The following is a 50,547-nucleotide window of genomic DNA, read 5'->3' on the forward strand; positions in this document are numbered from 1 at the left end:
GGGTGTGACGGGAACGTTAAATGCTTACCCTACTTACATTATAGCTTACTTATCTCTGATTTATTGTTTAAGTCCCGATAAAAAGAAACTTTTTTGTGATGACTACTGATACTACTCCCAAGATTCTCGTTGTGGATGATGACGCAGCCATCCGCAATCTAGTTCATCGCTTTTTAAATCAGAAATATCAAGTAGATTCGGCAGCAGATGGCGAGACGGCTTTAACATTGTTTGAAAAATTCAAGCCACTGCTAGTAATTCTTGATTGGAATTTGCCGGATACTACAGGCTATCACCTCTGCCAGGAAATGCAGCGCCGTACTAATGTTTTTGTGGTAATGCTAAGCAGCCGTACAGACGAAGCGGATAAAATTAAAGTCCTGTCCGCAAGTGCTGATGACTATATCTGCAAACCCTTTGGTTTGGCCGAGTTGGCAATTCGTATAGAAGTTGTGTTGAGACCCATGAGGCCTGTGACTCCATCACGTATTGTATTCGATGGATTCGCGATCGATTCAGCGCGCCGGGAAGCAACACTCAACGATCGCATTATCAAGTTAACAGCCTTGGAATTTAAGATATTGTATTTTTTGGCTAGTCATTCCGGTCAATCTTGGAGTCGCCAACAGCTAATCGAAAAAATTTGGGGGTGGAACTGCGACGATACAGGAGAAGAGAAAGTTGTTAGCGTACATATCGGTCAGATTCGCAAGAAAATGATGGAAGTTGATGCTACTGGATCGCAGTTTATTAAAACTATTCGGGGTTACGGTTACAGGTTCGAGTCGCCCGTTAGCGAAGCCCTCGAAGAGGATCGCACGGCAATGGCAATTTCCTAAGCTCATCGGCATTAACCACCTTATTTGGTGAAAAACCTATTTTCCCACCTGCCGTGGGGCAGCCAGATGCCTCCTAGGGAACGAACGCGATCGGGTAACATGAAGTATGCCCCAGCCGTGCCTAAAGGTTTGAGCTGTGGATCGAAGATTTCGATTTCCTGTCGCTGATATTCGTTTTGTGTCGGTTCCCGCAGCGGATGATAGTCTTCAAGTCGGTCTAAATCGTCCAAAATAGCCGAGCTTGCGAAACAGAGGAGAAAACCGCAGACTGTGCCATCTCCGGCCATCATCGCAGGATAGCCGATCGGCAGGGCAAAAAGTTGACCGCGGGCGATCGCGGGGCAAGCATCCACAACTTTTCCTTCGCAGTAGCGGAGGTAGTTGGACTCCCCCGGTTTGAGAGTGCCGTATACAAAGACTTTCATCGGGTAGGGCTTAACCGCTAGTTTTTGCTAACATAGATGGCTAAGCTAATAGTTTAAGTCTCGCGGGCGATCGCGACTGCAATCTTGATAAATTTCGTTGTTTACCCTTTCTTATAATTCATGACTCTAGCAGTTAGTTTTATTGCTTTTGGACTTCGGCCTTTGTACTTGAGCTCTTTTTTGCCGTCCCTGCCCCTGGACAGCTTGTTTTCGACTCAAGGGATTATGGTAATGCTGCTGGCCGCCTATGCGGGGGCGATGTGGATGTTTCTCACCAGTGCTCCGAAGGTACACACGGTGATGGTATCGGATCTCGGGCAAGCGAGGGAATTCTATGAAGGTATGCTAAACCTGCCCGTAGCAGAAGTGCCGCTGCACTACTACTACAATTACGAGCAAACTTTGGGGACAACTGGTATCGATCCGCTGTATTTGTCGCCGAATGTCGGGAGGGCAACGAGCTCTCAAACGATGGGGAGTCCGGATGGTTTGTGGTATCAGTTGATGAAAAATACCCAACTGCACATTATTAGCGGGGCCGGTGTAGGGGAAAAAAATCGCCCGCGTCACGTTTGTTTCGATCGCGAATGTTTGGATCAGCTATTGATGAGGGTACAAACTCGCGGCATTAGTTATAAAATTCGCCGGGAAAAGCCGCTGAATTTTTTGGTCAAGGATTACGACGGCCTGGTCATTGAAATGGCTGAGGTTAGTAATTAGATAAGACTCGGCTTTTGAAACCGATCGTACACAAAATTTAGTCTCTGCAGAGAGGGACAAAAGAATCAAAGGGGTATTACATCCCAAGTTAGAAACCCGGTTTATCTAAAAAACCGGGTTTCTTATTCATTAATTAATCTTAGATTCAACGCTAGATTTTTCCGAAACCGCCGCTGCTTTAATCTCTGAAATCGCTTTCCGGCTGAAGAGTTGGAAATAGAGAGAAACAAAAAACTCTTTGACTGGAAAAACAATAAAAGTCAAAGGATTAATTGTCACGATGATATTGCGAACATCGGCTTTAGCTTGTTTGACAACTTGCTGCGCTACCCAATCTGGAGACAGAATGCCGATCGGGTTTAAGTTGCTTTTAAACGGCCCTAAAATTAGTTTGCGGACGATGCAGGGTGCGTCTAACCGGCGCAGGGTGACTAAATCTCCCAGGGCGCGTTTGCTGAGTTCGTACAGGGGACTGACAGCGGGAATTACTTCTGCTTCGGAAGTGTTGATCCAGACTTCTTTGCAAGCGATGTTTTCGTTAGTGCGGACTGTTAAGAAAAAGAGTTCCATCAGCCGCCACGCGGAAAAAGTGTTAATTTCGTAGGAGTTGGCGATCGCTTCTCCTGTTCTTTCTCCGTGTACATTAATCCCGTGATTGATGACGAGAAGATCAATTTTTTCTAACAATAGGGCTAAGTCTGCCTCTTGGCCAGCTTGCCAAGTTACGGTTTTTACAGGTAAATTTTCGCCGTCTACATCCAAAGTAATTTCCTCATTTCCAGAGGTGAGGGCGATTACTTTTGCACCAGCTTTGTGCAGGTGTTTGAGAAGCGAACGACCTAAAGTTCCCGATGCACCGGTGACGGCTACAGTTTTGCCTTTGAGAGAAAGTGCTGTACCCATAAGTTTATCTATTAAGGTGAAAGTACCGCAATAGTAAGCATTTTGATTGTCGAAGTGATGCCGCCAGTGATAAGGTTTATTAACTAACCACTTGCCAGGGGGAGTAAGGAAATCTCCCGGTTGGTGGGTGATGTCGGTTAATTCGTCTGCGCCTTTGATGCCGCACGCGCGGGCGATCGCGCTCAACAAAAAGCCTAAAGTATAAATACAACCCGCTGCTGCGCCCCAGTGATATTCCGGCAGCCCAAAATAAGCTACAACCCACAGCAACAAGCCCAAAACCATCATCGCCGCACCTTCGGGCACGTCGTGACGCCAGTGTGCTTGCTTGTAAATAGTCTCGCTGACGGGGGTCAAATTAGGGCGGAAAACGCGGTGATGCCAAGTGTGCAGCTTTTGCAGGGGTGCCCAATAATGGGACACGACGTGATAAAAGTCTCGTATTATTTCTGCCCAGCAGACAGAAGCTATTGCCAAAGCGCCGACTATCCAGTAATTTACCATGCTCGCACCAGTTTGAAATTTGAGATATTAGATATTGTCTGCTTTGAAAGATAACTCAAAATGGCTTTTATTGCTAGTCTGGAAGTTGACTCAGGCGTTTTAAAATCTGCAAAACCCGGTACAATTCATTGCCTGGATTGGAAATAACAAATTCAGCCGATCGCGCATACTGGGGAGTTTCCCCTCTAACTAACTTGACAAAATTGAAGTTAGCACCTGTGGCAATCATTCCAAAAGTAGGAGTTTCAGGATTGGGATCTGCCAGCATATATGTCAGGAGTTGGGCAAGTGCTTCGTCAGTTGAAAACGAAAGTTGTTTGGATTCAATTACTGTCACCCACAAGTTTGCTTTCATAATTAGGATATCTATTCTGCCTTCGATGATTCTGCCTTCGTCTTCCTCTTGAATGGATATCGACTTTTCGGCTTTGACTTGAAAAGGAGACTCATACAGACCGGCAATAAACAAAATAGGGCTGATGATTGTTAGCTTGACGGCATTGTCCAATACAGGCGGGGTGTCTACCAAGTTGAAGTATATGTCTTGGACGCGATCGAGCAATTGTTTTTCTGAGTCTGTTACGTCGGGCAAGTTTTCTTGCCATTCTCGGAAAAATTCACTGTTGCGAACTCGCTGCAAGCCGAAGTTATCGATTAGATAGCGGAGGTTGATATCTCTTGCTTGAAGTTTTTGCATTATGATATTAATAAAGTTTTTAATCGTTATTAATAATAAGTTTAGCAGAATTCTGATTGTTGACCGCAGATGAATGCAGATGAAATGCAGATAAAGCAGATTTGGCTGAGATGTCTGTTTATGGGGATTTGCGATCGGCAATTCGCTGTTTTTGCGTGGCTTGCATTTCCAGCAATTGCGGCACGGTTACAAAACGATATCCCTGCTGTTTGAGTTTGGGAATAATTGCAGATAGCGCCTCGACTGTTTGCTGGCGATTGCCGCCGCCGTCGTGCAACAATACGATCGCCCCCGATGTCGCTTGGGATAGCACGGTAAGAGCGATCGCAGCGGCCGGAGGTTGCAGAAAGTCTTTAGGGTCGATCGACCACATCACCACTACATAATTTTTCTTTTTAGCGTAAGCTGCCAAACCGTTATTTAAGCGGCCGCCGGGAGGGCGAAACAAGAAACTTTTGGCCCCAGTCGATCGAGAAATATGAACCCCAGTATTATCTATTTCATCTGATGCTGTTTTTTCGGTAACATTGTGAGAATAGTGATGCCAACTATGGTTGCCGATCGCATTTCCCGCTTGCACAACTCTTTTCGCAATTTCTGGATACTCCCGCAAATTTGCACCCAAACAGAAAAATGTACCCACAACTTGATGTTTCTGCAAAATTTCTAATATTTTCAAAGTTTCAGGCGAAGGGCCATCGTCAAATGTCAGGGCGATAACTTTTGAGTTGTTAATACTTGCTTTATAAACTATTTGGCTGCGAAATTGCGCGGGCGGTGCGAAGACTAAAGGTTGTTCGGGAGGTTTGGGAGAGGGAGTTGCGGGGGGAGAAGGGGGTGTTTTTAGTTTTCGGGGTTTCAGCAGGTTTGGCGGGGGATTTTCAACTGGTGCGATCGGTATTAACGGATTTGAATTGGCGGTTTTTCTGTTTTCCGACAACAGAGAAATTGTGATGCTCAATCCGATAAGTATAACGGTTTTAAGACCCCGTTTTTTATTGCCTTTGCGACTCATCCGATATAGGAGTTATTTTGAACAATCTCATTATGCCTGATTGTTCTGCTAGCTTAAAAATTTTGTAAATTATTTTTTTTTGCCAAACGTCGATCGCACTAAAGCTAGACTTAGGCAGAAACCGGGTTTTTTTAGGCAAATCAATCGTGGCTAGCCACCCTTTCCGCTATCAAAACCCGGTTTCTTATTAATAAAAAATCTACACTTTCAGGCTCTTTCCGCGACAATAAAACAACGTGATGACACCCTATCTGTCAAGGAATATCTACAATCGGCAAGTTTGCCGTGCCCTTTCATCCTCGGGTTCTTGCCACCCAAAAGCAAAATGACTCACCGCATTAATTTGCGGCGTCGCCGAGCGAATTGCCCGCATTTGAATCTCCAAAGACGGCCGATTTTTCAGAGGTTTTCCCCAATCTCCAGCAATGGCAGGAATAATTTTCGCTCCCGCAGGTGCTAAACTCACTGTTCGCTGGACCTGTGGCACAATGCAGCTTACATCGCCGCAATTTCCGTAAGACATGGCGTGGAATTCCATTGCAGCCGGAAAGGTGTCCCAAGGCTGCAATCTCGAATCATATCCCCCTTGATTTATGGCTTGATTTGCAGTGGGAAAAAACACCGCTCCTACAGGAATTCCCATCCTTTGAGCTGGTTGAATTGCTATCCCCAAAAAATCTAAAATCCCTTGGACTGCGTGAGCAACGCTCAGTTTCCACAAATCTTTTTGCAGAATGCCAGTATCGGGAAGCGGCGGTGTCGGTTTTGGTGTGGCAGTTGCAGCGTTTGGCTTGTTAGCGGCGGGAGTTGTTGAGGCCGATCTTGATGCGGCATTCTCCCTTCTAGAAGGTGGAGTTGCTACTGACATCGCCTGCGGAATTCGCCCTTGCCAAAGAGGTTCTCGCTCAGTTGGATACTGTTTGACTACTGCTTGAACGTCATTAGGATTGATAAATCCCTTAGTCAAATACCGCTGAATTAAATCTCGCCCTTGCTGATTGTTAGCCCGCTGCAAAAGAACTTGCTGCGATGCTGGGCCGTAAATCCACAAGTCTTGAACTTTGGTAGCCACTGAAGCGGGTCCGATGCCCCGTAGATAGCGAATGTAGTCGAACAACATTCCTTGGGGCTTGCGCTTGACTATTTGATTTACTAACAAAGTATAGTCTTGCCGTGCTTGTGGGTTGTACGGATCGATAAAGGCTTGGTTGCCCGGAACTTCTCCGAAGTCCTCGTTAATTGCTGCCTCTTCACTTACTGTTAAACTTGTCTGATTTTTACCGTTGATAGCGAGGGTTTGCTGTCTGTCGGGACGCTGAGCATAGCTATAGCCAAAGTTCATGGTAAATAACCAGGCGTAAACTTTTAAACCTCGCTGTTTGCCTTTGGCGATCGCCTTTTCTAACAAATCGTATTTCTCGTAACCGCGATTTCTCAAAACAGAAGGCCAAGCCGTAGGATTGTCTGCGACTGGTAGCAGCACTTGACCATCGTAAAACACTTCAACATAGACTTGGTTGTAGCCTTTATTCACAACTTTGTCTAATACTCGATCGAGTTCTCCGGGTCTGACATCGCAGGGATACAAACGCAGCCAAACTGCTTGGGTTTCCGGCCAAGTTTTTTGGCGGCATTCTGCTATTTCCCGCGCGTGTTTGTTCAAAACAGCAAAATATGCTTGCTGAGATTCCCGTTTTCCCGACAGCGCGGCGCGGCGCAAGTCTTCTTTTTGATTGACCTGTTCTTGGGATAATTGGCAGTAGGCTGATGTTTGGGCAAAAGCTGGTTGATTTCCGATAAACGGCCAAACAAGCTGGCTGATGAAGCTACTGGTTAAAACAGCAGTTACCGCACTTAAAAAGCGTCGCTGGTGTTGAAAATTCGCGATGCGAGTTGGTGCAATTTTCATGGGAGAATGGAATGGGGTTTTCTGGTTTAAATTGGGTGGCGATCGCAAAAATGCGATCGCGCTCAACAAGCAGCTACAAATTTTCTACTTTTTTCGGTTGACTTAGTTATGGCACAAGTCGATCGCACAATGCAAATTCTATCTGGCGGCAATTTAAATTCAATAAGGGCGATCGGGTAAGATAAAACTCGGTGATTCCACCGCTGCTATGTTATACAAACTTTCCTCTGCCTAACAGTTGGCGCGCAGGCACTCGCCTTCGCGGACTCAAAAATAAAGGGGGTAAAAAGCCCGGATTTGATATCATATCCAGTTCGATTTTTCAGGATTTTTTCCCTAAATTCTGCATAAAAAAGCGCCTGGGTACAGTGGGCGCTAAAAGCAGTTGATATTTCTACTAAAAATTGTTAACACTCAAATATCAAGGATGAAAGATGAATTATTAAAATTTCTCCTCGATCCTAAATTTTGAGATTAAGCTCCTCTGTTAAGAGCAGCTTCAATCTGCTGAAATTCTGACTCAAGACGCTTTTTCAATTTTTCAGGAACGGGACGGTTTGGATAGGAACTGTAATGTCCTGCCAAAGAGTTTAATGCCGTCCGCATTGTCGTGAAAGATGCCAGCTTGGTAAGAGCGGGATCGCGGCGGTATTCAGCAAAAAAATCGTTGATACTTGTGCGAGCCTTGGCTTGAGCCGCTGCTTTTTCCGGCGTGCCCTCTGGCAAAGTGAGCGCTGTTCTCAAGCTGTTCACTAATGCTAATGTGTCTTGGCCATAATCTCCACTCAGAGTGGCTGGAACATTGGTACAGCCCGCTACGCCGATGACAACAACTAATACCAGGGCTAACAGACGGGAAATGTAATGCTTCATAAGGGTTAGAAAAAAGGAAGCGAAAGAGGCAATCAAAATTAACCTTTATCCTATCTCGAATTGAGCTAATAATGCCAACTTCTCCATTTTTTTTGTACCATTACCATGAAACATAAAATTTGTCAATCTAAAATCTACAATCTACAATCTACAATCGATTGATTTGTCCAGCAACGACGGATAGAATTTGGGTTTGTCGCAGCCACTGAGCGTCAAAAGCGCCTAAGTGAGTCGTAGTAATCAGAGTTTGAAATCGTTCTTGAATTGTTTCTAAAAGTTGATTTTGGCGGCTCAAATCGAGTTCTGCAAGTACGTCGTCGAGCAACAGTAAAGGCGCTTCGCCGACGACTTCTTCAATAAGCTGCAATTCGGCTAATTTTAAGGCTAATACTAGAGTTCGCTGCTGACCCTGAGATGCGTATTGACGAGCTGGAGTATTGTTAATTGTAAATGTAATATCGTCGCGGTGGGGGCCGACTAAAGTGGTTCCTTGAAACTGTTCTGCGATCGCCCTTTTTTGAATTTTCTCTAAAAATGCTTGTCGCACTCCTTCGAGATTATCTTTAGCGATTAATTCCGCCCCTACTTCAATATTAGCATCGTATTTCACATCTAAAACTTCTCCTGAACCGCTAATTGAACGGTGCCAATTTCGAGCTAAAGGCATCAAACGCTCCAAAATTCGATCGCGCCTGCGGATAACGCGAGCGCCCGCTGTCGCCAACTGCGCGTCCCACAAAGCTAATTCCGAACTGGGAATTGGGAATTGGGAAGTGGGAATGGGGAATTGGGAATTGGGGATTGGGAAGTCTTCTGTATTTTCCGGTTCGGAACTTTCGGGTGCAATAAATCGCATTTTGTCAAAACCTTCGGAAAATTCCGCTTTCCTGATTTCTTTAGAACGTTTCAACAAAGCGTTTCGCTGGCGCAAAATTTGGTTGTACTGCTGCAAAATGTGAGCGTAAATCGGTTCTAACTGGATGACTAGGCGATCGATCCAATTGCGCCTTCCTTCGGGCCCGCCGCGCACTAAGTCCAAATCCAAACAAGAAAATTGCACTACATTTAAGACGCTCAAAAAGTCTAAATGGCGGCGCAGCGGTTCACCGTTGATCTTCAGCGTTCGACGCGCCCCAGAGCGAAGAGTTAAAGCTAAGTCGATTGCTCCGGTTTGACGTTCGAGTGTAGCATCAATTTGCCCGATCGGCTTTGAGTCGAGTATTAAATCGCGATCGCGCCCTACCCGGTGGCTTTTTAAGGTAGAAAGCAACTCTACCGCTTCTAACAAGTTAGATTTTCCTTGCGCGTTATTTCCTACTAAAATGGTTTTGGGAGCGTCAAACGCTACCTTTTGATCGAAGTAGTTCCGAAACTGCCGTAGGTGCAGCGTTTTTAAATACATACTATTAGTAATTGGTAATTATTGGTAATACACTCATCGTGGGGTGCACGACCGGGCGCACCTTACAGGTTGGCCACCGAGCGCTTTTACGATTGCGATTTTCGCCGAGCGTTGCCCTCGCAATGACATTATAACGAAGTAATAAATGTTTTATTGTGACACAATCTATTTAGTCTTCATAGCGATGACTTTCGCTGGAGGCCAGGGGTTTTACACCCTGGCGAATGTTGAGAATAGTGCTAAGCGAGCGCTCTAGCTAATAAGGAAACATCAACCAGTATGCCTTAGCCATTATTAACACTATTTTCTAGCTTTGTAAAAGCGCAAAAACAGTTTTTCCATTTCAATCCAGACAAACATCAGAGCGCTGAAACCGAAGCAAACTAGCAACTCAAACCCCGTTAAATAATGAGTCCCAAAAAATGCTCTCAGCGGCGGAACGTAAATCAGCATCAATTGCAGAATAGTAGTCACAATTACAGCCGCCCACACAAAAACATTAGTGAAGGGATTTAACTCAATAGTTAGCTGAGTGTTAGACCGAATTGCGATCGCGTGACCCATTTGCGCCAAACAAAGAGTTGTAAACACCATTGTTTTCCAAGCATCTGGATCTCCGTGTCCGGGAGAGTGAGTATATCCGTAAGCCCAGGACATCATCGCGATCGTCAAAATTGCAAAAATAATCCCGATCCGAATCATGTAAGAACCCAAACCCCGCGCAAAAATACTTTCTCGCGGACTGAAAGGAGGCCTTTTCATCACGTTCGGTTCCCCCGGTTCCACAGCCAACGCCAAAGCGGGAACGCCGTCTGTTACTAAGTTCATCCACAAAATTTGCAGCGGCGTCAGCGGCACTCCTCCCAAACCCATTAAAGGTGCGGCCGCAATTGTCAAAACTTCGCCGATGTTGCTGCCCAAAATGTATTTAATAAAGCGGCGAATATTGCTATAAACCACTCGCCCTTCTTCAGCGGCGGCGACAATAGTTGCGAAGTTGTCGTCGAGGAGCACCATATCGCTAGCTTCTTTGCTGACATCGGTGCCGGTAATCCCCATAGCGATGCCGATATCGGCTTGTTTCAAGGCGGGGGCGTCGTTAACTCCGTCGCCGGTCATCGCGACAAATTTGCCCCAACTTTGCAAAGCTTGGACTATTCGCAATTTGTGTTCGGGGGAAACGCGGGCGTAAACGCTAACCTGTTCGACTTGCTGTTTGAGTTCTTCTTGGCTGAGCTTTTCTAATTCTTGACCGGTGAGAACTCGATCGCCCTCTTTAGCAATACCTAAATCGTAGGCGATGGCTTTTGCTGTCAACTGGTGGTCTCCTGTAATCATCACCACCCGAATGCCAGCATTGCGGCACTTCACCACTGCTTCCCGCACTTCCGGGCGCGGGGCGTCCAGCATACTGACGAGTCCCAGCCAAATCATGTCTTGTTCGCTGGTTTCCTCAGAACCTTCGGGCGGCACGTTTTCCCAGAGTTTGTACGCAAACCCGAGGACTCGCAAACCGCCGCTTGCCATGTTGTTGTTTTCGGCGAGGATGCGATCGCGCATTTCCTGCGTTAAAGGTTGTACTCGATCGCCGACTATAATGCCTTTGCAGCGCTCCAAAGTCAACTCTGGAGAGCCTTTGGTCAGCATCAAATAATTCGGCTGCTGTCCTTCTGCTGCGGGAAATCCCGAATTTCCCGATCGGCCGGGCACTTCGCAAATCACGCTCATGCGCTTGCGTTCGGAAGAAAAAGGAAATTCCGCCGTCCGCGGCAGCAATTGAGACTGTTTATCCTTATAAATGCCTGCTTTTCCCGCTACACACAGCAGAGCTCCTTCTGTGGGGTCGCCTAAAATCTGCCATTCTTGCTGTTCTTGTTGCAATACTGCGTCGTTGCAAACTGCACAGGCAATTAATAAAGATTCGAGTTCTGGATATTCCTCTAAATTATTAATTTTGGCCGATGTCAGGCGATCGCTAAAATCTCCGATCGGGGCATAGCCATCGCCTGCGACGGCGACTGTGCAGTCGCCCGTAGACACTAGCTGAACTACCATTTTATTTTGAGTCAGAGTACCTGTTTTGTCAGAACAAATGGTAGTTACCGAGCCCAAAGTTTCTACCGCAGGCAGTTTGCGAATCAGGGCGTTTCGCTTCACCATCCGCCTAGTTCCGAGTGCCAGAGTAACTGTCACGACTGCTGCGAGTCCTTCGGGAACCACAGCCACAGCCATGCTCAGAGAAACTTCTAACAAATCTTCAAACCTGCTGGTATCGAACCCGATGCCGCCGTTTTGGAAGGTAATCATGCCGCCGATGACGACTATTGCGACTAAGGTTAGGGCACCGGAGACTAGAACATTTCCCAACTGGCTCATCCGCTGTTGCAGGGGAGTCGGTTCGTTTTCTACTGACTGAAGCATGGCGGCAATTTTGCCCAGTTCAGTTTCCATTCCGGTGTTGGTGACGATCGCCTTTGCTCGTCCCTGAACAACTTCTGTGCCCTGAAAAATCACGTTGAGTCGATCGCCCAAGGAAGCATCTTCGGCAAGTTCTAGATCAGCTTGCTTGGTTACTGCTAGAGCTTCTCCTGTCAAAGCAGATTCTCTGACTTGCAGATTTGATGTTTCGATCAAGCGTGCGTCTGCTGCTATTTTTACCCCAGCCTCCAACAGCATCACGTCTCCGGGTACGAGTTCCTTGGCTGCTATTTCCGAAGTTTTGCCGTCCCGCACGACTCTGACTAGGGGAGAAGCGAGGTTTTTGAGGGCTGCGAGGGCTTTTTCAGCACTTTGCTCTTGGAAATACCCGAGAATGCCGTTGAGTATGACGATCGCAAAAATGGCGATCGCATCTTTGGGAAAAGTATTCGACCGAATGTCCAAAAAAGCCGAAATCACGGCCACACCCATCAGCATCAACAACATGATGTTGGTGAACTGATCGACAAAAATCGACCACGGACTGCGGCCTCCTGTTTCTTCGAGTTCGTTGGGGCCGTATTGCTGCAAGCGTTCTGACACCTGTTGGCTGCTCAAGCCAGCCTCTTTGTTGCTGCTTAGCTGCTGGAGAGTTTTGTCAATTGCTACGGTGTGCCAAGAAGAGGGAGAAGTTGAAGACATAAATTACGATCGCGCATGGGGAAATTAGGCGAATCAGGCCGGAAAGCTACAGCCGATGGATGTGGCTGATTACAGCCAGAGACTTTTAAGTTTTGAGTTCTGAATCAAAAACTGTTTAACTTGGGACTCGTTTTGGGCGGTTCGATGCCGGGGAAGCAAAAAGCTTTTAACTTCACTGCGTCTGGCGGCTCGATCGCGCCGTTTGTATACCTACGGCTGATAGCACCTATCCACCTTACTACTAAAAATTAGCAATTCCTTCGGCTATTACACAGAAAAGAAGCTGAAAGCAAGAGTGATTTTATTACGGGGATGCAACCGTGCGCCGCAGGTTAAAACCTACCTTAAAAAAAACGTCATAAAACGCTTGTATCCGAACTCATCTATTTTGCATTGTTTAATGTTAAAAGAAAAATGGCGCTGCGGCGACAGGTCTCGATCGCCTCTGTTGGTTTTCTCACCATCGACAATGCTCAGCTTGCCACACCCTTCCGTGCGACTAGCCTGTGGGAAGCAGAACATAGAACATATAGATGAAGAAAGTTTTTTTGCAACCGCTGCCGGCTGGCTCTGGGGTCAAGTCCACTGACTCCCCAGAGCAAGCATCCCCGCGTTATGAAAGACCGGGCCCGGTCTTTCAACTTCCAACGGTTGAGTTTTGTCACTAAATGCTGATATTTCCGGCAAAAGCTGAGGCTGTGGCGAGCGGGTTCCCAATCTTTTGGATTTTGCCCACACCCAATTCTGCAGCCATCCTGACATCGGGCAGAATTTTTGCTTTTTTCCCTATTCCCCCAGCCTTCTTTTACGAAAACTTTAATTTACTTAATACTTCTTAACAATTCGGCTTTTCCAGAGAAAGCCAACAAAGGCTATCGGGCCACGGGACGGTTCCGGGCGGTTCTACCGCCACAGCAGGGCGATCGAAGCAAACTCTGCGTTTATTTGGACAACCCCGCATCTACCCGAGGAAGGAGATTTGCCCGCACTTGCCCTCCCGAGATTTACCTTCTTAGAGAGATAAGTTTCTGTAATAATTTGTAATAAACAAACGCAGGCGAGCATTGTATAAAGATTATCAGAGGGTTGAAACGACAGGCCAAAGTTAACAAAAACCCTGATTGACAAGGTTTGTCGCATCTCATAAAAGGTGTAAAATTTTCTAAGGTTTCTTAAACCTCCGTTGCAATGTAACAATAGTGCAGGTAGCGGAAAGGGAGAGATCGATGGGACCAGCAGAGTAGCTGGCATCAAATTTCAACCCTTGCAGGCACTCGTAGCCTGAACAAATTTAACTTAACGGTTTTATACCGCAACCAAACTCAATTAACTCAAATAGGAGAGTTCTTTCATGTTTGACGCATTTACAAAAGTGGTTTCCCAATCTGACGCTCGGGGCGAATTTCTAGCTCAGGGTCAACTAGATGCTCTCAGCGGCATGGTTTCCGACGCTAACAAGCGGATTGACGCAGTAAACCGCATCACCGGCAACGCATCCAGCATCGTAGCCAATGCAGCTCGCGCCCTGTTCGCCGAACAGCCGCAACTGATCGCTCCTGGTGGCAATGCTTACACCAACCGCCGCGCGGCAGCTTGCTTGCGCGATATGGAAATCATCTTGCGCTACGTGACCTATGCAACATTTGCAGGCGATGCCAGCGTTTTGGACGACCGCTGCTTGAACGGTCTGCGTGAAACATACCAAGCTCTGGGAGTTCCCGGTGGCTCAGTTGCAGCCGGCGTGCAAAAAATGAAGGAAGCAGCGATCGCGATCGCTAACGACCCCAACGGTGTTACCCGTGGTGATTGCAGCTCGCTGATGTCTGAAATCGGCAGCTACTTCGACCGCGCAGCTAATGCAGTCGGCTAAAAATAGCCAAGCGAACCTTTCTTGTAAAGAAGCGAGCATCGCATTTTTGCAAACAATCATTTTTGTACAAAAACAACACAACATTAGGGAGAAACCAGAACAATGAAAACCCCTTTGACTGAAGCAGTAACAGCAGCCGATTCTCAAGGCCGTTTCCTGAGCAGCACTGAACTACAAGTCGCCTTCGGCCGTTTCCGCCAAGCAGCAGCAGGTTTGGAAGCAGCAAAAGCGTTGACCGCCAATTCTCAGCGCTTGATCGACGGTGCAGCTCAAGCTGTGTACAACAAATTCCCGTACACCCAACAAATGCAAGGCCCCAACTACGCTTCTACCCCAACAGGTAAAGCGAAGTGCTCTCGCGACATCGGCTACTACCTCCGGATGGTAACCTACTGCTTAGTTGCAGGCGGCACAGGTCCGATGGACGAGTACCTGATTGCAGGTGTTGACGAAATCAACCGGACATTTGAATTGTCTCCTAGCTGGTACGTTGAAGCTCTCAAGTACATCAAAGGCAACCACGGTCTGAGTGGCGACGCTGCAACTGAAGCGAATTCCTACATCGACTACGCAATCAACGCTCTAAGCTAGATTTGCGTGATGCCCGGAATTGTAAGCTGCTGTTAGCTTAAGTGTTAGCGGTTGTTTACAATTCCGGGCATCTGCGATCCAAGCCTAGTTTTGCAAATACTTTTTTAAGCAGTTTTCAATTTTTAAAGCAAAAAAGGAAGAAGCAAAAATGGCGGGATTAGGTGCAGCAGAACGTTTGGGAATAAAAGCATTTGAAGAAGCCGGACGGGTAGAACTGCGCCCCCACTGGACGCAAGAGGATGTGGAAGCAGTAATTCGCGCTGCTTACAGCCAAGTTTTCGGTAATGAGTATTTAATGTCGAGCGAACGACTTACCAGTGCTGAATCTCTGCTGCAGCAAGGGCAGATTTCAGTGAAAGATTTTGTGCGGTCAATTGCACATTCCGAAACCTATCGGAAAAAGTTTTTTTATCCGAACTCGCAAACGCGGTTAATCGAGCTTAACTACAAGCATTTGTTGGGCCGCGCTCCTTACGACGAGTCGGAAATTGCTTTCCACGTTGATTTGTACAATGCAGAAGGCTACGAAGCTGAAATTAATTCTTACATTGACTCGCTTGAGTATGAAGAAAATTTTGGCGAAAGTATAGTGCCTTACTATCGCGGTTTCGCGACTCAAAGAGGTCAAAAAACCGTCGGTTTTAACCGGATGTTTCAACTGTACCGGGGTTTTGCTTCTAGCGATCGATCGCAAAACCAAACCCAAGCCCGGCTGACTTGGGAAGTAGCGAGAAATATGGCTTCGCCGATATACACGGCCTCCACCGGAAAAGCCCTTGGCGGCACATCCGGCGGTTCTCGCGACCAGCTCTACCGAGTCACCGCAATGCAAGGTTCGGCTAATTTTTCGCCCCAAGTGCGGCGGACTACTACCGAATATCTCGTGCCTTACGAGCAACTTTCGAGCCGCTTGCAGCAAATCAACAAACGTGGCGGCAAAGTGGTAAGTATTACCACAGCTTAAAGTTTGTGTATTGACGTTTTTTTGAAACGTCTTTAGCAAATTAGGACTAAGGCTAAAAAATTCTTCAATTTTATGTGTATAGGTAAGGTGTGCAGTGCACACCCTACTTTGAGGCATATTATCCTTAGTCCTAAAAATTTCAAGTGCAACCAAGCATTAAACTTTTGTCATTAATAATTTAGGAGGAAATCTGGTGGCGATTACAACAGCAGCGTCCAGACTGGGAACATCCGCATTGAGCGATGCGCCGAAGGTAGAATTGCGCCCGAACTACAGCAAAGACGACGTTGAAACTGTGATTCGTGCGGTTTACCGTCAGGTGCTGGGCAACGACTATTTAATGAAATCCGATCGACTTACAAGTTCCGAGTCTTTGCTGCGGGACGGCAGTTTGACGGTACGAGAATTTGTACGCGCTGTAGCTAAGTCAGAACTGTACAAAACCAAGTTTTTCTACAACAGCTTCCAAACTCGGACGATCGAACTAAACTACAAACACTTGCTCGGTCGGGCTCCCTACGACGAATCTGAAGTAGTTGAGCACTTAGATTTGTACCAAACACAAGGCTACGACGCTGATATTGATTCTTACATCGATTCAGTAGAGTATCAAGAAAACTTCGGCGACAGTATCGTGCCTTACTACCGCGGTTTTAACACCCAGCGTGGTCAAAAAACCGTTGGTTTTACCCGGATGTTTCGCCTGTATCGCGGCTATGCAAACAGCGATACATCTCAACTAGAAGGCAATAACTCTCGCTTAGCTGTCGAACTCGGCACTAACACCGCTACGCCTGTAGTCGGTCCCTCCGGCGGTAACGAAGGTTGGGCATATCGGCCTTCTGCCAGAAACGTAACTCCCAGCAGCACTTTCGGCGGCGCTGCAGCTTACGGCAAAGAAGGGCGGCTGGTGCGCGTGGAAGTTTCCGGCATTCGCACGGGCGGCTATCCTAGCGTGCGCCGCAGCAGCAAGGCTTTCATCGTACCTGTTGAGGATTTGTCCTCGCAACTGCAGAAATTTCAACGCCTGGGCGCGAAAATCGCCAGCATTACTCCAATTTAGTCAGTTGGCAGTTGGCAGTTGGCAGTTACTAGCTTTTAGTCAACAGTCAACAGTCAACAGTCAACAGTCAACAGTCAACAGTCAGAATTACCAATTACCAAGAAGCTTATGTTGGGTCAATTTGTAGCTGGAATAAGTGGCAATACAACTTCGGCTGGTCGCTGCTTTCGGTATGAAGTTGTCGGTTTGCGCCAAAGCGATGAAACAAATAATGTGGATTATTCGATTCGATCGAGCGCGAGTACATTTATCAACGTGCCTTACAATCGGATGAATCAAGAAATGCAGCGGATTACTCGCATGGGCGGGAAAATTGTCAGCATTCATCCTTTAAACGCGGGTGCAGAATCATCCCATCAGTCATCCCATGAATCATCCCATGAATCATCCCATGAATCATCTGGTGATCACCAATAGTTTGGTGGGAGGGGCGATGAAAATCGCTTCTTGTCAAGCTAGAAGGGGCGATGAAAATCGCTCCTTGTCAAGCTAGAAGGGGCGATGAAAATCGCTTCTTGTCAAACCAAGTCCGCCTGCGCGGAATAAGAGTTAATGCAACCCGCGCAGGCGGGTTTTGTCTGTTTAGCAGCGATTTCAATCGCCGAATAACTAATAACTAATAACTAATAACTAATGACTATGGATTATTACGAATCCGACTCACCGCCGGCGGGTGTAGCTGAGGGCGAGTCTTTAACTGTTGAACAGGCGATCGCAAATTTGCACTCCCAAGATTACAGTCTCCGGTATTATGCTGCTTGGTGGGTTGGCAGATTTCGAGTCAAGGAACCTGCCGCTATTGCAGCTTTAATTGCGGCATTGGAAGAAGAGTCAGAACAAACAAAAATCGGCGACTATTCCCTATTACGAAATGCGGCGCGGGCTCTGGGTAAATTGGGTGACAAACAAGCCTTACCGGCCCTGATTCGTTGTTTGGAATGCGCTGATTATTACGTGCGAGAAGCGGCGGCTCAAGCTCTAGAAATGCTGGGCGAGATCGATTCTATTGGGCCGCTAATGAAGCTATTGGATGGGGGCGTAGCTGTGGCTGTGCGAGTGCCAGGAAAATCGCACCTCGTGCAACCTTACGACTCGATAATTGAAGCTTTGGGAACGCTGAAAGCCACAGAAGCAATACCCCTAATTTCACCTTTTTTAGAACATTCTGTGGAGCGGGTGCAGTACGCTGCGGCGCGGGCGATGTATCAGTTAACTGGAGAGCGGGTTTACGGAGAGCGGTTGGTAAGTGCTTTGAATGGGGAGAATTTGCAGTTGAGGCGATCGGCTTTGATGGACTTGGGGGCGATCGGCTATTTGCCGGGAGCGCAAGCTATTTCTGAAACTTTAGCAGAAAATAGCCTGAAATTGATTGCGCTCAAAGGAGTTTTGGAGCATCACCTCAATCAACAAGAATCTCTATCTTTGTCAGATGAAGCTATCCGCGTTATGGATTTAATGGATAGTTTACTTTAAAAAATTAGTTCACAACTGAAATAGGATTGGTGTAGCGATTCTCAATTGTCTGCCCTACATTCAGGAGACAGCACATTCAGGACACAGCAGTGCTATTTCCCTACCGCATATCTGTATTTCAGGTAATTGAGAACTGCTATTTTCTCGCTTTTCTCCGGGTGAACTGGTGGCTGATGATTTGATGGAATGAGGAATGAGGCTTTAAGTATTAATTTTCATGAGTTTTGAGTAAAAATATTGAGGGTACTAGCTGTTATGAAAGATCAAAATTTTTATGCAGACTTTGCATTCCTACTGGTCAAATATAAAGCAACTCATAAAGGAAATAAATATCGGGGAATTCCTCTTTCTAGTATATGTGGCACGCTGGAGTCAATTATGAAGATCCCTAGAGAAAGCCTACATTATTGTAACCACCGTTCCGAAACCCCAGTCGCCCTCACAATCCCAGCCAGAGATATCTTTTCTAATAAAAGTCGATCAATCAACTCTTTTGTTGCTTCTGAAATCGGTTGATGTCTGGGAGTCATGACAAATTGTCTGACACAATCTCGACATTTAAAATTTTGCTTGCCGGAGCGAGTGCGACCACTTTTCAAGATGTATTCAGAGTTGCACTTGGGACAGTTCATAAGCTAAAATTGAAGGTAGGTTAAAAGAGTAAAATTATAACACATTTTCCTTGCTATGCAGGACTACCCAATAAAAAAAGAGATACACTTGGCTGAACTAGCGAAAAAATACCGAGTTAGTGGCTCGTATTCATCTATCTCTCATCGTCTGTATGACCTCCTTTGCCAAATAGACAGAGGAGATGGACTGAGTTGGTCAGAGCAGGCATGGATGAAATTCTATCGGTTTTATGAAGCGATAGATATCTATCGGCAAATGCAGGAGTTTACTCAACTGAAATTCAGTTACAAAGCTACTACTTATGAGGAGTCATTCCCCTCTAGCAATCTCTATAAAATTCTGAAGAGACTGGACAAAAATCAGCCAATTAGCCCTAAAGATTGTCAATGGTTGAAAGAAGAAAACCTGTTAGAAACACTTGCTATTATCGAGAAACGAGATACCTTACAAAAAACAGTATTTGCTCAGCTAAAGAATAAGTATCAAGCCACGGCTCACCAGGATTTATCGGCCTCTAGTCCACTCTATAAAATCCTGAAAAACCTGGATGCAGATATACAGTTGAGCGAGTCAGAACTTAACTGGCTAGAAGAGCATCAACTTAGCGAAACGCTTAGCATTGTTTTGGAGATAGAACAGAAACGACACTTTGCTGAACTGAAGGTTAAGTATAAAGCTACTACTTATGAGGATGCATCCCTCTCTAGCCATCTGTATAAAGTTCTCAAAAAAATAGATTTAGAAAGTCAGCTAGGTGAGCATGATATTAACTTTCTGAAAAAGCGTAAACTGACTGAGACAATTACTCTTGCGCTTGATAAACTTGCTGCTAGTCTCAAGTCCAAAATTCAATCGGGAGAGCCGTTGAGTGAGGCTGATTTTGATTGGGTGAAACAGAATGGACGTGATGATGTAATTACCTTTGCTATTGAAAACTATGTTGCTAGTCTGAAGTCGAAAATCCAATCAGGAGAGCCGTTGAGTGAGGCTGATTTTGATTGGATCAAACAGAATAAACGTGAAGACATAATTACTTTTGCCGAAAAAAAGAGATTTGCTGCTCTGAAGTCTAAGTATGAAGTCTCGGACTATAAAGATCAGACACCTTCTAGTCCATTGTACGCAATTCTGCAAAAACTGGATAAAGGAGAGCGACTGGAACCAACAGATGTTGCTTGGCTTGAGGAGAATAAAATTGAAGCATCTCAACCCAGCTATAGCTATTATGGGTGGCAGGAAGAACGCCGATATCAAGGGCAGAGACTGTTCTCTGGCAAGATTTTTACAGCTTACCACAAAATCGAAGCACTTTTTTATGAACACGAGTACAAAAATACTGGAAATAAATGGAAGTTGCCTAATGCCAGCAGTCATTGGCGCAAGGCTGAGCAACCGAGAAGTGCATTGAAGCTGACAGAAAATCTGGACTTAGACAAAATTAAAGAAAATAAGCTCAAGTCAGCTTTGCTAACAACTAGGGGCGGTGCTTTTCGAGATATTAATAAACTAGATGATACCGAAAGATGTGCCCTAAAAGCTATTGAGTATCAGCCTCAGAGTCATCATCCTTACACTTTGATGGGAGCTATTTGTTTTGAGCGGAGTCAATTTTCAGAGGGTGAGCGTTGGTTTAACGAGGCAATTAAACGCGGTGCTTCACCCAGAGATCAGGATGCGGAAATGAAGCGGGTTGTCAAAAATGCTAAAAATGGGAAGCGTCGGGAAGTTGTGGAATATCTGCTGAAAAAAGATCCGGAGCGGTATGCTTGGGCTAAGTTTTATCGGAACCGCCAAGACGGTTAGGATGCACAGCACAAGACATCCTAGGGCGGGTATGGAGTCGAGTTTTTTGCCGATTCGACTCTTTAACCAAGACTGTCCTACTTCGAGCAGGGTAAGCTTTCCAAGTTGATCGCCGCGCCTTACCCACGCTGCAAAAAGTTCGATCGCGCGATCGACCCAACCTACAATTAAAATGGTCACGGTAAAGCTTACAAATAAATGGCATTAGAATTAATTCAGGCTGTGGAACAAGCAGATTCTTCCCAGGGCTTGTTAAACGCAGTCAAAGCACTGGCTGCAGCTTCCTCAAAACAAGCAATTCCTACCTTAATTACAGTGCTCGGTTACAACAACCCAGGCGCCGCTGTTGCCGCCGTTGATGGGCTAATTCAGCTCGGAGAACCTGCGGTGCTGCCGCTTCTAGAACAGCTTGACGGCTACAATTACGGGGCGAGAGCTTGGGCTGTTCGGGCTTTGGCCGGAATTGGCGACCCCAGGGGTTTGGAGATTTTGCTCGATGCAGCGGCGAATGACTTTGCTTTGAGCGTGCGGCGGGCGGCGGTTAGGGGTTTGGGGACGATTTGCTGGGAACTGATGCCCGTAGAACAAATTGCAGATGCTCAACTTCGCGCTGTGAAAACGCTGCTGCAAGCGTCCCGAGATCCCGAATGGGTGGTTCGCTACGCAGCAGCGGGGGGTTTGCAAGCTTTGGCGGGTGCTGCGACTGTTAAACCGGATTGGTTAGCGGAAGTTTCGGCCAGACTTGAGGAAATCACCCACAGCGATGAAACTACTTCAGTTAGGGCTCGGGCTTTGCTTGCTAAGAAAATATTGTCACTTGGCTAGGGTTTGGGCGATCGTCTCTTCCAAGTCCCCTTGACTGAGAGTGGTTAATATAAAGACTTCTTGTACGGTTTTGCCCTGTCTGGCGATGATTTTAAATCCCCCGCGGATGGGTACTGACACTCTTAATGTCATGCGGGGGATGTGTCCTTTAACTTTGTTGATGACGCCCGGAGTGACAGTTTGAATGCCGATTTTTAGGGTGAGGCGCTCTAAAATTGGTATCAAACCGGGAAGGTGGGTAGAGTGATTCCAAACTAGGCGGCCTTTGGGTTGTGCGTTCATAAATATTTAACCAAATTCAACATACCCAGTCTAAGCCACCCCTGGCTGGAACCAATTTGAAATCCCCTCAACTTCTGTATCACTAACGTTACTGTGAGCGTCATTGTCAGCAAGCCGAGGCAATCTCAAACCGAGATTTTTGATTCCTGGCGCGCAAGCTAAGATTTGATGGCGCAGAATTGTCCTGTACTTTTTGATATTTTGGGTTGGCAACTGTCGGTTTTTCGAGTTGAGTGGCGATCGCCCGGAGCATTTCTGCGAGGCTGCAAGGTTTCTTGAGATAGCCGTCTGCTTTAAGTTCCAGGGCTTTTTCCATTTCTGAACCCGTCATAAAAATAAACGGAATGCTGGCGGTTGCAGGGTGCGATCGCACGGCTGCGAATACTTCAAAACCGTTTAGTTCTGGCATCATGACATCAGACAAAATTAAATCGGGAATTTCGGCTGCTAACTGGATACCGACTTTTCCGTTTTCAGCACCCACAGCTTCAAAACCGCGCGATTGCAGAAGTTCTAATACCGTTTCTCGAATTAAATCATCGTCTTCAATTACTAATATTTTTTTCATTGGTTTGAGCTGGATCTTTACTTTGTTTGTATTCCTCTGTTATTATTGTTACAGGTGAGTTTTAAAGAATTCAATAGGGTTATTGCAAAAAACCGCTTTTGACTGGCAACTTTTTACGGCTTTGTGTAGGCTCGCAGTTACACACAAGACTTGAGTTATCCGCAGCTTTACCTTGGGTACTAGCGGTAGAAGTCGCTCCAGGGTACCGAGGATTGTGAACGTCTAAAATCAGCGATTCAATAGTTTATTTAATAAAGATTCCAGCCGCCTGACTCAAAAAGTTTGTATTTGAGTGGCGATCGCAGTTACGTGTAATTAATAAATCCGCCGATGAGCTGAGGGCGAAACTGCAACCTGTGAAGTTCACAAATTTCGGGCGATCGGGTAAAATATAACCTGGTGTATCGCTATTGAGTGAGGAAAAAGATATGTCAGAATTTCTAGACTTTCTCAGACATCAGTTTGCCTACGTTGCCATTGGCGAATTTAAACCGGGAAAATTTAAAGAAGCCGAAGAACTTTTTGAAAAAGCCGTTGCAACTTATGCCACAGGTTTTAAGGGAGCGTATTTGCTGCAATTGCCCAATACAGACAAAGGTATTGCCATCATTTTTTGGGAAAGCGTAGAAGAGATGGCCGCCAATCAAAGCGAAGCTTATCAGGAAATATTAAAGCAGATGACGCCTTTGTTTGCGAAACTTCCCGACACTGATGTTTATGAAATCGTCAGTGAAATTCAGCCTAAAAGTGAATGATTAAAAATCCTGCAACCGGCGAGTCATTCCCATACCCATCGGCGTCTTTCGCCCGACTCCGCTGTAAAGCGCAAAATCTGCTAAAGTGTTAATTTGCTTGATAGTAGCAGGAGCTATATCTCCCATAATTCGGTAACTAATATCGCCGACGCAACCAATAAATTTACTTCGAGAATCCGTACTAACTTCTGTTCGGATATCGAAGAAACTGGGGAAAATAGCTTCTGTGAAAGTAGGTTCGATCGCAATCCTGCTGTATTTGTTCCAGCGATTCGCTAAACTGCCAAAAATACTCTCACGAGTGGGCATAGCACTATCGTATACACCTTGCCGAAAATTAGTAGGAGTGCAAAAAGTAAAAGCAATTTGGCGCTCAGTTTCCGAAGCTCTCTCGAACAATTCGGCGTAAGTACAAAAGTTTACCCAAGGCTGGTTTGATTGCGGTTCGCTCAAAATATTAGTAATGTATATATTTGTCGGCCCGAGATGCCAAGGGCTCTCGAAATTAAGTTGCTGCCAAAGTTGAGTTAGGCGATCGAACAAACCGTCATCCAGCAGAGAAATTCGCCACCAAATCGGCGTATTTTCCTGAATAGCTTGCTTGTGTTCCCATTGTACAGCCTGCGAAATTGTGCGCGCAGCAGGAGGCAAAACTCTCTTTTGCGGCTGCGGCGTACTGCTTTTGTAAGGCTCTTTTCTCCTTACTTGGAAAGGGCTTAAAGTGAAAGCTTTTTCCTGAGATTGGTCGTGCAGGTACGCGCTCAAATCGGTGTCTACAGCACTCACAAGGTTCAAAAACAAAGCGTGGAGATGCCGTCCAGTTAAAAACTGGGATGGAATTGGTGCAACTGGCCGCAGGTTTAAAACAAGGCTGTAGGGCATTTTGAAATTTATATACGGTGTCTGTATAGATGTTCAGCTAGTATTAATACTACAGCTAAGTTGCCACTTAGATTAAGGAATTTAAATCACATAAGGTGCACAGTGTGCACCCTACGTTTACGACGATTTGTGGGTCGTGTCCACCTACATTTAGGTTGTAATATTGAGGCAAATCTCTGTGCGGTAAATTTTTAGGCGATCGAGATTTCTGGCGACAAATAAACGTCTTGGATGGCGTGGAACAATTTTACGCCTTCTTCAAAAGGACGCTGAAAAGTTTTGCGGCCGGAAATTAAGCCGCAGCCGCCAGCGCGCTTGTTAATTACCGCCGTGCGAATTGCTTCTGCAAAATCGCTTTTCCCGGAAGCACCGCCGGAGTTAATTAAACCCATCCTTCCCGCATAACAGTTGAGCACTTGATAGCGAGTTAGATCGATCGGGTGATCCGTTGTCAAATCCGAATAAACCCGCTTGTCGGTTTTGCCGTAACTGTGGTCGCTAGCTTTAGCAACTGCTCCATAGCCGTTGTTGCATTCGGGCAATTTCTGCTTGATAATGTCAGCTTGAATTGTCACTCCCAAGTGATTTGCTTGACCTGTCAAATCGGCTGCAACGTGATAATCTTTGTCTTGTTTAAAGATATCGTTGCGGAGATAGCACCACAGAATAGTCGCCATTCCGTATTCATGAGCGTGAGCAAAAGCCTGACTCACTTCTTGGATTTGTCGCGTCGATTCCGGCGAACCAAAATAAATTGTTGCTCCCACTGCAACCGCTCCCAAATTCCAAGCTTGCTCGACGGTCGCAAACATTATTTGGTCGAATTGATTGGGATAAGTTAGCAACTCGTTGTGATTGAGCTTGACAATAAAAGGGATTTTATGCGCGTATTTGCGAGATACGCTTCCCAAAACTCCCAGCGTTGTCGCGACAGCATTGCAGCCAGCAGAGATTGCTAGTTTGATGATGTTTTCGCTGTCAAAATAGATGGGATTCGGTGCAAAAGAAGCGGCCGCCGAGTGTTCGATTCCTTGGTCTACCGGCAGGATGGATAAATAGCCGGTATTTGCCAAGCGTCCGCTAGAATAGAGTTGCTGAAGCGATCGCAAAACTTGGGGAGATCGATCGGTTTGAGCAAAAATGCGATCGACCCAATCCGGCCCCGGCAGGTGCAACAAATCTTTAGAAACTTTCGCTTGATGGGTGAGCAAGTCTTCGGCTTCGTCGCCAAGCCAAGATTCGATCGAACTGGGAACTGATAGTGTAGCTGTCATACAGATTTCCCTCTCAATTTCAATTGCAGGCTGATGATTACAGACATTAGCCTTGCTGATATTGTAGCGAAAAAATCATATTTTCCCTTCAGTCAACGATCGACCCAGTTTTTAACCAGATTAGGGACAACAGCAAGTAGGACGCGCTACTCTATAATAAGCTGGCACTTCAGGCGGATCTGCGCTGCCAGCGATCGCCGATCGACTCACAACTTTGCCACCACAATGTCACACACTTACTTTGATTCTGAAAACGGTCACAAATCCTTCGAGATGCCCGGTGCTCGGCCGCATTACAATCCCGATCGCCCCGGTCAAGTAGAGCATATTTTCCTCGACTTAGTGCTGAATATTCCCAAACAAAGCTTTCGCGGCACTTGCAGTATCCGCCTCAATCCAGTCCGCAGCGGTATTGACAAATTAACCTTAGATGCGGTCAACCTGAATATTAAATCAGTAAAAGTCGGCGAAATTGAGCAAAATTTCGACAGCGATGGCGAAGTGCTGCAAATTCAACTGCACGAACCCACCGAAGTTTACCAACCAATTACAATTGCGATCGAATACTCGGTGGAAAAACCCCAGCGCGGTCTCTATTTCGTCGGCCCGGACAAACACTATCCAGACAAACCAACACAAGTTTGGACTCAAGGCGAAGACGAAGATTCCCGCTTCTGGTTTCCCTGTTTCGACTATCCTGGACAACTTGCTACTTCAGAAATTCGAGTCCAAGTTCCGAGACAACTATTTGCTATTTCCAACGGCGAATTAATTAGTACAAAAAACGAAGGCGACGATAAAATTTATCACTGGTTTCAAAGCCAGGTACACCCGACGTATTTAATGACCTTAGCAGTCGGTGATTTTGCCGAAATTAAAGACGAATGGAACGGCAAACCAGTTAATTATTACGTGGAAAGAAGCCGCGAAGCAGACGCTAAGCGCAGCATGGGCAAAACGCCTCAAATGATTGAATTCTTCTCTCAAGCATTTGGCTATCCTTACCCTTTTCCCAAATACGCTCAAGTCTGCGTCGATGATTTCATCTTCGGCGGTATGGAAAATACTTCGACAACTTTGCTAACAGATAGGTGCTTGTTAGACGAACGTGCCACCCTCGACAATCGAGGTACTGAAAGCTTAGTCGCCCACGAATTGGCTCACCAGTGGTTCGGTGATTTAGTAGTAATAAAACATTGGTCTCATGCTTGGATAAAAGAAGGCATGGCTTCTTATTCCGAGGTGCTGTGGACTGACAAAGAATACGGCAAAGAAGACGCGGCTTACTATATGTTAAATGAAGCCCGCAATTATTTAGCTGAAGACAGTTCCCGCTACCGCCGCCCCATTGTTACTCACGTTTACCGCGAAGCAATTGAATTGTACGATCGCCATTTGTACGAAAAAGGCGCTTGCGTCTATCACATGATTCGCGCCGAGTTGGGCGACGAATTATTTTACAAAGCAATTCACACTTTTGTGCGGGATAACGCTCACAAAACTGTAGAAACCATCGATTTGCTCAGGGCGATAGAAAAGGCTACCGGTCGCAATCTCATGTTTTTGTTTGACCAGTACGTTTATCGTGGCGGTCATCCAGATTATAAAGTTGCTTATTCCTGGGATGGCGACAGCAAATTAGCAAAAGTTACTGTCACCCAAACTCAGGTAAAAGATAGCAAAAATGACAACGGCAACAGCAAAGATGTATTCGACCTAAAAATTCCCATAGGCTTCGGTTACAAGCCGGAAAAAGATGCAGAAGATAACAGTTATGCTCGTTCTACTGCTAACCTAAAAACTTTCACAGTCAGAATATACGAACGCGAGCAAAGCTTCTATTTTCCCCTAGAAGAGAAGCCGGCGTTTATCAGTTTCGATGTGGGCAATAGTTACTTAAAAACAGTCGTTTTAGAGTATGGAGTTGCCGAACTCAAAGCTCAGTTGCAGTTCGATCCAGACCCTGTTTCCCGGATTTACGCTGCCCACGCTTTGGCGAAAAAGGGAGGGCTGGAAGCGGTGAAAACGCTGTCAGAAGTTCTCAAGAAAGAGCCGTTTTGGGCAGTACGGGCCGAAGTGGCGGGCCAGTTAGCTGAAATTAAACTCGACCAAGTTTTTGAAGGTTTAGTAAGTGGCTTAAAAGATAAAGATGCTCGTGTTCGTCGCGCTGTGGTGAATGCGCTGGGTAAAATCCAAACTCACGAAACTTATAAAGCGCTGAGGTCGATCGTCGAAAAAGGCGACGACAGCTATTACGTAGAAGCAGCAGCAGCGAGTGCTATGGGCTCCATTGCAGGGGCTAACCCCGACGAAAAACCGACCGACGAACAGGTACTGAAAGAGTTAAAATTGGTGCTGAAAGAGCGTCAGGGCTGGAATGAGGTAGTGCGATCGGGTGCGATCGCAGGTTTGGCGCACATGAAAACTTCTGAAGATGCGCTGAATCTAATTTTGAAATACACCGCCGCCGGTACTCCGCAAGCTTTGCGCTTGGCTGCAATTCGATCTTTGGGCACAATTTCGGCTGGTCAAACGAAGGTCAATTTAGAACGGATTTTGCAGCGATTGGCAGAATTATCTAAAGAGACGTTTTTCTTGACTCAAGTCTCTGTAGTAGCGGGATTAGGACAAATGCAAACTCGCAAAGCAATTCGCATTTTGCGTTCTTTAGCTGACCAAACCCCCGATGGCCGCGTCCGCCGCATGGCTGATGAAGCTGTGCAAAGAGTGCAGAAAAATGTTGGTTCTGATGCAGCGGTAAAGCAGTTGCGGGAGGAATTAGACCAGGTGAAAAAAGAGAATCAAGATTTGAGGAGTCGGATGGAAAATTTGGAGGCTAAGGCGAAGAAAGATTAGGTGTAAAACCCCATACCGGCGCAGATAAAGGCAGATATTGGCGATCGGCTTTTATCTGCTTGTCGGTAGAGGATTGCACGCGGTTATTATAATAATATTATTGTTCAGCGGGAGTGCATTGGAATTTCCTATTTTCCACATAGGGAAAAAGCCCAATATCTCTATTCTCCACTTTGTTGTCTCTTAACCGGAATTAGCCCAAATCAGGATGCAATTTTTATTTTTTAGTTGTCAACTTTTGATGAAGTTGCAGTAGCGTTTTTACCCATAAATATTGCAGAACTCATGAGTATAAGAAGCGCTGTATTGATTGAGCAATCGGGGGTAATTCCCTATCGTATTCAAGATGGAAAAATTGAAGTAATGCTAATTACTTCTTCGGCTAGCAAGCGCTGGGTGATTCCTAAAGGATTAATTGAACCTGACATGACTCCCCAAGATTCCGCCGCCAAGGAAGCTTGGGAAGAAGCAGGTTTGTTGGGTAAAGTGTTCCCGGATTTGCTGGGAACTTACGAGTATCAAAAGTCCGGCTATTTTTGTCAGGTAGGGGTATTTTTAATGCAAGTGCAAGCAGTTCTAGAAATTTGGCCGGAAGCTAGCAAGAGAAAGCGGCAGTGGGTAAGTATTCCTAAAGCAATTAAGCGGGTTAATGAACCGGAACTCAAACTCATTTTGGGGGATTTGCCGAATCGGTTCTGGTGAAGAGTCATCGGTAAGGGCGGGTTTACCAATAGTTTGGTTTTCAACCATAAATTCGGGTGAACTCGCTAAAAGAACAACATGACTGAAGACTATATGCTGTAAGATTCTGGAGATGCGATCGCCCGGAGCCATCTCCTCAGATGACCAACCTTAACCCGATTAAAATTCTCTTCCTGAATGACCTGCGCGAGAACAAGCCCGAACGTCCAGGCTGGTCAAATGTAAAGGCTTAGGTTTTGACTTTTGGCTTGGTTCGCTCGAAGATCCAGGCACGCTATTTCAGCGCAAAGCCCGCTTAGAAGTCTCCGGGATTCGTAAAGGTTCTGACAGCATTATTCAAGCCAGAGTTAACATCAAATTAGAACAAATCCGCCCTTCAGATGACGTAGCTCCTGGCTATGTATCTGTAATTGAGTTCGGTACTCCCAAAGCACGGATCGTCAAAAAATGCAGACCGTAGAAGTCCTTCACCACGAAGCAATGGAACTGGTCGATCGAGCCGTTCTCGCCCGTCAGTGCGGTGATATCGACCAAGTGACTGCACTCACCAGAGCCGCCTTTGCGAAAGAACGGGCGGCAGCGGATTTAGTAGCAAACGAATGGGATTTTGAGCCTACTCGTTCTATACTGCATCGGAGCGCCGCCGTACTTGCCATTGAGTGTGCCCAACTCCGGGAAGCAGAACGGCTGATTGGACGCGCCCTCGCAGGCAACCCTCCCACGGACATTGCTGATGAACTGCGTGACCTGCTTATAGAAGAAATTTACTCGCAGCGCCAAGCGATTGGAGCTTAATTTATTTAGGCGTTAGCGGAGAGGAAAGGAATGCTTTCGGCTAAGTTATCCTTAACTTCAATTCCCTGTTTTCTCGCCCAAAACTGGCTCAAAAAGTGAATTTGCCGCAAGCCGACAACTAAATTTAAACCGGGTACAAAAATCCACCAAACGGTTAGCGGTTCTTTGATTCCTTCTTGGCGGTACAATTCGTTAACTGTCTTGTAAAGTTTGAACTGCACGATGTAAATCCAAGCAATACCGAGCAAGGAAAACCAACCAAACCATCCGGGAACGTCAGGGTCAAATATCCGCAAAGCTTGAGGGACGGCTACTCCTAAAACAAAGGGAAGCAAGCAAAGAGTTCCCGACCAACCGCTGCCGTTATAGCGACGCAATTCTTCTTGAATAATCCATTTGTACCATCCGTAATATAGCAGCAAGCTGACTCCAGACAGCAAAATTACTCGCCACAAAGAGCGGGGTTTACCTAAAGGTTTGTCGGACATATTTAGATGTAAGATATGAATGGCTGTCTTGATTGTATTAACATTTGTTAATTATTGCAAAATCATTTCTCGAATCGATCGCGCTGTTGCAGGGGCCAGCAGAACACCGTTGCGATAGTGGCCGCTGGCGATGAGAACGCGATCGTTACTGGAAAGCGTCTCGATAATTGGGGCCGGCCGCCCTTCCGGCCGCGGGCGCAATCCCGACCATTTCCTGATGATTTCCGCTTCTGCTAAGGCCGGACAAAGCAAACTCGCCCTCGCCATCACTTGCCCCAACATATCAGCATTCGCCTGAATTTCCCCGCCATTTTCTGAAAACTCCACCGTCGCCCCCACCCAAAATTCCTGATTTCCCAAAGGCACAATGTGAACGTCATCGCAGGTAATTACCGGCGTAAAATCTGGGTTTCCTAAAGGATTCGGCGATCGCAAATGCAGCGCTTGTCCCAACACCGGGCGAATGTCAACCAACTGATTTAACGATGCAGTCACAGCAGCAGAACCCAAACCAGACGCCACAATTAGTCGATCGAACTTTAAACTAGCAGCAATCTCCGCTGCTTCAATGGGTACCCCAAACTCAAAAATCACCCCATTGCGTTCAGCAGCATCAATCAAAGCCAAAGTTAGCGCCGTCGGATCGACTTGCCGGTCTTGAGGCGAATAAATCGCAGCAATAATGCGATCGTTTAAAGAGAGATGAGGGCAGCGAACTCGCACTCGTTCCACATCCCAAAGTTCCAATTGCCAACCTTGAGAACGGCGAGTTGCTATCAAATTTTCCCACTTACTTAAATCCTCTCCCTCCGAACAAAGCATTAAAATTCCTTGTTTGTTAAAAGGAATTTTTCGCCCCGTAACTGCTTCCAATTCTGGAATCAAAGTTTCGTAGCGCTGAAGGCTGGTTTCCCTCAACTGCCAATTTCTACCCTTAGTTTTGTGGCTGATAACTCCCATCAAAACACCGAGTGCCGCGCCTGTAGAACCTTGTGCCGGCGGCTGTTGGTCGAACACAGTAACTTTCAGTTCTGGAAATTGACTTAGTTCAAAGGCGATCGAAGCGCCAATAATACCGCAACCAATAATTGCAACGCGAATCATTCAATTTTAGATTTTAGATTTTAGATTTTAGATTTTAGATTTTAGATTTTAGATTTTATAGAAGTTTTTCGTATGGTTCTGAGCGCAAAGCGTGTCAAATTAACAGTAAAATCCTCTGTTTTTATCGTTTGTCTCGAAGTCTCGATCCCCCTAAATCCCCCTTAATAAGGGGGACTTTGAATGCTCTGCCCCCCTTTTTAAGGTGGAGTTTGAATACTCTTGTCCCCCCCTTACTAAGGGGGGTTAGGGGGGATCTAGACTCGACTACAAGCGATATTTATTATGGGTTTCAGTCTTAATTTGACACCCATCAATTGCCAAGCCTACAAACCCCTAAAGCTATTAAGCTTTAGGAATTAGCTGCAAAAAGGTATCGAAATCATCGACAGCTTTTTGATAGCTGGCCGTGACTTTTGCATAGTCAAGCTCTTTAGCAGCAAGATCGATGTTAACCAACTGGGTAAACAAACTCTTAGTTAAATCAACAGCTTGTTGTTGAGAACTAGGCAACAAACTCGCAGAGACAGTTTTCATGGTGTTCCGCAAGTCGCCTAGAGGCCCGTGAATGTAAGTTCTGGTATCAACCCAATTTTGTTTTTGAATTAAGGTTTCCAGTTTATCCATGCGCGATCGGAACTCTGTCAGGGTAGGAACATAGCGCTGAATTTGCTGGGTCTGGGCTGCTGTGTAAGTCGTTGGAACTTTTGCTTCGACACTGCTGCAACTAACCAGAAATGCCATCAAAAACGCCATCATCAAGGCAAAAATTGAACGGGGACGAGTCATATCGATTTTAGATTTTAGATTTTAGATTTCTCGTTCTCTGGCTCTGCCTGGGAATGCAGCTCGGCGAGGAGCTGGTTCACTGACCTAGCACCGAGAGTTATGTACAAAATATTATTTTACCTCCTGGCGGCGCAGAAAAGTGATCACAGAATTGCCAACTTTTTCTGACCAATGTTCTTGAGGATAATGCCCCGCTTGTTCCAGTGTGACTAACTCTGCATTTTGCAGGGAACCGACTAGCTTTTGAACTGGTTCAACACTCAGCCAAGGATCTGTCAAACCCCAGACAAATAAAGTTGGTCGAGTCCATCCTTTCAAGCCGGATTCAATTTCGGCCATTGACTGCGGCAATTGAATATTGCGGACAGTATTCATCAGCGATCGACCTGCATCCGAACTCTTCAAAAACGGGCCGCGGTAAACATCTAAATCCTTGTCTGATATTGTCTGGCGGCTGCCACCTTCGAGAGTTCTGTCAACCAAAAGCGGGTCTTGCGTCATCATGTCGCCAATAAAAGGCAGCCCCAACTGCTGCATTTTCCAAGGCAATCTTATATCAGGTGACACTGGTGTATTTATGATGGCTAGACGATCAATTTTATCGGGATTGCGTAAAGCGTATTGAATGCCGGCTGAAGCTAAAAATCCTTGGACAACGAGGGAAAAGCGGTCTAATTCTATAGCTTGAATAAAGCCAGCGAGGGCGTCAACAAAAGCATCGGGAGTGTAGGCAAAGTCGCGCTTGTCTGGTTTTGTCGATCGCCCGTAGCCCACCCAATCAGGGGCGATCGATCTAAATCCCTGTGCAGCCAAATCCGGCATAATTACAGTCCAGGTAAAACTCTGGGACGGCAAGCCGTGCAGCAGCAGTACGGGCGGTTTAGCAGTTTCGTTAACCGGATTTGTTTCCCGATAAAACCATTTCAGCGGGCCTACTTCAACTATCTTCTCATCAATTAACATTATTTTACTGGTTATTTATCAAAGAATAAGGCGGGGAATACCCGCCCTACTTACCTAATAGTTGGGTGTGCACAGAACGCCTTACCCAACTAATTACAGCCGCACTTAGAAATTCATTTCAGCAGCTTGAACTTTTTCGACCTGTTTCTTCTTGAGAACCAGCATAATTTGAGCCAGCATGGTCAAAGCCACGAAAGCCATCAATCCTTTAACTCTATCGGCACTTTGCAGCACAATCTCCACGTCTTTTTGACCGAAACCGCCCACATTAGGATTGTTCGTCAAAAGTTCGCCTGCTGCAACTGTTTGTCCTTCGGAAACAATCAGTTCTGGACCAGCAGGAATCGTATCAACAACGGCTGCACCTTCGGCAGGTTGAATTGTCACTTGATAACCGCCATCTTCAGGTTGAGCAATCTTAGAAATGCTGCCAGCTACCGAAGCATTGTAAACAGTATTATTGCTCTTTTCGCCAGTAGGATAAACCTGACCGCGGCCGCGGTTGCCACCAACATAAATTTGGTATTTGCCGTAGTGAACGGACTTGTCAGTTTCCGGATTCGGCGACAAAACTGGGAATACCAATTCTTTGTACTGTTCTCCCGGTACTGGACCCACTAAAACAATATTTTCTTGGGTTTCGCTGTAAGGTTGGAAGTAAAGATCGCCGACTTTTTCCTTCATTTCTTCGGGAATTCTGTCAGCGGGAGCAATTTTGAAACCCTCGGGCAACATCACTACAGCGCCTACATTCAAGCCGCTTTTGCTGCCGTCGCCGCCAACTTGCTGCACGCTAGTATCGTAGGGAATCTTGACAATAGCTTCAAACACCGTATCTGGCAAAACAGATTGCGGTACTTCAACTTGAGTCGGTTTTGCACCGAGGTGACAGTTAGCGCAAACAATGCGGCCTGTTGCTTCGCGGGGAGTAGCGGGTGCTGTTTGCTGAGCCCAGAAAGGGTAAGCAAATGCTGCTTGGGGAAGTGCGATGTCGCTGGTGAGGAAAAATGCTGCGGCTACGATCGCAATTAAGGCTGTTTTCGCGATCGTCCTGGCACTGCGGCGAAATATCGCAGATAAATTAGTTTGTGGCATTAGAGTATTCAATCTCAAAGGTCAGACAATTTTGGATTTTGGATTTTGGATTTTGGATTTTGGATTTTGGATTTTGGATTATTAGAATGCTTTAGGGATGCAATTATCTGTGGTTTTCACCATTCACCCCCTCTCTAAAATCTAAAATCTAAAATCCAAAATAGTTTAAGACCACCAAGGTGCTTCGCCGGTGCGGAAATCAGTTTCTGTCCAAGTTGTAAAAGCGATCTTGTCATCTGCGACAGTGGCGTGGGCCAGGGCCAGAGACAAAGGCGCGGGGCCGCGCACCACTTTGCCCTCATTGTTGTATTGAGAACCGTGGCAAGGACAGATAAACTTGTTTTCGCTAACATTCCAAGGCACGACGCAACCCAAGTGAGTGCAGACTGCATTGATGCCGTAGTCGGCGATAGATTGGTCTTCTTTCACCACAACATAGGTGGGGTCGCCTTTGAGACCTTGGGCTAAGCTGCGATCGCCCGCAGGGTGCGAAGCCAAATATTCGCTAACGATGATGTCGTTACCCAAAGCATCTTTAGCTGTCACTCCGCCGCCAACTGCCCCACTCGACGGAGGAACAAAATACTGGACAACGGGATAAAGTGCGCCCAGTGCCACACCTGTGACTGTACCGAACGTCAGCAAATTCATAAATTGGCGACGCCCCATATCGGGAACATCGGGATTTCCAGCAGAAGATTGAGCCATGACCTGCCTTTACGGTTTTAAGTTACGTTTGTTTGTTAGCTGTTAGCGAACCTGTACGTGCAGAGGAAGGAGGATAATTGCCGTTAATCTGCTCGCACAAATTTTAGGCCGCGAAAATTCCTTTTAAGAATGCGCCTTCCAGCCTTTATTAGAGTATTATTACATTTTTTGAACTTTGTCTTTTATTGTTTAATGGATTAACTCAGGAGCAACCATGACGGGTAAGGATTTACACCAGCTACTGCTAGAAAAATGGGGAAAGTCTTACGATATCAGATTGCGGCGGACGCGGGGCAAGATTTTTGTGCAAGTTATGTGGAAATATCTAGAACAGGCATCTTTTCCGATGACGGAGGCTGATTATTTCGAGCATTTGGATGCGGTGGCCAATTACCTCAACGGCTGGGGGAGCACAGAACAGGTGAGAGAATATATCGTAACTACTCGCGATCGCCCGCGCTTGGGTAAAGCTGTCAGCGTTCCCCTAGATTTGGGTGAAAGAGCCTCGGAGTGGTTGCTAGACGAGTTTTGAATCACTCAGTCGATTTTAGATTTTAGATTTTAGATTTTAGATTGACTCCACAGCCGGGATCTGGGGGAGTTCCCTAAAGTTTTGTGTCGCGCCGCGGCTGGATTAGTTGAGCCCAAAGTCCCGAAAATTGATCGGCGAGCTTGTCATACGACTTGCCGCTGGTGAGAAACTAAGCTGTGGCGCATCTAATTTGCACAGATGTTTTGATTCAAAGTCTTGTGTGGCGGGCTTTGCTGCGCGCCGCCAACTGTCGGATTTAAATGCCGCAACAGTTTCTGGGGCTTTTTAGGGGCTTTTTAAATTTTGGGCGATCGGACTTCTAGCTTACCAAAATCATCCGAACCAATTTCTGTCAACAATTTCACATACAATGAGTGTCAGATATCTTGTGAAATTTAGGAGAATGTTGTAATGGGTGTTGCACTGGGAATGGTTGAAGTCTTAGGATTTCCCGCTGCAGTAGAAGTTGCGGACTCAATGGTGAAAGCAGCCCGTGTTACTTTAGTTCGCTATGAGAAAATAACCCGCGCCTACTGGACAATTATAGTGCGAGGAGATGTTTCTGAAGTGCAAGCAGCCGTTGCTGCTGGAATTGAATCAGTTAAAAAGGTCGATGGCGGAAAGTTGCTATCGTATCACATAATTGCTCGTCCCCACGAGAATCTGGATTACGTTTTGCCGATCGGCTACACTCCTGAAGTCGAACAGTTCCGAATGTAGTCAAAGTTTTGACAAAACTTTGGTGTTGAATTTTAACTTTTACTAATTATAGAGGCGCGGGCGATCGCGTCTCTATATTTTTTTCCGGCGAGTCGATCGCTGTTTCGGTGGAGTTTTTAGCGCCCTAAAAGCTTCACCAAACCAACCCCGCCAAAATACAAGCTCAGCACCGCACCTCCTAAAAGACTTTGCGTTAAAGGGTCAGTAGAAGGCGTTAAAACCGCTCCCAAAACTGCGGCTCCCAAGACTACATACCGCCAGCCGGAGAGCATTTGGTTGGAAGAAACTATGCCCAAAACACCGAGCAATACTTGGAGAATCGGGATTTGAAAAGCTAAGCCGGTGCTGAACATTAACAGCAGCACAAATTTAAAGTATTTGTCGATCGACCACAACTGCTCTACAACATCCGCCCCATAGGTAACAAAGAAGTTGAGCGCCGCCGGAATCAGAGCGATGTAAGCAAAGACTAGCCCGCCCAAAAATAGGAAACTCGAACCGAAAAACACCGGCCCCAGCAACCTGCGTTCTTTGCGAGTCAAACCGGGGAGAACAAACAGCGCTATCTGGTAAAAAATAAACGGAGTGGCGAGGAGCAAACCGCTGTATCCGGCTACTTCGATAGAAACAAAGAAATACTCGCCGGGAGCTAGTTGCAGAAACTTGACGGGCCCGGCGGGTACTTCTAGCAGTTGCACGATGGGTTTAACTGTGAAAAAACAACCGATTACAGCGATTACTACTGCAATTAGCGAGTAGAAAAGTCGCATACGCAATTCTTCTAAATGCTCGAACAAAGACATCTCAACTTCGTCGGGAAGTTCGTCGAGAAATTCGTTTTCTAAGTTGCGGGAACCCATCGCACCGCCGGCGATTGGTGCAATGCTGTTTTCCGGGCTAATTGCTTCGAGGTTGTTGTCGGAACCTTGTTCGGATGTCTCCAAGTTTGAGGGAGCAGTCATAGGGAATGGGTAATTGGTAATGGGTAATTGGAAATTGGTAATTAATTGGAAATTGGAAATTGAGAATAGTTATTTCATAATTGCTCCGACTTCCTTCTTCATTCTTTATTCTGACTTCAGCAGCAGAAGGAACGATCGCTCATTAATCCGTGTAGCGGTGTCAAAACCCGTGTCGTACCTTCATTATTCAATGACGATCGCAATTTTGCCGATCGCGCGACCGGTTTCGCTGTAAGCGTGGGCTGCTGCTACTTCTGCTAAGCTGTAAGTGCGATCGACAATCGGCTCAACTTTATCGGATTCTATTAACTCCCGCAAAGCCCCTAAATCGCTGGGATTGGCATTGGCTAGAATGAATTTAGCTTTTTTACCCGATAAAAACCAGCTCGTTAACATCGGTGCGAGGTTCTCGAAACTTGGCAAAGTCGATATATAAACTCCCTCTGGTTGCAGCACTTTTTCGCATTCAGCAAATGTTCTTGTCCCCACAGCATCTAAAATTATATCATATTTATCGGTTTGTTGAGTAAAGTCAATTTCTTCGTAATCCAGGACAAAATCGGCTCCCAAACTATTGACAAATTCTCTATTTTTAGCACTGCAAACTCCCGTTACTTCCGCATTCATTGCTTTCGCAAATTGCACGGAAAAAGTGCCGACTCCGCCGGAAGCGCCGTTAATCAATACTTTATTTCCTGCTTGAATTTGACCCAAGTCCCTGAGCGATTGCAAAGCAGTTAAACCTGCGATCGGTACTGCTGCTGCTTCTGCATGAGTGATGTTTTTCGGTTTAATTGCCGCATCCGATTCTGCCACGACTGCATATTCGGCGCAAGCACCCCCACTGATGGGATTTAAGAAAGTATAAACTTCATCTCCGGGTTGAAATTTAGTGACTTCCCGGCCGACTTCCACGACAACTCCCGATATGTCAGAACCGACTATTCGAGGAAAGTTAAATCCGGTTAATAGTTGCAGGTGTCCTTGCCGGATTTTCCAGTCTACGGGATTGACGCTGCTAGCGCGAACTCGCACTAACAATTCGTTGGGTTTGGCGATCGGCTTTTCCAACTCTCGGTATTGCAATTCCTCGGCTGAACCGTAGCGATCGAACGCAACTGCTTTCATGGCCAATTTTCCGGTTTATTTCCAATACAACACTCAATCCTTTACAATTACAGCACATTCGATCTAAATGTGACACAGTAAATTGAGCTAGCCTTGTAGCAGCGGGCGATCGACTCTTGGAGGCCTCCAGACAATGGGCAGGCGTGAGGTAATGGGTTCGCTGGCCCAGTGCGATGGCTAGCGATTAAAATTAATAGGGACGGGGCGGGCGATCCCATAACCCTGAGCATAATCTACTCCAATCTCCCGCAATTTTTCTAAGATAGTCTCGTCTTCGACAAACTCAGCTATAGTTTCAAGATTCATCGCATGGGCAATACGATTAAAACCTTCAACCAGGGCTTGAGAAATCAAATTATGATTAATATTCTTGACAAAAGCACCATCAATTTTTAAATAATCAACTGGTAAATTGAGCAGATAAGCAAAGGAACTCAATCCACTGCCAAAATCATCTAAAGCAAAGCGACAGCCAATTTTTTTGAGTTCGCTTATGAAATATCTAGCTTGCTCAAAATTTGCGATCGCTGCGGTTTCTGTGATTTCAAAACCAATGGCTTGTGGGGGGACTTGGTAGCGAGAAAATTGTTCGATTAAAAGCCTCAAAAACTGATTGTTACTAATGCTAGCCCCAGAAAGATTTATCGTATACAAGCCTTGACTAAGAACATTTTTTTCAGGCAATTTGTGATAATTAGAGAAAAAAGTTTCGATTACCCAACAATCGATCTCAGTTATCAAGCCGTAACGCTCGGCGGCGGGAATAAACTCATTTGGAGATACTATTTTTCCATCTTCGTCCAGCATTCTGAGCAAAATCTCATAATGCTCTACTAATGGTTTAGAGGTAATAGAGACAATCTTTTGGTAATAGAGACAAAAACTATTGGTTTCCAGCGCTCGGCTGATTTTGGAAATCAACTGCCTCTCACCACGTTGTTTAATTAGTTCGCCATCATCTAGACGATAAATATGAACACAGTTTCGCCCTCTGGCTTTGGCGGCATAACAAGCTGCATCAGCCGCTCCCAGAAGCTCCATCAAATTTTGGGTGGTGTGGTCAATGGCCACAACTCCAATGCTGACTCCGATGATAAAGGTGTTGCCATTCCAAATAAACCGAAATTGATGCACTAGGTCTTTGAGGTTTTCCGCAATCTGAGTTGCTTGAGATAGTGGACATTGAGTGAGCAAAAGACCAAATTCATCACCTCCCAAGCGAGCCAGTGTGTCATTACCGGGGAGTCCCTTTTGTAAAAGTGTAGTGATTTGTCGCAGTAGCTCATCCCCAGCAATATGACCTGCGGTATCGTTAATGACTTTGAACTGATCTAAATCTAAATAACAGAGAGCGTGCTGCTGATTGCTATCTTCAACAGAAGCGATCGCATCAACTAAATGTTGCTCAAATCTTCGACGGTTGATTAACCCCGTCAGGGCATCGTGACTGGCTTCCCAAGAGAGTTGACGGCTGAGATAGCGCGATTCAGTAACGTCATGAAAGACCATAACTGCCCCGATAATTTGACCTTTACGGTCTCGAATCGGTGCTGCCGAGTCAGCAATGGGATACTCGGTTCCATCATGGGCAATCAGAATAGTATTGTGAGGTAAGCTCACAATTCGCTGCTCTAATAGAGCCTTGTTTATAGGATTCTCTACTGGCTCTCCCGTTACGGAATCAACAATTAGGAAGACTGTAGACAAGGTAACTCCTTGAACCTCATGAGCCTTCCAGCCTGTCAGTCGCTCAGCTATAGGATTGAAATATCTCACATTACCTTCGGCATCAGTAGTAATGACCGCATCGCCAATTGATTCCAGTGTCACTTGAGCCAATTCCTTTTCGGCAAAGAGAGACTCTTCGAGACGTTGCCGTTCTTCAATTTCTCTCAAGAGACGTAAATTCTGCTTTTGGAGTTTTTGTTGCAACCTTCCGATAGTTAGGTGGGTTTCGACACGAGCTAATACTTCTTCGACTTGAAATGGCTTAGCAATATAATCTACCCCTCCAGCAGCCAGCCCTTGCACCTTATTGAAAGTTTCATTTAGCGCACTTAAAAAAATTATTGGAATGTCTGCAGTGCGCTCATCAGATTTTAATTGTCTGCAAACTTCATAACCATCCATATCAGGCAATTTAATGTCGAGTAAGATTAACTCCGTCGATGGCGATTGGGCGGCTCTGAGCGCCAGTGCCCCTGTTATTGCACTGCGAACTTTATAACCCTCTGCCCTCAAAGTATCCCTGAGAAGACGCAGGTTATCAGGCAGATCGTCAACAATTAAAACATTGCCTCGGTAGTTTGTAGGTACATCGCTACTTCTATCGCTAGTTCTATCGACAATCATCAGAATTATGGGTTTGAAACCCCGTCCTTTTAGGACGGCTTTACAATTCCCTTGCGGGGTTGGGGAGGTATGGTTGCCTCCCCGCCGGGATATGGTTGTCCCGTTCTCCTTGCGGAGTAAAGTTAGCTTCGCCAATGTTTAGTGAGCTTGCGCCGGCTAGCAGCACTACTTCAGTGACCTTAAAGTTGTTTAACTACTAGCGACAGAGCGGAAAACTAGCTTCGTATTCTCCGGTGTCGTGACTCAAAAAACGTAGTCAATTAAGACTTAAGCCCGTCAGAATGGCTTGTTAGATTTCTCCTTCAAGCCTCATGCCTTTAGGCTGAGGTTCCTGACATTAATTTCCCTAGTTTCCAGCTATAGGACTAAAAGCGTATGCACAAATAGTATAGTTTAATTATGAGGTTATAAAGGTCACTTTACGCATAAAGAAGTCCTGCGCTCCCGGAGATATGGGGCTGGCAATGGGGCGCAGCCGTACAAAGTCTGCATTGTTCGGGTAGGAGCCGTCCCCCCGTGGTTGCCCTTCTTCGCTTCGCCTAACATTAGAAGAACATTGTTTCAACCGAAGCAGCCAATTTATGAACAAGCGCATTTCTCAAATGGCAAGTCTACTCGTCATTGCGATCGGATGTCTCGTGCTGCTGGGTTGGCAATTGGACATCTCCCTACTCAAAAGTGGTTTTCCCGGTATGACTTCGACCATGAAAGCAAACACGGCAATTTGCTTTTTGCTGGCTGGAGTGTCTTTGAAATTGTTGCAGTACCAAAGAACCCGACTGCACAATCGCATCGCTCAAGGGATGGCAGGATTCATAATCATCATCGGTTTGCTGACGTTGAGCGAGTATATTTTTGGTTGGAAGCTGGGTATTGATGAGTGGCTTTTCCGAGATTTCGTGTCTTCAGCGACTCCTTATCCGGGAAGAATGGGAGTAAATACCGCCCTAAATTTTGTGCTGATGGGACTAGCACTGTTACTGTTAGGGAAAAATTCCCAACGGGACACTTGGTTGGCTCAGATTTTTAGTAGTGTTGCAGCTTTAATTTCTCTACTAGCTTTATTTGGATACCTATTCAATGTCGATATTCTTGAACATTTGGTCACAGTTACGACGGCTCAACCTGTAAACACGATCGCCACCTTTTTCATTCTCTATGGAGGAATTTTATTGCTCCGCCCCAAGGAAGGATTAATGCAAGTAGTAACCAGTCCCCTAGTTGGCGGAGTAATGGTTCGGTGGTTGCTGCCTTGGGCGATGATCTTTCCGGTGGCAGTGAACTGGTTAACTCTTCAGGGACAAAATTTAGCCTGGTATAACGCTAATTTTGGCTATACATTCCGTTCAGCTATTATGGTTTTCACGTTCTCAATTCTCATCTTGGGGACGGGGCGATCTTTGAACCAGATAGATTACAAGCGCCAACAAGCCGAAAAAGAACTTAAAAAACTTAACGAAACTTTAGAAATTCTTGTGGCTGAACGAACAGATGATTTACAAAAATCGCAGGCTCGTTTTGCGGGAATTCTAGAAATCGCCAATGATGCAATTATTTCCATCGATCGCACTCAACGCATAACCCTGTTTAATCAAGGGGCAGAAAAGATGTTTGGCTATAAAATGGATGATATTTTAGGGAAGCCACTGAATTTACTGCTGCCAGAACAGTTTAGAGATGCACATCCGCAGCATATCAAACAATTTGCACACTCTTCTACCAGAGCGCGAAGGATGGGAGAACGAAGCGAGATTTTGGGTCGTCGTCGAGATGGAACGCAGTTTTCGGCTGAAGCCTCTATTTCTAGGCTGGAAATGGGAGACGAAACGGTATTTACTGTTATTATGCGGGATATTAGCGATCGCAAGCAAGTAGAAGCATCACTGGCTCACATGGCAGCGATTGTGGAATACTCTGGTGAGGCAGTTATTAGCAAGTCATTAGACGGCATCATTTTAACCTGGAACAATGCAGCAGAAAAAATCTTTGGCTACAAGGCTGAAGAAATCATAGGACAATCCATCCTCATTCTAATTCCCTCCAATATTACCTACGAAGAACACCAAATCCTAGAAACGATTCGACAAGGGGAAAGGGTTGAAAACTATGAAACCGTGCGTGTCCGAAAAGATGGACAGCTTATCCACATATCTTGTACCATATCACCTCTGAAGGACACAACAGGCAGAATTACTGGGTGTTCTGTAATTAAACGCGACATCACCGAGCGCAAACGAGCTGAAATAAATCGCCAACAAATTGAGATGGCTTTACGAAACAGTGAAGAGCAGTTTCGCCATGCGTTTGAAGATGCCTCTATCGGGATGGCGCTCGTTTCACTTGATGGGCACTGGGTTAAAGTCAATCCTGCCTTATGTCCGATTCTTGGCTACTCCTCAGAAGAGTTGTTAGCGTTAACTTTCCAAGACATCACCCATCCTGACGATTTAGAAGCGGATCTTAGTTATGCCAATCAACTATTAGCAGGAACAATTTCAACTTACCAAATGGAAAAACGGTATTTCCATAAACAAGGACATATTATTTGGATTCTGCTTAATGCCTCGCTCGTACAAGATGAACAGGGAAATCCACTGCATTTTATTGCTCAGATCCAAGAAATTACGGCTCGCAAAGAAGCTCAAAAAACGCTAGAACTTCACAGCATTATCATGAATAACATGGGAGGAGGAGTGTGTTTGATTAAAGCCTCCGACCTCATAATAGTCTACACCAATCCTACCTTTGACGCTATGTTTGGCTACACAGAGGGCGAACTCGCAGGTCAATCCGTTGGTGTCTTGAATTATGTCGATACAAAGCTTACACCAGATGTAACCTTTCTAGATATCGTCACTCAAATTGAACAGAGCGGGGAAGCGAAATATGAAGTCCACAATAGAAAGAAAGATGGAACTCTCTTTTGGTGCAGATCTCATACATCCATGTTTGAGCATCCTGAATACGGAACTGTATATGTTGCCGTTCAGGAAGACGCAACAGAGCTAAAACTGGCTGAGCAAGCCTTGCAAGCTACCACAAATCGCCTCCACTTTCTTCTAAACTACAGCCCCGTGGTCATTTTTAGCTGTAAACCTGCTGGCGATTATGCAGCAACGTTCATCAGCGAAAATATCAAAGATATATTGGGCTACGAAAGCCGCGAGTTTTTAGAAGATTCTAAATTTTGGGTGAATCACTTACACCCCGATGATGTAGAACCAGTGCTTAATGGCTTACCAAATGTATTCGTTAATGATTTTTATTTCCACGAATACCGTCTTCGTCGCTCCGATGGGGTTTATCGCTGGATGCTGGGTCAGCTTAGGCTAATTCGAGATGGTTCAGGTAAACCAGTAGAAATCTTGGGATATTTAATTGACATTAGCGATCGCAAACAAGCTGAGTGGGAATTTCACCACGCAAATGAAGCAAACCAAGCCAAGACTGTCTTCCTCGCGAACATGAGCCACGAACTCCGCACCCCCCTGAACTCAATTTTGGGATTCACGCAATTGATGAGCTATGAGAGAAATCTGACTCCTTCTCTCCAAGAACGTTTACAAATTGTCAATCGTAGCGGTAGACATTTATTGGACTTGATTAACGATATTTTAGATTTATCCAAAATAGAGAGCGGACGGATGACACTCAATCTTTCTGACTTTGATTTGAGAAATTTGCTGGCTTCTATTGAAGAAATGTTCCAAGTTAAAGTCCAATCTAAAGAATTGCAACTAATTTTTGAGCTAGCTCCCGACATTCCTCAATCTGTGCATAGCGACGAGAAAAAACTCTATCAAATCTTGGTCAATCTGCTCGGTAATGCGATTAAGTTTACCAACCAAGGAAGCGTCACCCTACGGGTAACAGCAACAAAAAGAGACAAAACATCCTGTCACCTATCTTTTGAAGTTGAGGATACAGGCGTGGGAATTGCGCCCAGAGAAATGGATAAATTATTTAAGGTATTCGTACAAGCCCAAGCTGGGAATAATTTGAGTCAAGGCAGTGGGCTCGGTTTAGCCATCAGTCAAAAACTCGTCAAACTCATGGGCGGTCAAATTCGCCTTAAAAGCACTTTGCACCGAGGTAGCACTTTTTCCTTTGAGATTCCTGTACAGTTACCTCAAGCAGAATCCTTACCCCCAGAATCAAGTAATCAAAGAGTAATTGGTTTAGCTCCCGGACAACCGACTTACCGCATTCTTATTGTTGAAGATTTAGAAGAAAATCGCCGCTTGTTAGTCGAAATCCTGACCTCGGTTGGTTTTGAGGTGAGAGAAGCAAAACAGGGAGTGGAGGCACTCTCACTGTGGAAGAGTTGGCGGCCGCACCTGATTCTGATGAATTTGCGAATGCCGATCGTGGATGGCTACACAGCTACTAAACATATTAGAGAACGCCCTCAGAGCCAAGAAACTGTCATTATTGCTTTAACTGCCAGTATTTTTGGAGAAGAGCGAGAGAAAGTTCTTATGGCTGGCTTTAACGACTTTATAAGCAAGCCATTTCAGCAGAAAGAGATCTTTGACAAACTAGCTAAATATTTGGGAGTAACATATATCTACGAAGCCGTAGAACAAACCCCGCAAAAACAATTAGTTGAAACGGTGTCTGTAGAAGATCTATCCATCATGCCGCCTCAGTGGTTAGAACAAATGTATCAAGCCGCTTACTATCTCGATACCGAAGTTATGAATGAATTAATTGGACAAATTCCAGCCTCCAAAGCAAGTTTGTCCCAAGCACTAACCGATTATATCAATAATTTTAATTCCGATAGAATTATGGAGCTTATTCGACCTTTGCTGCCCAATCCACTGTAGTTATCGACTTTAAGGACACACAAGCTATAGTGCTGTAACCAGTGGCTATATTTCCAATACAAACAACAGGGTAAAGGATTTGGAAGTTTTCGCAGAGGTCTATGGCAGATATCCATCAGCATGAGGAAATCGCATACACATTAGATGGAATGTGCTGTATCATATAGCAATTCTATTTCGTATGTGAAGGAGATTTATTTTTTTTATTAACTGCAGAGGGTGTTGAGGGGCCAGAGAAAGAGAAAAGAGATAGAGAAATGATTGATTTAACCGGAAAGGTAATTTTAGTAACTGGTGGCTCGAAAGGGATTGGTGCAGTGACGGTGCGGACTCTGGTTAATGCTGGGGCAGAGGTGATTTTGCATTACTTTCGCAGTCAGAAAGAAGCTGAAGCGGTAGCAGCAAGTGTTGCGCGCGATCGCTGTTATTTATTGGCAGCCGATTTGATGGTGGAAAACGCGGCTTCGACTTTGTGGCGAGATGCTTTAAAATGGCGCGGTCATATTGATATTTTAGTTAATAATGCGGGGATTATGCAGTCAGCGGGTATAGAGGACAAATTCGATATTTGGTCTTCAGCTTGGCAGCAAACTCTACAAGTAAATTTAGTTGCCGTTGCCGATTTATGCCGGGAATCTATCCTGCATTTTCAAACTCGCCGAGTCGGCACAATTATTAATATAGCAAGTCGCGCTGCTTTTCGCGGCGATGACCCGAATTATCTGCACTACGCCGCTTCTAAAGGTGCTATTGTTGCTTTAACTCGCAGCATTGCTAGAGGGTTTGCGGCTGATAATATTTTGGCATTTACAGTTGCACCGGGATTTGTCAGTACAGAAATGTCTAATCAGTTTATTCAGGAGTTCGGTGAAGCTAATATTATTCGCGATATCCCGATCGGCAAAATCGCTCCTCCTCAAGATGTTGCCAATGTTATCGCGTTTTTAGCATCCGGTTTGGCTACGCACGCTACCGGAACTACGATCGACATTAATGGAGCTTCTTACGTGCATTGAGACAATTACTGTAAAATACCTCTCAAGGCTCACGCTGACACCTTTTAAAACTAACTCATTTATCACTTTAGCAAGACGCTAAAAACCTCATAAATCATTTAGGGTGAGATAAAAGATAGTCTGAGGAATGTTGATTATGACAACCGATAACGGTAGCGACACAAAACGAGTTGCCATACTCATTGAAAATGGAGTTGAAGATTCGGAATTTTTAGTTCCTTACAACGCCTTAAAACAAGCAGGATTTGAAGTAGTTGTCCTCGGTTCGCGGACAAACGAAAAGTATGCAGGGAAACAAGGAAAAGTTGCCCAGCAGGCTGACGGAACTACCACTGAAGCAGTACCCGCCGAATTCGATGCAGTGATAATTCCCGGCGGTATGGCTCCCGATATGATGCGGACTAATCCCAATACAGTACGTTTTGTACGAGAAGCATTTGAGCAAGGAAAAATCGTCGCTGCTGTTTGCCACGGCCCGCAAGTTTTGATTGAAGCCGACTTGCTAAAAGGCAAAAATGCGACGGGTTTCTTGGCAATTAAAACAGACATGATTAATGCCGGGGCTAACTACATTAACGAAGCTTTAGTAGTTGACGGCAACTTGATTACTTCCCGCCAACCTGGAGATTTAGCAATATTTACCACCGCAATTATGGCTCGCCTCGGTTACGGCGGAAAAGAAGTCGGTTTGCCCGAAGAAAGTGACACAAATGCAGAATGGTGGAAATTAGCTAATGGTTGGGGAGGTTCTACACAAGGCGACATTGTTAAAGGTTTGAATACCGCCCTCGCAGGGGAACGCTATGCTTGCGAAGCGTTTCAAAATTATGCGGAAAAAACCCAAGACAGCGATTTGCGATCGCTCTTGAGAGAAATGATTCAAAACAAACAGAACCACATCCTCGCTCTCGAAAAACGCCTCAACGATTTCGGTGAAAAACCCTCAATTCCTGCCCAAATTGCTGACAAATACGCTAAATTAAAAGCTTCGATGCAAGGAACCGATGAAAACTTTTTGCTGCGGAGCACTCTAGGTGAGTTGCAAACCGGTGTTGTCGATGTCAACAACCTGCGGGTGAAGTTCACAGATCCCGTATCAACTGCCATTTTGACAGAGATAGAATCGGATTTGTCTAAGTGTGAGCAAGCCGTTGCTAAACTCTACCGCGCCCGTGCAGCTTCCCAGGAAATTAAGTCGCCTAAACCTTCGACTAGCCCCGCTGTAAAAATGTAATCAGCAAGGGGATAAATAAGTTTGTAGTTTTGTTGAGAGGTGAAAACCCGCACCAATATCGCAGCTACAAACTTGCTCTGCAATCCTACAATATACGCCTTGGCGGTAAAATAAAACCCAACACTAAAAAGCAGATATTCAACTAACTGCAAGGTGGAGGGTTTTATTAAATGGGTTTTATTTTTGTTTCAGTGGCATACGGCGGGTTTGAAGGAAGCTTGCGGCACCCAGGGGCGGTACCAGCCTCCGGATTCATCCGTGCAGAAATAAAAAATATAGTATCCGATAACCAGCCCCCGGATACATCCGTCAAGTCGCTTTCTTCAATTCTAAAATCTAAAATCTAAAATCTAAAATCTAAAATCGAATTGCCTTCTTCCCTCTTCCTTTAGACAGGAGACACCTAGGCTATAAATGCGCTACTGTGTTGCCAATATTTTGATGAGGAAAAAAGGCCGTGGTTCCCTTACGCGATGAAAATCCCATTACTATCACTCCCTACGTTACCTACGGGCTGGTTGCCGCAAACATATTAGTATTTTTGTACGAACTCAGTTTGGGCGATCGACAACTAACCCAATTCTTCTACTCTTGGGCCGTAATTCCTTGCCAGTTAAGCAATATGTGTCGGGTTGCCCTGCCAGCTTCGCCCTTTCCGGAATGGACAACACTAATTAGCTCCCAATTTCTGCACGCAGGCTTTCTTCACATTGCCGGAAATATGTTATTTTTGTGGATTTTTGGCAACAACGTAGAAGACCGTTTAGGGCACGTCAAATTTATAATATTTTACCTTACTTGCGGCGTTTTAGCATCACTAACTCAGTGGTTTTTTTCCTCATCATCTGCCATTCCGTCCCTAGGTGCTAGCGGCGCGATCGCAGGCGTGATGGGAGCTTACATTCTCAGATATCCCCAAGCCAGAGTTCTGACACTGCTTCCCCTGGGAATCTTTTTTACCACCGTCAGAGTCCCCGCTTTCTTCTTTCTAGGATTTTGGTTTGCACAGCAAGCATTGAGCGGCCTGGCTTCGTTGAATGCCCCGGCAAGTGTCGGCATGGAATCCGGGGGAGTTGCCTACTGGGCCCACGCCGGCGGCTTTGTTTTCGGCGCTATTCTCGGCCCTTTGCTGGGATTGTTTTCTGAAGAAAATCAGATTTAATTTTTTATCGCAGATGAACGCAAATAAACGCAGATAAACTGCCAAGAAATGGGCGTTTATCTGCGTTTATTTGCGGTTTCAAACCTCTGATTTTTCTCACACTTCGGTGCTATACTTGCCTCTTTTTTGGGACTTTTCCTCAAAAAAAAGAGATTTAATTTTACCTCAGCTAAACACAAATTAACGCAGATAAAGCCAAGACAATCGGCGTTTATCTGCGTTTATCTGCGGTTTCAAACCTCTTATCTTTTTAGATAAACGTGAAGTCAAAGCCCGAAAGAGAAGAAACCCCAGTTACACCATTTAACTTCGCCAAAATGCGAGAATCAGCACCGGCCACGTTATTGCCATTGCCGTCATAAATGATGTAAGTATTGCCGCCGGAATCGTAAGCAAACAAGAAAGCAGTTCCTCCCAGAATATTTGCAGAAACAGTTGTCTGCACATTCAGCAGAACTTGACTGCCATTGCTGAGATTGGCAAATCCGGGGGCAAAATTAAACTGATCGGCGATCGGCACACCGAGACCGTTAAAATCAGTAATCACATCGTATCCGCCCGCCGCGATCGCAGCATCGATCGCCGTCGAAGAAGCCGCATCAAAGACTGGCCCACCTTGTGCAGGGCTGGTATAGCGGAATTGATTGCTGCCGCCGCCCCCCGTCATGGTATCTGCGCCGAGGCCGCCTACGAGCACGTCGTTATCCAAATCGCCGTTAATCGTATCGTTGCCGCCTTGACCATCAATAGTATCGCTGCCCGCCAAACCGTCCAAATTGTCCGGCAAAGAACCTCCAACCAAATTGTTAGGCCCGCTATCTGCAGGCAAGATCTGGACGGTGATAGTACCTACGCCCGGAAGTGTCCCGACTCCGTCGCTGACGCTGTAGGTGAAAGCAGTTGTACCCGCTACGTTGCCGGGGATGAATTGCACTTGAGAGACAAGATTTACAGCTATCCCCAGTTGCGGTGTGCTGACATTGATAATGTTGAGCGATCCTTGTTGCGGGCTGGAATCGTTGGCCAGCACGTCGATGAAAGTGGGCTGCGAATTATTCGTACTCGTAAATATGATGCCGTCATTGACAGCAATCGGCGACAGGGTAGTTGGAACAGTTACGGAGGTATCGAAAGAATTGATGTTAATTGCGACTGACGCTGCTGCCGTGCCGCCTTGGTCGTCAGCTACGCTGTAGCTGAAAGAACCGGCTGGCCCGATCGCGTTTGTTCCAGGTTGAAATTTTAGCCCAAGTAAATCCTGAACGGTTAACTTTTGGTTCACGGTGAGGGGGCTCGTACCCGTAATTACCTGACCAAAAGTAGGATTGGGAAGTCCGACTACCGCGATCGACAGTGGCTGGCCCTCCGGGTCGCTGGGCGCCGAAATGCTCAGAGACAGAGGCAAATTCTGCAAACCAGTCACCGTCTTGCCAGCTTCCACGATCGGCGGCTGGTTAGGAGTCGGAGATGTAAAACTCGGCGGAGTCGGCCCGCCACCCAACGGCGGAGGAGTTGGGGGCACCGCAGTTGGAAGCGGGACGATCGAAGGACTCGGACTCGGAGTTGTCGCGCCCGCAGTCGGACTCGGACTCGTACCCGGAACCTGTACCGGCAATGGCCCCGTTGTTGTCCCGCCGCTAGCAGGAGCTGTCCCGCCGCTAGCAGGAGCTGTCCCGCCGCTAGCAGGAGCTGTCCCGCCGCTAGCAGGAGCTGTCCCGCCGCTAG

The 50,547-nt window shown here is 45.9% G+C and carries 43 protein-coding genes and 1 pseudogene; 21 read left to right on the top strand and 23 right to left on the bottom strand.

What is annotated here, in order from left to right:
• Positions 1 to 98: 98 nt before the first annotated feature.
• On the top strand, positions 99 to 839 hold the full coding sequence (locus QUA62_RS19220) for a response regulator transcription factor (protein WP_333406032.1): 741 nt from the start codon (positions 99 to 101) through the stop codon (positions 837 to 839).
• Positions 840 to 859: 20 nt separating this feature from the next.
• On the opposite strand, the gene QUA62_RS19225 is transcribed toward QUA62_RS19220, so the two are convergent.
• Positions 860 to 1,264 carry a gamma-glutamylcyclotransferase gene (locus QUA62_RS19225; protein WP_333406034.1) on the bottom strand — a complete coding sequence of 135 codons (405 nt, stop codon included), beginning with the start codon at positions 1,262 to 1,264 and terminating at the stop codon, positions 860 to 862.
• 120 nt (positions 1,265 to 1,384) lie between these two features.
• Between QUA62_RS19225 and QUA62_RS19230 the strand changes: the two genes are divergently transcribed.
• Entirely contained in the window at positions 1,385 to 1,984 is a 600-nt protein-coding gene (locus QUA62_RS19230; RefSeq protein ID WP_333406036.1) for a glyoxalase-like domain protein, read from the top strand.
• 129 nt (positions 1,985 to 2,113) lie between these two features.
• Here the strand turns inward: QUA62_RS19230 and QUA62_RS19235 are convergent, their stop codons facing one another.
• The 7 genes from QUA62_RS19235 to QUA62_RS19265 all read right to left on the bottom strand — a co-directional run bounded on the left by QUA62_RS19235 (position 2,114) and on the right by QUA62_RS19265 (position 12,407).
• The gene (locus QUA62_RS19235) at positions 2,114 to 3,391 is read right to left on the bottom strand and encodes a bifunctional sterol desaturase/short chain dehydrogenase (RefSeq protein ID WP_333406038.1); all 1,278 of its coding nucleotides are present in this window, start codon (positions 3,389 to 3,391) and stop codon (positions 2,114 to 2,116) included.
• A gap of 73 nt (positions 3,392 to 3,464) precedes the next feature.
• Positions 3,465 to 4,088, bottom strand: coding sequence for a restriction endonuclease subunit R (locus QUA62_RS19240; protein ID WP_333406040.1), 624 nt, complete (start codon positions 4,086 to 4,088; stop codon positions 3,465 to 3,467).
• A gap of 118 nt (positions 4,089 to 4,206) precedes the next feature.
• Entirely contained in the window at positions 4,207 to 5,103 is an 897-nt protein-coding gene (locus QUA62_RS19245; RefSeq protein ID WP_333406042.1) for a polysaccharide deacetylase family protein, read from the bottom strand.
• 265 nt (positions 5,104 to 5,368) lie between these two features.
• Positions 5,369 to 7,012, bottom strand: a complete 1,644-nt coding sequence (locus QUA62_RS19250; RefSeq protein ID WP_333219677.1) for a family 10 glycosylhydrolase — start codon at positions 7,010 to 7,012, stop codon at positions 5,369 to 5,371.
• 474 nt (positions 7,013 to 7,486) lie between these two features.
• Complete coding sequence (gene psb27 / locus QUA62_RS19255) at positions 7,487 to 7,885, bottom strand: photosystem II protein Psb27 (RefSeq protein ID WP_333178376.1); 399 nt, start codon at positions 7,883 to 7,885, stop codon at positions 7,487 to 7,489.
• Between the two features lie 148 nt (positions 7,886 to 8,033).
• Positions 8,034 to 9,287 (bottom strand): DNA replication/repair protein RecF, encoded by a 1,254-nt coding sequence (locus QUA62_RS19260; protein WP_333406044.1) that lies wholly within the window; start codon positions 9,285 to 9,287, stop codon positions 8,034 to 8,036.
• A 300-nt stretch (positions 9,288 to 9,587) separates the two neighbouring features.
• Positions 9,588 to 12,407, bottom strand: coding sequence for a cation-transporting P-type ATPase (locus QUA62_RS19265; protein WP_333406046.1), 2,820 nt, complete (start codon positions 12,405 to 12,407; stop codon positions 9,588 to 9,590).
• A 1,351-nt stretch (positions 12,408 to 13,758) separates the two neighbouring features.
• On the opposite strand from QUA62_RS19265, the gene QUA62_RS19270 reads away from it, so the two are divergent.
• The 7 genes from QUA62_RS19270 (at position 13,759) to QUA62_RS19300 (ending at position 18,884) form a co-directional block, all read left to right on the top strand.
• Positions 13,759 to 14,277 carry a phycocyanin subunit beta gene (locus tag QUA62_RS19270; RefSeq protein ID WP_006631257.1) on the top strand — a complete coding sequence of 173 codons (519 nt, stop codon included), beginning with the start codon at positions 13,759 to 13,761 and terminating at the stop codon, positions 14,275 to 14,277.
• A 102-nt stretch (positions 14,278 to 14,379) separates the two neighbouring features.
• Positions 14,380 to 14,868, top strand: a complete 489-nt coding sequence (gene cpcA, locus QUA62_RS19275; RefSeq protein ID WP_006631256.1) for a phycocyanin subunit alpha — start codon at positions 14,380 to 14,382, stop codon at positions 14,866 to 14,868.
• 148 nt (positions 14,869 to 15,016) lie between these two features.
• A complete protein-coding gene (locus tag QUA62_RS19280) occupies positions 15,017 to 15,832 on the top strand; it encodes a phycobilisome linker polypeptide (RefSeq protein WP_333284690.1) in 816 nt (271 codons plus the stop codon).
• Positions 15,833 to 16,025: 193 nt separating this feature from the next.
• Positions 16,026 to 16,895, top strand: a complete 870-nt coding sequence (locus tag QUA62_RS19285; protein WP_333284692.1) for a phycobilisome linker polypeptide — start codon at positions 16,026 to 16,028, stop codon at positions 16,893 to 16,895.
• A 108-nt stretch (positions 16,896 to 17,003) separates the two neighbouring features.
• On the top strand, positions 17,004 to 17,312 hold the full coding sequence (locus QUA62_RS19290) for a phycobilisome linker polypeptide (protein ID WP_333284694.1): 309 nt from the start codon (positions 17,004 to 17,006) through the stop codon (positions 17,310 to 17,312).
• A gap of 216 nt (positions 17,313 to 17,528) precedes the next feature.
• Entirely contained in the window at positions 17,529 to 18,368 is an 840-nt protein-coding gene (locus QUA62_RS19295; protein WP_333406049.1) for a HEAT repeat domain-containing protein, read from the top strand.
• A gap of 255 nt (positions 18,369 to 18,623) precedes the next feature.
• Positions 18,624 to 18,884, top strand: a complete 261-nt coding sequence (locus QUA62_RS19300) for a hypothetical protein (protein WP_333406108.1) — start codon at positions 18,624 to 18,626, stop codon at positions 18,882 to 18,884.
• Here the strand turns inward: QUA62_RS19300 and QUA62_RS19305 are convergent.
• A pseudogene (locus QUA62_RS19305) lies at positions 18,776 to 19,000 on the bottom strand (IS1/IS1595 family N-terminal zinc-binding domain-containing protein); the annotation flags it as partial. The gene QUA62_RS19300 and the pseudogene QUA62_RS19305 sit on opposite strands and share 109 nt — an antisense overlap.
• An 88-nt stretch (positions 19,001 to 19,088) precedes the next feature.
• Here QUA62_RS19305 and QUA62_RS19310 point away from each other — a divergent pair.
• Together QUA62_RS19310 and QUA62_RS19315 are read left to right on the top strand one after the other, a co-directional pair.
• Complete coding sequence (locus tag QUA62_RS19310; protein WP_333406051.1) at positions 19,089 to 20,804, top strand: hypothetical protein; 1,716 nt, start codon at positions 19,089 to 19,091, stop codon at positions 20,802 to 20,804.
• 198 nt (positions 20,805 to 21,002) lie between these two features.
• Complete coding sequence (locus QUA62_RS19315) at positions 21,003 to 21,629, top strand: HEAT repeat domain-containing protein (protein WP_333406053.1); 627 nt, start codon at positions 21,003 to 21,005, stop codon at positions 21,627 to 21,629.
• Here the strand turns inward: QUA62_RS19315 and QUA62_RS19320 are convergent.
• Both QUA62_RS19320 and QUA62_RS19325 read right to left on the bottom strand, forming a co-directional pair.
• Entirely contained in the window at positions 21,618 to 21,911 is a 294-nt protein-coding gene (locus QUA62_RS19320; protein ID WP_190732612.1) for a DUF2103 domain-containing protein, read from the bottom strand. The genes QUA62_RS19315 and QUA62_RS19320 overlap by 12 nt on opposite strands.
• 106 nt (positions 21,912 to 22,017) lie before the next feature.
• The gene (locus QUA62_RS19325; RefSeq protein ID WP_190732611.1) at positions 22,018 to 22,479 is read right to left on the bottom strand and encodes a response regulator; all 462 of its coding nucleotides are present in this window, start codon (positions 22,477 to 22,479) and stop codon (positions 22,018 to 22,020) included.
• A gap of 428 nt (positions 22,480 to 22,907) precedes the next feature.
• On the opposite strand from QUA62_RS19325, the gene QUA62_RS19330 reads away from it, so the two are divergent.
• Positions 22,908 to 23,234 (top strand): antibiotic biosynthesis monooxygenase, encoded by a 327-nt coding sequence (locus QUA62_RS19330; RefSeq protein WP_190661662.1) that lies wholly within the window; start codon positions 22,908 to 22,910, stop codon positions 23,232 to 23,234.
• Here the strand turns inward: QUA62_RS19330 and cas6 are convergent, their stop codons facing one another.
• On the bottom strand, positions 23,235 to 24,116 hold the full coding sequence (gene cas6 / locus QUA62_RS19335) for a CRISPR-associated endoribonuclease Cas6 (protein WP_190661660.1): 882 nt from the start codon (positions 24,114 to 24,116) through the stop codon (positions 23,235 to 23,237). It abuts the gene before it with no gap.
• A gap of 191 nt (positions 24,117 to 24,307) precedes the next feature.
• Positions 24,308 to 25,390 (bottom strand): class I fructose-bisphosphate aldolase, encoded by a 1,083-nt coding sequence (locus tag QUA62_RS19340; RefSeq protein WP_190661658.1) that lies wholly within the window; start codon positions 25,388 to 25,390, stop codon positions 24,308 to 24,310.
• Between the two features lie 225 nt (positions 25,391 to 25,615).
• On the opposite strand from QUA62_RS19340, the gene QUA62_RS19345 reads away from it, so the two are divergent.
• From QUA62_RS19345 to QUA62_RS19355, 3 genes are all read left to right on the top strand, one after another.
• The gene (locus QUA62_RS19345; RefSeq protein WP_333406104.1) at positions 25,616 to 28,246 is read left to right on the top strand and encodes a M1 family metallopeptidase; all 2,631 of its coding nucleotides are present in this window, start codon (positions 25,616 to 25,618) and stop codon (positions 28,244 to 28,246) included.
• A gap of 285 nt (positions 28,247 to 28,531) precedes the next feature.
• Positions 28,532 to 28,948, top strand: coding sequence for an NUDIX hydrolase (locus QUA62_RS19350; RefSeq protein ID WP_333406055.1), 417 nt, complete (start codon positions 28,532 to 28,534; stop codon positions 28,946 to 28,948).
• Positions 28,949 to 29,395: 447 nt separating this feature from the next.
• Complete coding sequence (locus tag QUA62_RS19355; protein WP_333406056.1) at positions 29,396 to 29,743, top strand: hypothetical protein; 348 nt, start codon at positions 29,396 to 29,398, stop codon at positions 29,741 to 29,743.
• Between the two features lie 5 nt (positions 29,744 to 29,748).
• On the opposite strand, the gene QUA62_RS19360 is transcribed toward QUA62_RS19355, so the two are convergent.
• From QUA62_RS19360 to petC, 6 genes are all read right to left on the bottom strand, one after another.
• The gene (locus QUA62_RS19360) at positions 29,749 to 30,231 is read right to left on the bottom strand and encodes a hypothetical protein (RefSeq protein ID WP_333055292.1); all 483 of its coding nucleotides are present in this window, start codon (positions 30,229 to 30,231) and stop codon (positions 29,749 to 29,751) included.
• A 51-nt stretch (positions 30,232 to 30,282) separates the two neighbouring features.
• On the bottom strand, positions 30,283 to 31,335 hold the full coding sequence (locus tag QUA62_RS19365; protein WP_333406058.1) for an FAD-dependent oxidoreductase: 1,053 nt from the start codon (positions 31,333 to 31,335) through the stop codon (positions 30,283 to 30,285).
• 342 nt (positions 31,336 to 31,677) lie between these two features.
• A complete protein-coding gene (gene psbQ, locus QUA62_RS19370) occupies positions 31,678 to 32,121 on the bottom strand; it encodes a photosystem II protein PsbQ (RefSeq protein WP_333406060.1) in 444 nt (147 codons plus the stop codon).
• A 111-nt stretch (positions 32,122 to 32,232) separates the two neighbouring features.
• Entirely contained in the window at positions 32,233 to 33,084 is an 852-nt protein-coding gene (locus QUA62_RS19375) for an alpha/beta fold hydrolase (protein WP_333406062.1), read from the bottom strand.
• A gap of 105 nt (positions 33,085 to 33,189) precedes the next feature.
• Positions 33,190 to 34,179: a cytochrome f gene (gene petA / locus QUA62_RS19380; RefSeq protein WP_333406064.1), complete on the bottom strand. Its 990-nt coding sequence runs from the start codon at positions 34,177 to 34,179 to the stop codon at positions 33,190 to 33,192.
• A gap of 165 nt (positions 34,180 to 34,344) precedes the next feature.
• Positions 34,345 to 34,887 carry a cytochrome b6-f complex iron-sulfur subunit gene (gene petC / locus QUA62_RS19385; RefSeq protein WP_242717315.1) on the bottom strand — a complete coding sequence of 181 codons (543 nt, stop codon included), beginning with the start codon at positions 34,885 to 34,887 and terminating at the stop codon, positions 34,345 to 34,347.
• A gap of 214 nt (positions 34,888 to 35,101) precedes the next feature.
• On the opposite strand from petC, the gene QUA62_RS19390 reads away from it, so the two are divergent.
• Together QUA62_RS19390 and QUA62_RS19395 are read left to right on the top strand one after the other, a co-directional pair.
• Positions 35,102 to 35,419, top strand: a complete 318-nt coding sequence (locus tag QUA62_RS19390; protein WP_190661639.1) for a DUF3067 family protein — start codon at positions 35,102 to 35,104, stop codon at positions 35,417 to 35,419.
• A 411-nt stretch (positions 35,420 to 35,830) separates the two neighbouring features.
• A complete protein-coding gene (locus tag QUA62_RS19395; RefSeq protein WP_006631236.1) occupies positions 35,831 to 36,139 on the top strand; it encodes a carbon dioxide-concentrating mechanism protein CcmK in 309 nt (102 codons plus the stop codon).
• A 116-nt stretch (positions 36,140 to 36,255) separates the two neighbouring features.
• On the opposite strand, the gene tatC is transcribed toward QUA62_RS19395, so the two are convergent.
• The 3 genes from tatC to QUA62_RS19410 all read right to left on the bottom strand — a co-directional run bounded on the left by tatC (position 36,256) and on the right by QUA62_RS19410 (position 40,581).
• Positions 36,256 to 37,101, bottom strand: a complete 846-nt coding sequence (gene tatC, locus QUA62_RS19400) for a twin-arginine translocase subunit TatC (protein ID WP_333406066.1) — start codon at positions 37,099 to 37,101, stop codon at positions 36,256 to 36,258.
• A gap of 183 nt (positions 37,102 to 37,284) precedes the next feature.
• Complete coding sequence (locus QUA62_RS19405) at positions 37,285 to 38,229, bottom strand: NAD(P)-dependent alcohol dehydrogenase (RefSeq protein ID WP_333406068.1); 945 nt, start codon at positions 38,227 to 38,229, stop codon at positions 37,285 to 37,287.
• Positions 38,230 to 38,406: 177 nt separating this feature from the next.
• Complete coding sequence (locus QUA62_RS19410; RefSeq protein ID WP_333406070.1) at positions 38,407 to 40,581, bottom strand: EAL domain-containing protein; 2,175 nt, start codon at positions 40,579 to 40,581, stop codon at positions 38,407 to 38,409.
• A gap of 581 nt (positions 40,582 to 41,162) precedes the next feature.
• On the opposite strand from QUA62_RS19410, the gene QUA62_RS19415 reads away from it, so the two are divergent.
• From QUA62_RS19415 to QUA62_RS19430, 4 genes are all read left to right on the top strand, one after another.
• A complete protein-coding gene (locus QUA62_RS19415) occupies positions 41,163 to 45,410 on the top strand; it encodes a PAS domain S-box protein (protein ID WP_333406072.1) in 4,248 nt (1,415 codons plus the stop codon).
• Positions 45,411 to 45,667: 257 nt separating this feature from the next.
• On the top strand, positions 45,668 to 46,426 hold the full coding sequence (locus QUA62_RS19420) for an SDR family oxidoreductase (RefSeq protein WP_333406074.1): 759 nt from the start codon (positions 45,668 to 45,670) through the stop codon (positions 46,424 to 46,426).
• 136 nt (positions 46,427 to 46,562) lie between these two features.
• Complete coding sequence (locus tag QUA62_RS19425; RefSeq protein ID WP_190661625.1) at positions 46,563 to 47,660, top strand: DJ-1/PfpI/YhbO family deglycase/protease; 1,098 nt, start codon at positions 46,563 to 46,565, stop codon at positions 47,658 to 47,660.
• Between the two features lie 457 nt (positions 47,661 to 48,117).
• Positions 48,118 to 48,822 carry a rhomboid family intramembrane serine protease gene (locus tag QUA62_RS19430; protein WP_190661623.1) on the top strand — a complete coding sequence of 235 codons (705 nt, stop codon included), beginning with the start codon at positions 48,118 to 48,120 and terminating at the stop codon, positions 48,820 to 48,822.
• Positions 48,823 to 49,072: 250 nt separating this feature from the next.
• Here QUA62_RS19430 and QUA62_RS19435 read toward each other — a convergent pair.
• A partial coding sequence (locus QUA62_RS19435) for an Ig-like domain-containing protein (protein WP_445301691.1) occupies positions 49,073 to 50,547 on the bottom strand: 1,475 nt, incomplete at its 5' end.

It is taken from the genome of Microcoleus sp. MON1_C1 (assembly GCF_036701945.1).
Classification (GTDB): domain Bacteria; phylum Cyanobacteriota; class Cyanobacteriia; order Cyanobacteriales; family Microcoleaceae; genus Microcoleus.

What these genes read in the sequence shown, in the direction of transcription:
- QUA62_RS19220 (WP_333406032.1), top strand. Translation starts at nt 99, where the DNA reads ATGACTACTGATACTACTCCCAAGATTCTCGTTGTGGATGATGACGCA.
- QUA62_RS19225 (WP_333406034.1), bottom strand. Translation starts at nt 1,264, where the DNA reads ATGAAAGTCTTTGTATACGGCACTCTCAAACCGGGGGAGTCCAACTAC.
- QUA62_RS19230 (WP_333406036.1), top strand. Translation starts at nt 1,385, where the DNA reads ATGACTCTAGCAGTTAGTTTTATTGCTTTTGGACTTCGGCCTTTGTAC.
- QUA62_RS19235 (WP_333406038.1), bottom strand. Translation starts at nt 3,391, where the DNA reads ATGGTAAATTACTGGATAGTCGGCGCTTTGGCAATAGCTTCTGTCTGC.
- QUA62_RS19240 (WP_333406040.1), bottom strand. Translation starts at nt 4,088, where the DNA reads ATGCAAAAACTTCAAGCAAGAGATATCAACCTCCGCTATCTAATCGAT.
- QUA62_RS19245 (WP_333406042.1), bottom strand. Translation starts at nt 5,103, where the DNA reads ATGAGTCGCAAAGGCAATAAAAAACGGGGTCTTAAAACCGTTATACTT.
- QUA62_RS19250 (WP_333219677.1), bottom strand. Translation starts at nt 7,012, where the DNA reads ATGAAAATTGCACCAACTCGCATCGCGAATTTTCAACACCAGCGACGC.
- psb27 (WP_333178376.1), bottom strand. Translation starts at nt 7,885, where the DNA reads ATGAAGCATTACATTTCCCGTCTGTTAGCCCTGGTATTAGTTGTTGTC.
- QUA62_RS19260 (WP_333406044.1), bottom strand. Translation starts at nt 9,287, where the DNA reads ATGTATTTAAAAACGCTGCACCTACGGCAGTTTCGGAACTACTTCGAT.
- QUA62_RS19265 (WP_333406046.1), bottom strand. Translation starts at nt 12,407, where the DNA reads ATGTCTTCAACTTCTCCCTCTTCTTGGCACACCGTAGCAATTGACAAA.
- QUA62_RS19270 (WP_006631257.1), top strand. Translation starts at nt 13,759, where the DNA reads ATGTTTGACGCATTTACAAAAGTGGTTTCCCAATCTGACGCTCGGGGC.
- cpcA (WP_006631256.1), top strand. Translation starts at nt 14,380, where the DNA reads ATGAAAACCCCTTTGACTGAAGCAGTAACAGCAGCCGATTCTCAAGGC.
- QUA62_RS19280 (WP_333284690.1), top strand. Translation starts at nt 15,017, where the DNA reads ATGGCGGGATTAGGTGCAGCAGAACGTTTGGGAATAAAAGCATTTGAA.
- QUA62_RS19290 (WP_333284694.1), top strand. Translation starts at nt 17,004, where the DNA reads ATGTTGGGTCAATTTGTAGCTGGAATAAGTGGCAATACAACTTCGGCT.
- QUA62_RS19295 (WP_333406049.1), top strand. Translation starts at nt 17,529, where the DNA reads ATGACTATGGATTATTACGAATCCGACTCACCGCCGGCGGGTGTAGCT.
- QUA62_RS19300 (WP_333406108.1), top strand. Translation starts at nt 18,624, where the DNA reads ATGAAAGATCAAAATTTTTATGCAGACTTTGCATTCCTACTGGTCAAA.
- QUA62_RS19315 (WP_333406053.1), top strand. Translation starts at nt 21,003, where the DNA reads ATGGCATTAGAATTAATTCAGGCTGTGGAACAAGCAGATTCTTCCCAG.
- QUA62_RS19320 (WP_190732612.1), bottom strand. Translation starts at nt 21,911, where the DNA reads ATGAACGCACAACCCAAAGGCCGCCTAGTTTGGAATCACTCTACCCAC.
- QUA62_RS19325 (WP_190732611.1), bottom strand. Translation starts at nt 22,479, where the DNA reads ATGAAAAAAATATTAGTAATTGAAGACGATGATTTAATTCGAGAAACG.
- QUA62_RS19330 (WP_190661662.1), top strand. Translation starts at nt 22,908, where the DNA reads ATGTCAGAATTTCTAGACTTTCTCAGACATCAGTTTGCCTACGTTGCC.
- cas6 (WP_190661660.1), bottom strand. Translation starts at nt 24,116, where the DNA reads ATGCCCTACAGCCTTGTTTTAAACCTGCGGCCAGTTGCACCAATTCCA.
- QUA62_RS19340 (WP_190661658.1), bottom strand. Translation starts at nt 25,390, where the DNA reads ATGACAGCTACACTATCAGTTCCCAGTTCGATCGAATCTTGGCTTGGC.
- QUA62_RS19345 (WP_333406104.1), top strand. Translation starts at nt 25,616, where the DNA reads ATGTCACACACTTACTTTGATTCTGAAAACGGTCACAAATCCTTCGAG.
- QUA62_RS19350 (WP_333406055.1), top strand. Translation starts at nt 28,532, where the DNA reads ATGAGTATAAGAAGCGCTGTATTGATTGAGCAATCGGGGGTAATTCCC.
- QUA62_RS19355 (WP_333406056.1), top strand. Translation starts at nt 29,396, where the DNA reads ATGCAGACCGTAGAAGTCCTTCACCACGAAGCAATGGAACTGGTCGAT.
- QUA62_RS19360 (WP_333055292.1), bottom strand. Translation starts at nt 30,231, where the DNA reads ATGTCCGACAAACCTTTAGGTAAACCCCGCTCTTTGTGGCGAGTAATT.
- QUA62_RS19365 (WP_333406058.1), bottom strand. Translation starts at nt 31,335, where the DNA reads ATGATTCGCGTTGCAATTATTGGTTGCGGTATTATTGGCGCTTCGATC.
- psbQ (WP_333406060.1), bottom strand. Translation starts at nt 32,121, where the DNA reads ATGACTCGTCCCCGTTCAATTTTTGCCTTGATGATGGCGTTTTTGATG.
- QUA62_RS19375 (WP_333406062.1), bottom strand. Translation starts at nt 33,084, where the DNA reads ATGTTAATTGATGAGAAGATAGTTGAAGTAGGCCCGCTGAAATGGTTT.
- petA (WP_333406064.1), bottom strand. Translation starts at nt 34,179, where the DNA reads ATGCCACAAACTAATTTATCTGCGATATTTCGCCGCAGTGCCAGGACG.
- petC (WP_242717315.1), bottom strand. Translation starts at nt 34,887, where the DNA reads ATGGCTCAATCTTCTGCTGGAAATCCCGATGTTCCCGATATGGGGCGT.
- QUA62_RS19390 (WP_190661639.1), top strand. Translation starts at nt 35,102, where the DNA reads ATGACGGGTAAGGATTTACACCAGCTACTGCTAGAAAAATGGGGAAAG.
- QUA62_RS19395 (WP_006631236.1), top strand. Translation starts at nt 35,831, where the DNA reads ATGGGTGTTGCACTGGGAATGGTTGAAGTCTTAGGATTTCCCGCTGCA.
- tatC (WP_333406066.1), bottom strand. Translation starts at nt 37,101, where the DNA reads ATGACTGCTCCCTCAAACTTGGAGACATCCGAACAAGGTTCCGACAAC.
- QUA62_RS19405 (WP_333406068.1), bottom strand. Translation starts at nt 38,229, where the DNA reads ATGAAAGCAGTTGCGTTCGATCGCTACGGTTCAGCCGAGGAATTGCAA.
- QUA62_RS19410 (WP_333406070.1), bottom strand. Translation starts at nt 40,581, where the DNA reads ATGATTGTCGATAGAACTAGCGATAGAAGTAGCGATGTACCTACAAAC.
- QUA62_RS19415 (WP_333406072.1), top strand. Translation starts at nt 41,163, where the DNA reads ATGAACAAGCGCATTTCTCAAATGGCAAGTCTACTCGTCATTGCGATC.
- QUA62_RS19420 (WP_333406074.1), top strand. Translation starts at nt 45,668, where the DNA reads ATGATTGATTTAACCGGAAAGGTAATTTTAGTAACTGGTGGCTCGAAA.
- QUA62_RS19425 (WP_190661625.1), top strand. Translation starts at nt 46,563, where the DNA reads ATGACAACCGATAACGGTAGCGACACAAAACGAGTTGCCATACTCATT.